At 50.0% G+C, this 43,268-nt stretch carries 43 protein-coding genes, 1 tRNA gene and 1 pseudogene (1 of these 45 only partly in view); 31 read left to right on the top strand and 14 right to left on the bottom strand.

The window, feature by feature from the left end; genetic code table 11:
- Nucleotides 1–160 precede the first annotated feature (160 nt).
- A complete protein-coding gene (locus KDM87_RS17590; protein ID WP_212680419.1) occupies nucleotides 161–937 on the bottom strand; it encodes an enoyl-CoA hydratase in 777 nt (258 codons plus the stop codon).
- Here KDM87_RS17590 and KDM87_RS17585 point away from each other — a divergent pair.
- Nucleotides 936–1,193 (top strand): hypothetical protein, encoded by a 258-nt coding sequence (locus KDM87_RS17585; protein WP_212680428.1) that lies wholly within the window; start codon nucleotides 936–938, stop codon nucleotides 1,191–1,193. The two genes, KDM87_RS17590 and KDM87_RS17585, sit on opposite strands and share 2 nt — an antisense overlap.
- A gap of 19 nt (nucleotides 1,194–1,212) precedes the next feature.
- Here KDM87_RS17585 and apaG read toward each other — a convergent pair whose 3' ends face one another.
- The gene (gene apaG, locus KDM87_RS17580) at nucleotides 1,213–1,587 is read right to left on the bottom strand and encodes a Co2+/Mg2+ efflux protein ApaG (protein WP_212680418.1); all 375 of its coding nucleotides are present in this window, start codon (nucleotides 1,585–1,587) and stop codon (nucleotides 1,213–1,215) included.
- A 130-nt stretch (nucleotides 1,588–1,717) separates the two neighbouring features.
- Here apaG and rpe point away from each other — a divergent pair, with 130 nt between their 5' ends.
- The 6 genes from rpe to trpC all read left to right on the top strand — a co-directional run bounded on the left by rpe (nucleotide 1,718) and on the right by trpC (nucleotide 7,347).
- Nucleotides 1,718–2,383 carry a ribulose-phosphate 3-epimerase gene (rpe, locus tag KDM87_RS17575; RefSeq protein ID WP_212680417.1) on the top strand — a complete coding sequence of 222 codons (666 nt, stop codon included), beginning with the start codon at nucleotides 1,718–1,720 and terminating at the stop codon, nucleotides 2,381–2,383.
- 102 nt (nucleotides 2,384–2,485) lie between these two features.
- Nucleotides 2,486–3,175 (top strand): phosphoglycolate phosphatase, encoded by a 690-nt coding sequence (locus KDM87_RS17570; RefSeq protein WP_408058761.1) that lies wholly within the window; start codon nucleotides 2,486–2,488, stop codon nucleotides 3,173–3,175.
- 270 nt (nucleotides 3,176–3,445) lie between these two features.
- Entirely contained in the window at nucleotides 3,446–4,942 is a 1,497-nt protein-coding gene (trpE, locus tag KDM87_RS17565; protein ID WP_212680415.1) for an anthranilate synthase component I, read from the top strand.
- Nucleotides 4,943–5,515, top strand: coding sequence for an anthranilate synthase component II (locus KDM87_RS17560; RefSeq protein WP_212680414.1), 573 nt, complete (start codon nucleotides 4,943–4,945; stop codon nucleotides 5,513–5,515).
- Nucleotides 5,512–6,543, top strand: coding sequence for an anthranilate phosphoribosyltransferase (gene trpD / locus KDM87_RS17555; RefSeq protein WP_212680413.1), 1,032 nt, complete (start codon nucleotides 5,512–5,514; stop codon nucleotides 6,541–6,543). The genes KDM87_RS17560 and trpD overlap by 4 nt, the downstream gene beginning before the upstream one ends.
- Nucleotides 6,544–6,546: 3 nt before the next feature.
- On the top strand, nucleotides 6,547–7,347 hold the full coding sequence (gene trpC / locus KDM87_RS17550; protein ID WP_212680412.1) for an indole-3-glycerol phosphate synthase TrpC: 801 nt from the start codon (nucleotides 6,547–6,549) through the stop codon (nucleotides 7,345–7,347).
- Nucleotides 7,348–7,505: 158 nt separating this feature from the next.
- Here the strand turns inward: trpC and KDM87_RS17545 are convergent, their stop codons facing one another.
- From KDM87_RS17545 to KDM87_RS17525, 5 genes are all read right to left on the bottom strand, one after another.
- Nucleotides 7,506–9,374 (bottom strand): M61 family metallopeptidase, encoded by a 1,869-nt coding sequence (locus KDM87_RS17545; RefSeq protein ID WP_212680411.1) that lies wholly within the window; start codon nucleotides 9,372–9,374, stop codon nucleotides 7,506–7,508.
- Between the two features lie 47 nt (nucleotides 9,375–9,421).
- Entirely contained in the window at nucleotides 9,422–9,874 is a 453-nt protein-coding gene (locus tag KDM87_RS17540) for a DUF3429 domain-containing protein (protein WP_186884579.1), read from the bottom strand.
- 125 nt (nucleotides 9,875–9,999) lie between these two features.
- A complete protein-coding gene (locus KDM87_RS17535; RefSeq protein ID WP_212680410.1) occupies nucleotides 10,000–10,590 on the bottom strand; it encodes a nucleotidyltransferase family protein in 591 nt (196 codons plus the stop codon).
- A gap of 2 nt (nucleotides 10,591–10,592) precedes the next feature.
- Nucleotides 10,593–11,318, bottom strand: coding sequence for a DsbC family protein (locus KDM87_RS17530; RefSeq protein WP_212680409.1), 726 nt, complete (start codon nucleotides 11,316–11,318; stop codon nucleotides 10,593–10,595).
- A 49-nt stretch (nucleotides 11,319–11,367) separates the two neighbouring features.
- Nucleotides 11,368–12,561, bottom strand: coding sequence for an FAD-dependent monooxygenase (locus KDM87_RS17525; RefSeq protein WP_212680408.1), 1,194 nt, complete (start codon nucleotides 12,559–12,561; stop codon nucleotides 11,368–11,370).
- A 155-nt stretch (nucleotides 12,562–12,716) separates the two neighbouring features.
- Here KDM87_RS17525 and KDM87_RS17520 point away from each other — a divergent pair.
- The 3 genes from KDM87_RS17520 to KDM87_RS17510 all read left to right on the top strand — a co-directional run bounded on the left by KDM87_RS17520 (nucleotide 12,717) and on the right by KDM87_RS17510 (nucleotide 14,754).
- Nucleotides 12,717–12,792 (top strand) — tRNA-Phe (locus tag KDM87_RS17520).
- A 278-nt stretch (nucleotides 12,793–13,070) separates the two neighbouring features.
- The gene (locus tag KDM87_RS17515) at nucleotides 13,071–14,243 is read left to right on the top strand and encodes an AAA family ATPase (RefSeq protein ID WP_212680407.1); all 1,173 of its coding nucleotides are present in this window, start codon (nucleotides 13,071–13,073) and stop codon (nucleotides 14,241–14,243) included.
- 28 nt (nucleotides 14,244–14,271) lie between these two features.
- Complete coding sequence (locus tag KDM87_RS17510) at nucleotides 14,272–14,754, top strand: hypothetical protein (protein ID WP_212680406.1); 483 nt, start codon at nucleotides 14,272–14,274, stop codon at nucleotides 14,752–14,754.
- A 38-nt stretch (nucleotides 14,755–14,792) separates the two neighbouring features.
- On the opposite strand, the pseudogene KDM87_RS17505 reads toward KDM87_RS17510, so the two are convergent.
- Nucleotides 14,793–15,200: pseudogene (locus KDM87_RS17505) on the bottom strand (tyrosine-type recombinase/integrase); the annotation flags it as partial.
- 200 nt (nucleotides 15,201–15,400) lie between these two features.
- A complete protein-coding gene (locus KDM87_RS17500) occupies nucleotides 15,401–15,895 on the bottom strand; it encodes a GNAT family N-acetyltransferase (RefSeq protein WP_212680405.1) in 495 nt (164 codons plus the stop codon).
- Nucleotides 15,896–16,432: 537 nt separating this feature from the next.
- Here KDM87_RS17500 and KDM87_RS17495 point away from each other — a divergent pair.
- From KDM87_RS17495 to KDM87_RS17475, 5 genes are all read left to right on the top strand, one after another.
- Nucleotides 16,433–17,050 carry a LemA family protein gene (locus tag KDM87_RS17495; protein ID WP_212680404.1) on the top strand — a complete coding sequence of 206 codons (618 nt, stop codon included), beginning with the start codon at nucleotides 16,433–16,435 and terminating at the stop codon, nucleotides 17,048–17,050.
- Nucleotides 17,047–17,907 (top strand): TPM domain-containing protein, encoded by an 861-nt coding sequence (locus KDM87_RS17490; protein ID WP_212680403.1) that lies wholly within the window; start codon nucleotides 17,047–17,049, stop codon nucleotides 17,905–17,907. The genes KDM87_RS17495 and KDM87_RS17490 overlap by 4 nt, the downstream gene beginning before the upstream one ends.
- A gap of 2 nt (nucleotides 17,908–17,909) precedes the next feature.
- The gene (locus tag KDM87_RS17485) at nucleotides 17,910–18,407 is read left to right on the top strand and encodes a TPM domain-containing protein (protein WP_212680402.1); all 498 of its coding nucleotides are present in this window, start codon (nucleotides 17,910–17,912) and stop codon (nucleotides 18,405–18,407) included.
- Between the two features lie 319 nt (nucleotides 18,408–18,726).
- Nucleotides 18,727–19,428: a pirin family protein gene (locus KDM87_RS17480; protein WP_212680401.1), complete on the top strand. Its 702-nt coding sequence runs from the start codon at nucleotides 18,727–18,729 to the stop codon at nucleotides 19,426–19,428.
- 32 nt (nucleotides 19,429–19,460) lie between these two features.
- Nucleotides 19,461–19,886 carry a DoxX family protein gene (locus KDM87_RS17475; RefSeq protein ID WP_212680400.1) on the top strand — a complete coding sequence of 142 codons (426 nt, stop codon included), beginning with the start codon at nucleotides 19,461–19,463 and terminating at the stop codon, nucleotides 19,884–19,886.
- Between the two features lie 69 nt (nucleotides 19,887–19,955).
- Here the strand turns inward: KDM87_RS17475 and KDM87_RS17470 are convergent, their stop codons facing one another.
- A complete protein-coding gene (locus KDM87_RS17470; RefSeq protein ID WP_230407858.1) occupies nucleotides 19,956–20,348 on the bottom strand; it encodes an OsmC family protein in 393 nt (130 codons plus the stop codon).
- A gap of 85 nt (nucleotides 20,349–20,433) precedes the next feature.
- On the bottom strand, nucleotides 20,434–21,378 hold the full coding sequence (locus tag KDM87_RS17465; protein ID WP_212680399.1) for a VTT domain-containing protein: 945 nt from the start codon (nucleotides 21,376–21,378) through the stop codon (nucleotides 20,434–20,436).
- 275 nt (nucleotides 21,379–21,653) lie between these two features.
- On the opposite strand from KDM87_RS17465, the gene KDM87_RS17460 reads away from it, so the two are divergent.
- Entirely contained in the window at nucleotides 21,654–22,601 is a 948-nt protein-coding gene (locus KDM87_RS17460) for a LysR family transcriptional regulator (protein ID WP_212680398.1), read from the top strand.
- A gap of 13 nt (nucleotides 22,602–22,614) precedes the next feature.
- Here KDM87_RS17460 and KDM87_RS17455 read toward each other — a convergent pair whose 3' ends face one another.
- The 3 genes from KDM87_RS17455 to KDM87_RS17445 all read right to left on the bottom strand — a co-directional run bounded on the left by KDM87_RS17455 (nucleotide 22,615) and on the right by KDM87_RS17445 (nucleotide 27,825).
- On the bottom strand, nucleotides 22,615–24,030 hold the full coding sequence (locus KDM87_RS17455) for an MFS transporter (RefSeq protein ID WP_212680397.1): 1,416 nt from the start codon (nucleotides 24,028–24,030) through the stop codon (nucleotides 22,615–22,617).
- 264 nt (nucleotides 24,031–24,294) lie between these two features.
- Nucleotides 24,295–26,139 (bottom strand): AMP-dependent synthetase/ligase, encoded by a 1,845-nt coding sequence (locus KDM87_RS17450; RefSeq protein ID WP_212680396.1) that lies wholly within the window; start codon nucleotides 26,137–26,139, stop codon nucleotides 24,295–24,297.
- Between the two features lie 414 nt (nucleotides 26,140–26,553).
- Nucleotides 26,554–27,825, bottom strand: coding sequence for an O-acetylhomoserine aminocarboxypropyltransferase/cysteine synthase family protein (locus KDM87_RS17445; protein ID WP_212680395.1), 1,272 nt, complete (start codon nucleotides 27,823–27,825; stop codon nucleotides 26,554–26,556).
- Nucleotides 27,826–28,076: 251 nt separating this feature from the next.
- On the opposite strand from KDM87_RS17445, the gene KDM87_RS17440 reads away from it, so the two are divergent.
- The 15 genes from KDM87_RS17440 to hemA all read left to right on the top strand — a co-directional run.
- Nucleotides 28,077–29,288: an acyl-CoA dehydrogenase family protein gene (locus KDM87_RS17440; protein ID WP_212680394.1), complete on the top strand. Its 1,212-nt coding sequence runs from the start codon at nucleotides 28,077–28,079 to the stop codon at nucleotides 29,286–29,288.
- A 12-nt stretch (nucleotides 29,289–29,300) separates the two neighbouring features.
- Entirely contained in the window at nucleotides 29,301–30,098 is a 798-nt protein-coding gene (locus KDM87_RS17435; protein WP_212680393.1) for a methionine ABC transporter ATP-binding protein, read from the top strand.
- Nucleotides 30,091–30,753 carry a methionine ABC transporter permease gene (locus tag KDM87_RS17430; RefSeq protein ID WP_212680392.1) on the top strand — a complete coding sequence of 221 codons (663 nt, stop codon included), beginning with the start codon at nucleotides 30,091–30,093 and terminating at the stop codon, nucleotides 30,751–30,753. The genes KDM87_RS17435 and KDM87_RS17430 overlap by 8 nt, the downstream gene beginning before the upstream one ends.
- A gap of 59 nt (nucleotides 30,754–30,812) precedes the next feature.
- A complete protein-coding gene (locus tag KDM87_RS17425; protein ID WP_212680391.1) occupies nucleotides 30,813–31,640 on the top strand; it encodes a MetQ/NlpA family ABC transporter substrate-binding protein in 828 nt (275 codons plus the stop codon).
- Nucleotides 31,641–31,648: 8 nt separating this feature from the next.
- Nucleotides 31,649–33,034, top strand: coding sequence for an LLM class flavin-dependent oxidoreductase (locus tag KDM87_RS17420; RefSeq protein WP_212680390.1), 1,386 nt, complete (start codon nucleotides 31,649–31,651; stop codon nucleotides 33,032–33,034).
- Nucleotides 33,035–33,060: 26 nt separating this feature from the next.
- Nucleotides 33,061–34,044: an aliphatic sulfonate ABC transporter substrate-binding protein gene (locus KDM87_RS17415; RefSeq protein ID WP_212680389.1), complete on the top strand. Its 984-nt coding sequence runs from the start codon at nucleotides 33,061–33,063 to the stop codon at nucleotides 34,042–34,044.
- A gap of 5 nt (nucleotides 34,045–34,049) precedes the next feature.
- Nucleotides 34,050–34,886, top strand: coding sequence for an ABC transporter permease (locus KDM87_RS17410; RefSeq protein ID WP_212680388.1), 837 nt, complete (start codon nucleotides 34,050–34,052; stop codon nucleotides 34,884–34,886).
- A complete protein-coding gene (locus KDM87_RS17405; RefSeq protein WP_212680387.1) occupies nucleotides 34,883–35,617 on the top strand; it encodes an ABC transporter ATP-binding protein in 735 nt (244 codons plus the stop codon). The genes KDM87_RS17410 and KDM87_RS17405 overlap by 4 nt, the downstream gene beginning before the upstream one ends.
- 279 nt (nucleotides 35,618–35,896) lie before the next feature.
- The gene (gene minC, locus KDM87_RS17400; protein WP_212680386.1) at nucleotides 35,897–36,616 is read left to right on the top strand and encodes a septum site-determining protein MinC; all 720 of its coding nucleotides are present in this window, start codon (nucleotides 35,897–35,899) and stop codon (nucleotides 36,614–36,616) included.
- A 43-nt stretch (nucleotides 36,617–36,659) separates the two neighbouring features.
- Entirely contained in the window at nucleotides 36,660–37,475 is an 816-nt protein-coding gene (gene minD, locus KDM87_RS17395) for a septum site-determining protein MinD (protein WP_212680385.1), read from the top strand.
- Between the two features lie 2 nt (nucleotides 37,476–37,477).
- The gene (gene minE / locus KDM87_RS17390; protein ID WP_186884548.1) at nucleotides 37,478–37,741 is read left to right on the top strand and encodes a cell division topological specificity factor MinE; all 264 of its coding nucleotides are present in this window, start codon (nucleotides 37,478–37,480) and stop codon (nucleotides 37,739–37,741) included.
- Between the two features lie 257 nt (nucleotides 37,742–37,998).
- Complete coding sequence (locus KDM87_RS17385) at nucleotides 37,999–38,691, top strand: response regulator transcription factor (RefSeq protein WP_212680384.1); 693 nt, start codon at nucleotides 37,999–38,001, stop codon at nucleotides 38,689–38,691.
- Nucleotides 38,692–38,761: 70 nt separating this feature from the next.
- Nucleotides 38,762–40,456, top strand: a complete 1,695-nt coding sequence (locus KDM87_RS17380) for a FecR domain-containing protein (protein WP_212680383.1) — start codon at nucleotides 38,762–38,764, stop codon at nucleotides 40,454–40,456.
- Nucleotides 40,457–40,466: 10 nt separating this feature from the next.
- Nucleotides 40,467–42,875, top strand: coding sequence for a CHASE2 domain-containing protein (locus KDM87_RS17375; protein ID WP_212680382.1), 2,409 nt, complete (start codon nucleotides 40,467–40,469; stop codon nucleotides 42,873–42,875).
- Nucleotides 42,876–42,954: 79 nt separating this feature from the next.
- Nucleotides 42,955–43,268, top strand: partial view of a glutamyl-tRNA reductase gene (hemA, locus tag KDM87_RS17370; RefSeq protein WP_212680381.1) — the beginning only. 973 nt of this gene lie beyond the right edge of the window; 314 of the gene's 1,287 nt are visible here — the first part of the coding sequence; it begins with the start codon at nucleotides 42,955–42,957; its stop codon lies off the right edge, out of view.

The raw sequence follows: 43,268 nt of genomic DNA, 5'->3' as shown, positions 1-43,268 counted from the left end.
GCGGACACCAATCGGATCACTTGGCATGACTTCGGTTGTTGACTATGCTTGCTGCATTTTTAACTGCAGCGCTTCACTTTCTACCCCCGCTTCTCAGCGGGAGCCGAACTATAGCAAAACCACTCCGTATTCGCAAGAAATACGGATAATTATTTATAACTTATTGATTCTTAAATTCAGGGGTGCGTTTTTCCAGGAATGCTTTCATGCCTTCTTTTTGATCTTCGGTTCCGAAACTTGAATGAAACAGGCGACGTTCAAAATGCACGCCTTCTGACAAAGTAGTTTCGTAAGCGCGATTAACAGATTCCTTAATCATCATAATGACAGGCAACGACATGCTGGCAATCGTTGCCGCCGCTGACAGCGCTTCCTCCAGCAACATATCAGCCGGCACAATGCGCGATACCAGTCCGGCGCGCTCCGCTTCTTCCGCATCCATCATGCGCGCAGTCAGGCACATGTCCATCGCCTTCGCTTTAGAAATGGCGCGAGGCAAACGCTGCGTACCACCAGCCCCCGGCAAGGTTCCCAACTTCACCTCAGGCTGCCCAAATTTTGCATTATCAGCGGCGATGATGAAATCGCACATCATCGCCAATTCACAACCACCGCCTAAGGCATAACCTGCAACCGCAGCAATGACTGGCTTGCGAATCTGACGGATTGTTTCCCAATTCCGCGTGATGTAATCGCCTTTATAGGCATCCATGAACGAGTAGTTCGCCATTGCCGCAATATCTGCACCGGCAGCAAACGCCTTCTGACTTCCGGTAATCACGATGCATTGGATCGTATCATTATGCTCAAACGCTTTTAAAGCCACGCCCAGTTCATTCATCAACTGATCATTCAGCGCATTTAATGCCTTAGGGCGATTCAGAGTAATCAGTCCCACCTTTTCTTTTGTCTCTACTAATATGCATTCGAATTCCATGGAAGTCTCCTATATAGTGTCAATGGATGTGCCGCTCAGCGCGGCAAGGCTAAATTACTCAAACAATCCAGCTTATCTATTTGCAGAGCAGCCAGATTGTAATCAAAGGAAATCTATGTGGTTATTGTTATTAGAAGCCGGAATGGCGCTCTTTATATTGATCTTTATCGTATGGTGGACCATGTTTTCCGGACGACGCCCGGAAAACAAACCGCGCATTGAAGAACAAACTGACAGCAAGAACGACAGTAACTGAGCTTCATCGCTTCAATTAACTAATGCAAAGTGCGCGGAATAGAGAGTACAAACTCAGGAATCGCCACTTCAAAACGATGCCCATCTTCCGCCACGCAGAAATAAGAACCTTTCATACTTCCCTGCGGCGTCGTTAAAGAACTGCCGCTGGTGTATTCAAAACTTTGTCCAGGTTGCAAAAACGGCTGGTGCCCGACCACACCCAATCCTTTTACTTCTTCAGTGTGATTCTTTGCATCTGTAATAATCCAGTGACGTGCAATCACCTGCGCCGCCACCGTCCCGGTATTTTTAATCGTTATGGTGTAAGCAAACACAAAGTTAGCCTGATCCGGATTGGATTGTTCTTGCAAATACTGCGTCGCGACGGACACACTCATCTCGTAGGTAGCCACAGTCTCCTCTTTTCTTTATCAACTGCAATTGAATCTCTAAATTGAATCTCTATTGTGCCAGAGGATGACAAAGACGACATGGATGACGCGAGGTAAAATAGCGCATCTTTCCTTTTGCAAGACCATTGCCATGACAACCTACCGAATTGCTCCCAGTATTTTATCCGCCGACTTTGCCCGACTGGGCGAGGAAGTGCGCAATGTCGTCGCTGCCGGTGCCGACATGATTCACTTTGACGTCATGGATAACCATTACGTCCCGAATCTGACCATAGGCCCGTTGGTCTGTGAGGCGATACGTCCGCATGTGCAGGTGCCGATTGATGTTCATCTGATGGTCAAGCCCGTTGATCGCATCATTCCCGATTTTGCCAAAGCTGGCGCGAATATCATCAGCTTTCATCCCGAGGGTTCTGAGCACATCGACCGCAGCCTGCAATTAATCCGCGACCATGGCTGCAAAGCCGGTCTGGTGCTGAATCCGGCGACATCCTTGCATGTGTTAGAACATGTCATGGACAAGCTGGATCTGATCTTGCTGATGTCAGTCAACCCCGGTTTCGGCGGTCAATCGTTTATTCCACACACCTTGAAAAAAATTGCCGCTGTACGTAAATTAATTGACGAATCAGGTCGCGACATCATGCTGCAAGTGGATGGTGGCGTGAAGATAGACAATATCCGCGAGATCGCAGCAGCAGGCGCAGATACGTTTGTTGCCGGTTCAGCGATATTTGGCAAGCCAGATTACAAAGGCGTGATTGACGCCATGCGCACAGAACTCGGCAAAGTCTGAATCCCATCATTCACCGCTTACGTTTCAGACTCCCAATAAACATGCGGCTTATGGCGCCATTTCCTGCCAGGAGACGCATGTTTATTCAGACATTCAACAGACATCGCCATGTTTAATAATATCAACGCCGTCATCATTGATCTTGACGGCACTATGCTCGATACTGCGCCGGATTTTCTGGTCGCGATCAATCGTATGCGGAATGATTTTTCCCTGATGCCAATCACGCTCGACATGGTGAAATCTATGGTCGGCAAAGGATCAGAAAATCTGATCACGCGCGTCCTGCGTCTGGATTTCGATGAAGCGGGAGTGCAACGACATTTTGCGCAAGGGATGGCGTCTTACCAGCGCCATTATCTCGACATCAATGGCGATCACAGCACGCTGTACCCGGAAGTTATTGAAGGTTTACAAGCAATGCAGGCAATGGGTCTGCGGCTCGCCTGCGTCACAAATAAACCGCTCGCTTTCGCGATACCACTGATGCAGAAAAAAGGCTTGTCTTCCTATTTTGAACTGACTTTCGGTGGCGATTCTTTCCCGCGGAAAAAGCCGGATCCGCAGCCATTGTTGGAGGTTAGCAAACAGTTTGTGATTGCGCCAGCGCATATTCTGGCCATCGGCGACTCCAGCAATGACGCCATCGCGGCGCGCGCAGCAGGTTGCCCGGTACTCACTGTGCCCTATGGTTACAACCACGGCGAGGCTGTACAAACAATTCAAAGTGATGGTATAGTCGGCACACTGTTGGAAGCGGCACGACTGCTGGCAACAGAAAATCAACATTAATTCGACATTAATCACTTTCATTCCACTCACGAATGTTTCCCGAAAACAAACGTCCCGAAATAACACCAGGTGCCTTTGAGGCCTGGCTATGGCGACGCTGGCAATCCTCTTAATCCTGGAATGCCGCGACTGGCTCTGCACATCCTCCGCACGACTTGTCGCTTGTTTTATCAATCTGTCTTATCCGTCCTTACTCAAGATGCGAGTCTTTTTGCTCGTTTTCTGTGTCTGCAGGCATCGCGAGCTATGGCTGACGGCTGAAAGAAAACCATGACCGAACTCGAATTCAAATCGCTGGCCGCGCAAGGCTACAACCGTATTCCGATGATTGCGGAAGCATTCGCTGATCTGGAAACCCCGCTGACTCTTTACCTGAAACTTGCCCAAACGCAGAACGCAGGCAAAAACACATTCCTGCTCGAATCCGTCATGGGCGGCGAGCGTTTCGGACGTTATTCCTTCATCGGCCTGCCTGCCAATACCTTGCTGCGCAGCTACGGCGAAAAAGTGGAAATAGTCAGAAATGGGGAGATCATCGAAACGTATCACGGCAATCCGCTCGACTTCATCGCAGAATTTCAAAGCCGTTTCAAAGTCGCATTGCGTCCCGGTATGCCACGTTTTTGCGGCGGCCTCGCTGGTTACTTTGGCTACGATACGGTACGCCATGTCGAAAAACGCCTCGCCCACAGTGCCCCAAAAGATGATCTCGGGCTGCCGGAAATTCAGTTACTGGTGACCGAGGAATTAGCGGTCATCGACAATGTGTCAGGCAAGCTGTATCTGATTGTGTACGCTGATCCGACACAAGCAGAAGCATGGTCAAAAGCGCGCCAGCGTTTGAAAGATTTGCGTGCGATGTTACGCCGCAGCGTTGATGCGCCTGTCACATCGGCGTCGGTGCGCACCGAATCGATACGCGATTTCGCCAAAGAAGATTATTTAAAAGCCGTTGAAAAGGCCAAGGAATACATCATGGCGGGCGACCTGATGCAGGTGCAGGTTGGGCAGCGCATCAAGAAACCTTATGTCGATTCACCGTTGTCACTGTATCGCGCACTGCGCTCACTGAATCCGTCGCCGTATATGTATTTCTACAATTTTGGCGACATGCAGATCATCGGTGCTTCACCAGAAATTTTGGTCCGCAACGAAAGCCTGAATGATGGCTCGCGCAAAGTCACGATACGCCCACTCGCCGGCACGCGTCCGCGCGGTACGACACCAGAACGTGACGCTGAACTTGCCAAAGAATTGCTGGCCGATCCTAAAGAAATCGCCGAACACGTGATGCTGATTGACCTCGCACGCAATGATATCGGCCGCATCGCGACGACTGGCAGTGTCAAAGTGACGGATCAGATGGTCATCGAAAAATACTCGCACGTACAGCATATCGTCTCGAATGTCGAAGGTACATTGCAACCGCAATTATCGAACCTTGATGTGCTGAAAGCGACCTTCCCCGCCGGTACGCTGTCCGGCGCGCCAAAGGTGCGCGCGATGGAACTGATCGACGAACTCGAACCGGTCAAACGTGGTATTTACGGCGGCGCCTGCGGTTATCTGTCATTCGGCGGCGAGATGGATCTGGCGATTGCGATACGCACCGGCGTGCTGAAAGACGGCATGTTATATGTGCAGGCGGCAGCGGGCGTAGTGGCAGATTCCATTCCTGAAATGGAATGGCAGGAAACAGAAAACAAGGCGCGTGCCGTATTACGCGCGGCCGAACAAGTACAAGATGGTCTGGACGGAGAAATTTAAATGCTGCTGATGATCGATAACTATGATTCCTTCACTTACAACCTCGTGCAGTATTTTGCCGAGCTGGGTGAAGATGTGCGCACCTACCGCAATGATGAAATCACACTGGAAGAAATCGCCGCATTAAAGCCGGACCATATATGCATTTCACCGGGCCCGTGCACGCCGCATGAAGCTGGCATTTCTATTCCCGTCATCGAACGTTTTGCCGGTCAGATTCCGATTCTCGGCGTTTGCCTTGGTCATCAAAGCATAGGCGCGGCATTTGGCGGCAATATCATCCGTGCCAAGCAAGTCATGCATGGCAAGACGTCGATGATTGCGCACACCGGCGTCGGTGTTTTCAGGAATTTACCCAGCCCTTACACCGTTATCCGCTATCACTCGCTGGCGATTGAACGCGCGACGCTGCCGGATTGTCTGGAAGTCACCGCCTGGACTGACGATGGTGAAATCATGGGTGTACGCCACAAAGAATTCAATCTGCAAGGCGTGCAATTTCACCCCGAATCCATCCTCTCAGAGCATGGCCATGCTCTGTTGAAAAACTTTCTGACCGGAGCAGCACAATGACTATTTCTCAGCAAGAAGCCCTGACACGTCTGATCGAACACCGCGAAATATTCCATGACGAAATGCTGTATCTGTTCCGCAAAATCATGGGCGGCGAGATGTCGCCACTGATGATCGCCGCATTAACGATAGGTCTGCGCGTCAAAAAAGAAAGCATCGGTGAAATCACCGCGGCAGCACAAGTCATGCGCGAATTCTCGACCAAAGTACCATTGGTGAATACCGAGAATATGATCGATATCGTCGGCACTGGCGGCGATGGCGCGAATACGTTCAACATTTCCACCACCTCGATGTTTGTGACTGCCGCCGCCGGAGCGCGCGTCGCCAAGCACGGTGGGCGCAGCGTTTCCTCATCATCTGGCAGCGCCGATGTGCTCGAAGCGCTGGGTGTCAACATCAACCTGAATCCAGAACAAATTGCACAATCCGTCGCTCAGACCGGTATCGGTTTTATGTTTGCGCCTAACCATCACGGTGCGATGAAACATGCGGCACCTGTGCGGCGTGAACTGGGTGTGCGTACCATCTTTAACATCCTCGGACCACTGACCAATCCTGCAGGCGCGCCGAATATTCTGATGGGTGTATTCCATCCTGATCTGGTTGGTATCCAGGTGCGCGTACTGCAACGACTGGGCGCTAAACATGCGCTGGTTGTGTGGGGGCGCGACAATATGGACGAAGTCTCGCTCGGCGCACCGACCATGGTTGGTGAACTGATCGATGGCGAAATCCGTGAATACGATATTCATCCGGAAGACTTTGGTCTGCAAATGGTATCGAGCCGTAATCTGCGTGTTTCCGGCGCAGAAGAGTCGCGCGAAAAAGTCCTGGAAGTGCTGAACAATGTCAGCGGTGCCGCGAAAGATATTGTCAGCCTGAATGCCGGTGCGGCTTTATACGGCGCGGGCGTTGCCAACTCGATTGCTGACGGCGTCAAAAAGGCACAAGAAGCGATCGCCTCTGGTGCTGCACGTGCCAAGATGGATCAGTTCATTCAGGTCACTCAGCAACTCGGAAAGTAAGCCATGTCAGACATACTTAACAACATCCTGGCAGTCAAAAAAGATGAGATTGCGGCAGCAAAAAAATATCAGTCGCTGATCAGCCTGCGAGACGAAGTCGAATCCGACAAAGAAGCACGCGCACAACTGCGTGGTTTTGAAGCTGCGCTGCGCAACAAAATCGCGGCAGGCAATCCTGCAGTGATTGCGGAAGTCAAAAAAGCATCGCCGTCAAAAGGCGTGATCCGGCCAAATTTTGACCCGGCAGACATCGCAAAGAGTTATGAGCAGCACGGCGCAGCCTGCTTGTCGGTACTGACAGATGTGCAGTTTTTTCAGGGCGCACCGGAATATCTGCAACAGGCACGCAATGCCTGCGCGTTACCAGCGCTGCGCAAAGATTTCATGATCGATCTGTATCAGGTATATCAGGCCAGAAAATGGGGCGCTGATTGTATCTTGCTGATCGTTGCCGCGCTCGATCATGGTCTGATGGCCGAGCTCGAAGCCTGTGCGCATGAGCTCGGTATGGACGTACTGGTTGAAGTACACGACGGCATAGAGCTGGACGCCGCACTTAAACTGAAAACCGCGCTGCTAGGGATTAACAACCGTAATCTGCGCACCTTTGATGTAACGCTGGATACCACGCTGGGCTTGCTGCCGAAACTGTCTCCGGAAAAACTGGTGATCACGGAATCCGGCATCCTCAATCCTGATGACGTAAAACGGATGCGCGCTGCGGATGTGCATGGTTTTCTGGTCGGTGAAGCATTTATGCGGGCAGAAAATCCAGGGGCAGAGTTACAGAAATTATTTTTCTGAATCGGCACACATCTGACAGCATCTCCTAATGAATCTGCGGCTTTGCAGGCATTTTCTTGCCAGGAGCCGCATAAATATTCAGAGATATCGTTCGCATTAACAAAAAAGCCGTTAGCGTCATTTCTGCACTAACGGCTTTTTTATTCGATACTGATCAATTACGATTTCGTCGCTTTGCGGTACGACGGACGTGCATTCGTCAATGCCGCCTTGGTATCACTCTCGATGTTGAAGCTCACTGCAGGCACATCATCAGCTTGCAGTTTCGCTTTCACGACCAATAATTCGTCACGGCGGAAAGCGTGAATTTCCACGGTATCGCCAACGCGATAACGCCCGATCGCTACCGCCAGATTGTCACTGACGTCGGCGATACTCACACGTAAGCCATTAATCGCAACCAGAATATCGTTTGCAGATAAGCCCGCCAGATGTGCGGCACGACCTTCATACGCATGAGCGATCTTGCAGCCATTGGCATCGCGCGCGACCTTCACGCCCAGACTGGCCGGCTTGTTGGATTTACCTGCATCGAAGCGAATGCCGAAATCGGCAAACAACTGCGCCAGCGGCACATCTTCAGTACCGCGCACATGCTTATCGAGAAAGCGGCGTACATTCACGCCAGTGGCTTTTTCGATGATCGTTTCGATTTCATCTTCGGCCAGTCCCTGCTGTTTTCCTGCCGCAAAATTGACATAGAAATCACGGCCAAACTTTTGCCACAAAGCGCGCATCACATCATCAAGTGATTTTTTGCCGCCAGTTGCCGCACGTATCGTCAGGTCCAGACCCAATCCGACCAGAGAACCTTTGGTGTAATAGCTGACAATCGCATTTGGCGAATTTTCATCCTGACGATAATACTTCGTCCACGCATCAAAGCTGGATTCGGCCACACTTTGCTTCAGGCGGCCGCTGCCGCGATGAACGTTATTGACAGTCTGTGCCAGCAGTTTCAGATACGCGACTTCATCGATCAGGCCAGCGCGGACCAGCATCAGATCATCGTAATAACTCGTGAAACCCTCAAACAGCCACAACAGACTGGTGTAGTTTTCCTGACGCAGATCGTAACTGGCAAATGCCGCAGGCTTAATGCGTTTGACATTCCACGTATGGAAATACTCATGACTGCATAAACCTAAAAAGCCACGATACCCATCGCTCATCTCAGGCTGATGTTTGACCGGAATATCGGTACGGTTACAGATCAAGGCAGTTGACGCACGATGTTCCAGACCACCGTAACCTTCACCGACGACCATCGTCATAAACACATAACGATCCATAGGCGCTTTTTTGGCACGCGGCTCAAAAAATGCAATCTGGCTTTCACAGATTTTTTTGACATCAGCGACCATGCGCTCCATGTCCATGTTCGGTACGTTTCCGGTCACCACGAAATCATGTGGCACGCCGTGCGCTTCAAATGTTGCCAGCGCAAAATCGCCGCACTCAACCGGGTGATCGACCAACTCGTCGTAGTTCGCGGCAATATAAGTACCAAAGCCATAACGCTTGGCTTTCAGCTCAGGCAAAGAAGTGGCGACGCGCCAGCTCTTACATGCGGGAACATCGGCGCGTTGAATATCCACAATGTGTGGTACAAACTCTTGCCCGTGTACGCTCAGGAATACGCTGGTGCCGTTAAAAAAAGCATGTGACTGATCGAGATGCGCAGCACGTACTGACAAATCCCATGCATACACGTCATAACTGATCAGCAATTCAGTGTTGCATGGAGCAGCCTGCCAGGTATGTTTGTCGAGCTTTTTGAGAGCCACTTTTTTACCCGCGGCGCTTGCCTTGATCTGCACAATATTTCGTGCAAACTCACGCACCATGTAACTACCGGGGATCCAGGCTGGAAGGCTGACAATCTGTCCTTCAGGGTCGGGCTGACTGATGTGCAGCGTCACCTGATACAAGTGAGCGGCTAAATCTTTGGGGATGATCGAATAATGAATCGCGTTTTTGACGCTGTTGCGGCTTGCCTGACTTTGAGTTGCTTTTTGAGTGCTCATCGTTTTTGCCATGCTCAACGATCTTTCTATTTTAATAGTTAGAGATATTAGTTGCGCACATTCGCAGCGATGAAGGTGAATATCTGTGCCGTCACGACCACCTGGGTCAATTGCAGGCGCAAATGAATAAACCATTCAGGAACATCATAGCTTTGATAGAGTTTTTTATCGATTTTGTAGGCCGCGATAAAACCAATCACCTGCACTAAAAAACCGAGCAGCATATTACCCAGGGAACACCAGGCGATCACAGTAGGAATCACGCCCCAGATCAATGCCTTTCTGGTTTCATGATCATCCTTGCCGTTGGCCATAATGGTGATGCCCCAATGTACGCCACCGAGAAAAGATAAGATGGCAATGCCGTAAGCGAGCTGCGCTTTAATGAAATAACCCAACCATTCCGGATGCACCAGCCAGCATGCAAGCGTTAGCAGGATAAATGGAATCAAACCTGCAAAACCAAGGCGGATAACGAGTTTCTGATTGAGATTATTCATAAAGTATCGCTGCCAATGTCGCAACGTCTGTTTTCTGTCAAATTGAAGAAAAACGCTATTCTAAGAGGAAATCAGCGACATAGATATATCTGACCATCGCAGATGCATGAATAATGTTTCTTGGCTTACTGTGCAGATAAATCGGTAGGCAGATCAATATCCTGCAAAATTCCGGCGTCATCCACCGGAACCTCCAGCACTGGAAACTGCTGCAATAAGCCACGAGCGCCGCGATCACCGCTCAGCGTCAATAATTCGGGGAGATATTTACGCGAGAAACCGACAGGGTTGCCACGCTGCCCCTTAAACACGGGCACCACAATATCCGCGCCTTTTTCCAGCTCGCGCAAGAGCGCCTGAATGGTAGCGCTCTTCACAAATGGCATGTCTGCGAGCGCAATAATCCAGCCTTTACTGCATGCAGTATGGCGCAGGCCACAGGTCAGTGATGCCGCCATTCCCTGATCAGCGTCAGGGCAGATCACGGCCTCATATAACTGACGCTGAAATTGCTGATACAGCGCCTGATTGTCCGGTCGCACGACAACGACGACATGTTCCATCACTGAGGACAAATGCTGCGCGGATGTCAGGGCAACCTGATGCCCATCTGGCAAAGTTTGTTGCAGCTTATCTTCGACGCCCTGCGAATCAAAGCGTCGCCCGCGTCCGGCAGCAAGCAAAATGCCGGTCCAGCTCGCGGGAGAAAACGTCATACTTATTTGGCAGAATTCAGGCTGGCAAACTTCTCTTCCAGACCTTTTGCGTCCATCGCACCCGGCACACGCGAACCGTCGGCAAAGAAAATAGCCGGTGTACCGTTCACGCGTAATTTCTGTCCGAGCGCGAGTATTTTTTCATTTGGCGTAGTGCAATTGGCTGGTGCAGCAGAGGGGGCTTTTCCGTTCAGCATCCAATCATCCCATGCTTTATTGCGGTCAGCAGAACACCAGACGTTTTTTGATTTGACGGTCGAATCTTCCGACAAAATGTTATACAAGAAAGTGTAGACAGTAATGTTGTCCATGCCCGCCAGGGTTTTACGGAAACGTTTGCAGTAACCGCAATTCGGATCTTCAAACACAGCGATCACACGCTTACCATCACCTTTGACCATTTTCAGTGCGGATTCCAGCGGCAAATCAGAGAACTTAATTTTACTCAGTTCATCCGTTCTGGCTTTGGTGTAATTCGTGCCGGATTTGGCATCGATTACATTACCGACAAATAAATACTGCGCTTTTTCATCGGTGTACAAAATATCCGAGCCGACACGCACTTCGTACAAACCACCGTAAGGCGTCTTGATGATGGAATCCACTTTCACGCCCTGACCTAACTTGGGCTCTATCAGTTTTTTTATCGCAGATTCCTGCGCGGTCTGCGCGAAAACGACACCGGTAAAAGTGAGCGCCAAGAGCGCGACACATTGCTTCAGATTCATATTATTCCTTGTAATTCCGTTTAGTGGCTGTCGCCATAGTCAGCAATGCTTACTTACCCATTGCATGGGAGATTAATTTGTTCTTTAAGACAGGCAGACGATTCAGTAAGTTCAATCCGATATTGCGTGCCAGACGCAAAGGCGCCAGATCCGAACCGAATAATCGAGCCAATCCGTCGGTCGTGATCTGCATCAGCATCACGTCTTCTTTACGTGAACGACGGTAACGTTCCAGCAGTTTGGCATCGCCACAATCACAATGATCTTCACGTGATTTCATCAACGCCAGCAAGCTCGTCACATCACCAAAACCCAGATTCATGCCATGCCCAGCGAGCGGATGCACGGCATGCGCTGCGTCGCCAATCAGCGCAACACGCTGTGCAATCATGCTGTGCGGACGTATTAATCGCAGAGGAAACGCTTTGATATCCTCTGGCAATACCGGCGTCAGATGTCCCAGTGTATCCAGACAATATTCTTCCAGCCGACTGACCAGCGCAGACAATGGTTCGCGCAGCAATGTCGCCGCCAATGCATCTGGTGCAGACCACACCAGCGATACCCGGTTCCCCGGCAACGGCAACAAAGCAATGATGCCCTGCTCTTCAACAAACCACTGATGCGCAACCCCATGGTGCGGGATCTCGCATTCAAAATTAGTGACGACCCCCTGCTGTCCGTAAGAGCGATAATCCAGACCGATATCGCACTGACCGCGTACCCACGATTGGGCACCATCAGCGCCAACAATCAGACTTGCCTTGATCTGACTACCATCTTCAAGAGTAATCTGCGCACCCGCCTCATCTGCATGCAAACTTGCGGCCGCACCCGTTACTACCGATAAATTCTGCGCAAACTTCATCGCCGTATCGAGCGCGTGATTTAAATTTTTATCTTCAACGATCCAGGCCAGCTCACCGGTACGGGCACCATAGGCATCGAACGCCAGTTGACCATCACTAACAGACTTGCCACCTCGTACATTCATCTCGGTGACCGCCGCGACACGCTGCAAATCCAGCGCATCCCAAACTTTGAGTGAGGACAATAAATCATGTGCAATATGGTTCAGTGCGAAGACCCGCACATCCCACTGCGCCGACATTGGCAAGGCAACGGCAGAACGACAAAGTACCGCCACACGCAAACCCGCCTGCGCAAATCCCAGTGCAGCAGCTTTACCCACCGCGCCATTCCCCACGATACAAATATCACAATGATGAATCTGAGCCGTCATATAAAAGACCTTCGTCATAGACAATGGCTGGCATTATACGGCACCGGAACCAGCCCCCGGCTGAGGCACATCAATTCAGAGCTAGCCCCGGTCAGCAGCTTTTTTTCGCAAGGGACTTGCAAAGCGCCGAACACATCTCTATAATGCGTGGTCTTGGCCTGGTAGCTCAGTCGGTAGAGCAGAGGATTGAAAATCCTTGTGTCGGTGGTTCGATTCCGCCCCGGGCCACCAAGAAATATGTAATAAAAAGAAGGGCTTACAGCAATGTAAGCCCTTCTTTTTATTATTTTCGCACTTCTACAAATCTCACCTAAATCTACAATTCCCCAGCTAACTGCCTCGCCGCTTATCAAGAGCTCCACATCAGTGATGGCTCAGGAAAACTACCTTTTAGCAAATTCAAAAAGACATTCTCTTTCGATTAAATATACGCACGCACTAAATCGCCATAGGCTAAAATCAATTTTCCGTCATTTTTGACAAAAATTTAAATTTAACCAAGGAATATCGTGATACTGGAATACGGTTTTGAAAATTTCTTCTCGTTCAAGGAAGAAGTCTCAGTTTCCTTTCGTCTAGACTCAAATTGCCCAGAGAGCGTATCTAAAGGCAAAAAAGTCTCATCAGCCATTTGCATTAAAGGTGCAAATGGCTCAGGAAAAACGCAATTACTGAAAGCACTCGCCTTTTTAAGGCACTTCAGTTGCTTCTCATTCTCAGACAAACCTGAGGATACTATTGGGTTACTTCCATTTTTCGAGCGAAATACTCCGTCAAAATTTTATATTGAATTTATTCAATATAACGTTGAATACAGGTATGAACTAGAAGCGACAACTGAAGCTGTTGTTCGTGAGAGGCTTTACAGAAAATCAAATATAAAACGGGTAAAAATATTTGAACGAATTAACAATGAAATCGTTTCATTTACCAAAAGTTACAGCGAAATCAATCAGATTAAGTTGAGAAAAAACGCTTCAATAATCTCAACACTGAAACAATATGAAATTACGGTTCTTGATGACGTCTATATTTTCTTTAATAGTATTGATACAAATGTGACGTTCTCAGGATTCGATATAGACTCACATGATATAAATGCTATTTCCCGATTTTTGAGTAACACCTCTGACAAAAAAATATTGCCGTTTATAGTCGATTTTATACAAAGTTGCGATACTGGCGTATCGGACATTCAGATTCAAAGCTACAAGGATAAGGATGGGACTAAGATTTTCTATCCTGTATTTTTGCACCAATCTAACGGAAAAAGTTACCAAGTTTCAGTTTTTAACGAATCAAGTGGAACCAAAACTTTATTTCGCGTGCTAGTTGGTTACTACATGTCACTCTTGATCGGTGGATTATTAGTAGTAGATGAAATTGATTTAAGCCTACACCCGCACATAATCCCCAAGTTAATTTCACTATTTCTAGATAGCGAAACAAACGAACGTAGTGCTCAAATTATTTTTGTGACGCACGATACGGAAATTATGGAACAAATGGGTCGGTATCGTACATATCTGGTAACTAAAGAAGAAAACGAAAGTTTTGCTTATCGCTTAGATGAAATTCCTGGTGACCTACTGAGAAATGATCGCCCGATAAGACCGATGTATGATTCAGGAAAGATAGGCGGCGTACCAAAAAACATGAGACTTAAAAAAAAATCTAGCTAAATCACAAATTCTAAAAATATTATTAGATATGGCACCTAAGAGTCGAAAAGAATCGTTTTTAAAGCAGTTGATGGAATACCCATCTATTGAATCACCCGAATATGATCTGGTGCTTCGATGTAAGTTCAACTTCTCCTACTTCACAAAACAGGATGCCGGCCAGTCTTTTGGAGAGCTTACGCATGAAAATTTAATTTCGCTCTGCGAAAAACTCTGCCACTACTCAAAAGAATCATTGTTGCACTGGAAGAAAGAACAGATTGGAAAAAAAAGCGGGCATGTTTTAGAAATTTACGAATCATTTCCTAAAAAAAGCGACTTTACTGAACCTAAATCTGTTCCCCACCAAGCGCAATGGGCAAGATTCAGAATTGATAGCTCTACACGGCTCGTTGGCTTTGTCGTGCCAGATAAATTCCATGACACAATGCACGATAAAGGATGCAGATTCGACAAAAATACCTTTTACATCGTTTTCATTGATGAAAATCACGTTTTTTATAAAACATAATTCTGTGTCCAAATTAATGAATAGCATTTGAACGCAAATTATTCCATATTTCGTATTAGTGGTTTTACTATCTCTCCCAATCTATTACGTGTATAAATTTCAGTCGTTGCTCGATTTTTATGCCCAAGTAGTTTTTGAGCATGTCCGAGGTCGTTAGTGTCTGTAGATGTTTTTGCCCTTAAATCTCTAAACTGAAAACTAATCCCAGCTTGCCCCCTTGCCTTATCGAAGCGCGAGCGCAAAGCAAAATAACTCAACCTCTGGCCGTCCGGGTCTTGCAATAACGCCTTATTCACCTTGTCTCGTGGCTTCGCCAAAATCCTGTCGATTACTTTCGCAAGTTCACCCTCAATTGCGATGCGCAGTTTCTTACCCGTTTTATTTTGGGTTAGGCTCAAGCTTCCATCAGCAATATCTGTCACATTGAATTTCAGCACGTCCGCCGGACGCTGGCCAGTACACTATGCAAGTCCATTGCATTGTGTACCGTTGGATGCGCACATGCCCATAAAGCAGCATACTCGTCAATAAAAACCACGATGTCGAATGGCAGATCAGGCATTCTCAACCAGAGATCGGGCTGCATTTAAAGAAAATTTTGATCTCTGATAGTTGCCAACGGCGAATCAGGAAGCCTGTTGTACGCCTATGTCTTTCTGTGCTTTGCGCCAAAGAATGAAATGCCTTCAGTCGTAAAGCGTCCATCCAGACACAGATCAGGAAAATCAGAAAAGGCTCGTTCGAGCAATCTGGAAGCGATACCCTGACGACGATATGCAACGTCAATGTAGATGTTGTCGATCACATGTCGGTTTTGGTGGTTAAGTTTGAGTACCAGAACGCCGACAGCAAATTCTTTATTTCCCTGAAATTGCGAAATTTTTTTCCCAGTCGGACGTAAATCGTCTGAAACGATGCAGAGGTATCGGATAAAGTAATTATTTGTACAGATCACAGTGTGCGCATCCTGAAACACCACTTTTTCGCTACCTGACACCGTTTTGGCCAACGCGGTGTTTGGCATTGCCAAGCAATGAAGAACCGAGCTATCCGGGTTATATAACCGCTCCACAACCTGACTGACAATCGGGATGCGGCACGCAAGGCGCTTCTTGATACTGGAAATTTTTGCTTTTGACAACGTGATGCCTCTTTCAATAATTGAGGTCAGCAATTGTATTAACTTTCAATATTATTTCCTGTTTCAAAGTGTTAACAGGATGTAACTTTAATGAGCTGGAAAATGCCAATTTTGATGGTGTTCCCAAGGTGTATTTCTATCACTCAGGGTAGTACAAAAACAGGTTTTTAAAAGCTGGCAACGGCACTGGTCTTGTCACAATTCGGTATCTGTTTTTTTGAGGAAATGAGGCTATCGAAAATACTATCGTCGAGCTATGTCACTGAAAAATGGCAGCTTATTTAGTACTCAGATAAGTAAGAAGCAGGCTGAAATCAGCCTTGCGCAGCAAGATATTTCAATTAAACTTCACTAAGTTACGTTAAAGTGGGTTAGTTGCAGCGAGGCGAGGTAGTTGTTCCGCAGCGCGGAAAGTAATGCCCTCACGGCAGGGCAATTACTAAACTATCTGTTCGTTACGATATCTTTTTTGATGCAGGTAACAGACGCTTACGTTATTCTTAACGAATGATGATTCAACATTTATGGAGTACTTCTATGCGTAAATTATGGCAGGTCGCATCCATCATGCTGATCCTGTGTTTATCTGGCTGTGGCTACAATACGATACAGACCGAAGATGAGCAAATTAAGTCAGACTGGTCAGAAGTATTAAACCAGTATCAGCGGCGCGCAGATCTGGTGCCGAATCTGGTGAGCACGGTCAAAGGTTTTGCGGAACAAGAAAAAGATGTGCTGCTCGGTGTCACCAATGCCCGCGCGAAAGTTGGTAGCTTACAAGCAACGCCTGAATTGATTAATAATCCCGATGCCTTTGCTAAATTTCAGAGTGCGCAAGGCGAATTATCAGGTGCACTGTCAAAGTTACTGGTTGTCACTGAAAATTATCCGCAGTTGAAATCTGACGCCGGTTTCCGCGATTTGCAGGCGCAACTGGAAGGCACCGAAAATCGTATTGCAGTAGCAAGAAATCGCTACATTAAATCCGTGCAGGAATATAACGTCACCGTTCGTTCTTTCCCTTCCAATCTGACTGCGATGGTTTTCGGATATCAGGTAAAACCTAATTTCACGGTCGAAAATGAAAAAGCACTTGCAGTGCCGCCGAAAGTTGATTTTGGTGCGCCGCAAGGGAATAGCGGAAATCAGAAATGACGCTCCTGAAAACGGCAAGAATGCTGATTCTTGCCGGTTCTTTATGCTGCTCATTTTTAGCCTCGGCAGAACTTGCTGTTCCTGCGCTGAGCCAGCATGTCACCGATCAGACTGGGACACTCAACACAGAACAAAAAAACAGTCTGGAACAGACCTTACGCTCTTTCGAAGAAACAAAAGGAAGCCAGATTGCAGTCTTGATTGTCGCCAGCACTACACCGGAAACGATAGAGCAATATTCGCTGCGTGTTGCTGAACAATGGAAATTAGGTCGCAAGAAAATTGACGATGGTGCCATTCTGGTGATTGCCAAGAATGATCGCACTTTACGTATAGAAGTTGGATATGGTCTCGAAGGCGCACTCAATGATGCGACCAGCAAACGCATCATCAGCGAAACAATCATTCCGCAATTCAAGCAGGATAACTACTTTGGCGGTATCTCCGCCGGAATCAATCAGATGATCCAGGTCGTGAATGGCGAACCTCTGCCCGCAGTCAAACAGAAAAAGGCGGTGAATGACGGTGGCATTAAACAATACCTGCCTGTTCTGTTTATTTTCACGATGGCTGCCAGCGGAATATTGCGCGCAATCTTTGGCCGGCTTCCCGGCGCGATGATAACAGGCGCTGTCGTTGCAGGCTTAACCTGGATACTCGCTGGCGTAGTCACAGTCGCTTTGATCGCAGGCATCATTACGTTCATATTCACGCTGTTCGGCGGAAGTTTCGGGGGACGTGGTCTCGGCACCTACCATGGTGGTGGAGACCATAGCGATCACGGTGGCTTCGGAGGCGGCGGTTTCAGCGGAGGCGGAGGCAGCTTTGGTGGTGGCGGCGCATCCGGACGGTGGTAATCATGAATTTGAAACGCTTAATCAAACATTTATCGATGAGCCGCTGGCAACTGCGGCGCTATTTCCCCGAAAAATCTCTGCAAGCCATTGAGCTGGCAATTAAATCCAGTGAAACCAGACATCAGGGCGAAATTCGTTTTGCTGTCGAAGCCTCACTTGAAGGTGCGCCGCTCTTCAGGGATCAATCCTCCCGGGAACGTGCCATCCATCTTTTTTCCGAATTGCGAATATGGGATACGGAACATAATAACGGTGTGCTGATCTATCTGCTGCTGGCCGACAAACGTGTCGAAATCATCGCAGACCGCGGAATCCACACGAAAACTGGTGATGCCGAATGGGAAAAAATCTGTCGTGATATGGAACGCTACTTTCAACACGCAGAATATGAGGCGGGCGTGATCGCTGGAATACAGGCAGTAACGCAGCACATGATACGGCACTACGCAACGGAACATAACACCCGCAATGAGTTACCGGATCAGCCTGTGTTGCTGTGAGCCAAGTACGCATCTTTAGTCAATTGGCTCAGACGGAATAACGTAGCGATAAAATTTAATACGTATTCTGTTTTCTTTTTCCGGGATTCGTCACGGGTATTCCCTGCCGGATGCAGCAGCGATCTTGTTCAATCCTGAGCACTATCAAAACATCTCATATGCTGAAGCAACATTATGGTGCTGACTCTCTGCATACCAGCAATATGGAACTAAAAGCGATCGGGCATTCAAATTTTTTAAATGATGTCATCAAACTGCACGCGGCTTCAGGTTGCAGGAAAATGAAATAATCACTGCCATCAACAAGGAGAAACCTATCATGCTTACACTCAGAAAATCTCAAAGTCGTGGTCGTGCGGATCATGGCTGGCTTAAAAGTAATCACTCATTTTCTTTTGCAGATTATTACGATCCCGACCACTCAGGCTGGGGCAATCTGCTGGTGATCAATGAAGATGTGATTGCTCCCGGCACTGGATTTGGCACTCATGGCCATCGCGACATGGAAATCATCAGCTATGTGTTATCCGGGCAACTCGCGCATCAGGACAGTATGGGTAACATCAAAGGCATTCCACCAGGCGATGTGCAAAGAATGAGCGCAGGTACCGGCGTCAGACATAGTGAATTCAATCACGCAGAAGGTGAAACCACCCATTTTCTGCAAATATGGATTACGCCTAAGCAAAAAGGAGTCGCGCCGGGCTACGAGCAAAAAACGATTCCGGCAGCGAAAAAACGTGGCACTTTGTGTTTAGTTGCATCTCCTGACGGTGCACAGGATTCTGTGGCGATGAATGCGGATGCTGCGCTGTATTCCGGCTTGTTTGATGGCGATGAAAAAGCGGAACTGATCTTGAATCCTGCACGTAAAGCATATGTGCATCTGATACGTGGAGAACTGGAAGTCAATGGTCAGCGCATCAGTGGTGGCGATGCTTTCAAAATTGAGAATGAAAGCAAAATTACCCTCGCCAATGGCAAAGATGCTGAAGTATTAGTGTTTGATCTGACTGCCTGAACAAGCTGTTTCACTAAAGAATCGGAGTCACTATGTTTGATGCATTAAAAAATCCTTTAGCGCTCGTTGGTCGCTTATTGTTGGCCTCGCTGTTTTTACCTGCGGGGATCGTTAAGCTCACAGGTTTTGCGGGCACCGTCGCTTATATCAGTTCGGCAGGGCTGCCTATGCCTGCACTGGCAGCGGCAGCCGCGCTCATCGTTGAAATCGGCGGTGGCGCAGCACTGATTGCCGGTGCGGGCACACGCATTGCGGCCTTGGTACTTGCGCTATTCACGCTGGTCGCATCATTTGTTTTTCACGCTTACTGGGCGGTTCCGGCTGATCAGCAATATGTCACACAATTGCTGTTCTTTAAGAACATTGCGGTTGCCGGTGGCTTGCTGACACTGGCCGCGTGGGGTGCAGGCGCATGGAGCATTGATGCTCGTATAGCGACAAATTCTCAGCGCCGTTAATCTCGACAGATATAAAAAAGGCGTCGTCCAGACGCCTTTTTTCTTTGCTACGCGATATCAGAAATCGTTTCAGATCAGCTCACTATCGATCTGAAACTGTCCGCTCAGTGCTTTGTGTATCGGGCACTTATTCGCAATACGCAGTAAATCTTCACGCGTGCTCTGATCCAACTCTCCAAGCAATTGTATGCGCCGGATCAGGCGGTAAATACCACCCGATTCTTCCCGGTCAATTTCCACATGTATGCCAGCCAAAGCATATCCCTTGCGCTTCGCATACAACTCCAGCGTCAACGCAGTACAAGCTCCGAGTGCGGAATCAAGCAGCTCATGCGGCGAAGGATGCTGCCCTGATCCTCCCGATTTTTTATCGATATCAGAAACCCATTGCAAACCTTCAAATTCAATATCGCATGCAGTGCTGCCACTAGCAGCTTGCCAATCAACCGAAATCGTCATCATCAAACTCCTTTTTAATTAAATGACAGGTAGAAAAACTATCCTGTCTCATCTGAATCACCTATGCCGATAGCGTGAGCATCGGGCACTACGCGTGGCCGATTGTCTCTACCGGATAGCCAGCATCGATCCAGGCGTCGATGCCACCATGTAAAACACTGGCAGCAATTCCGCGCTGACCCAGTAAATAGGCGGCTTTGAGTGCGGACGCATCATTCGGACACGAGCAATACGTAATAATTTTTGCCTTTGCCGGCCATGTATCAACAGGGGCAGTTTCTATGCCACTTAATTCTATATGTCTGGCACCTTGAATATGTGTGCGCTGCGCATCCGCTGCCAAGGAAACTCGGACGTCAACAATCACCAATTCTTCACCTCGCTCAAGCAGATCAGCCAACTGAGCAGGCGCCACACGTGGCAAACTGGCTACCGAGCGTTTCACGCGCCAGCGCCGCCAGATACGTATGACAATGTATAAAGCAACGCCACAAGCAACCAGCAACATGGCGGTATCGCCAAGCTGACTCAGGTAAGCCAGCAGTTGCCCGACCTGATTGTGAAACAGTAAGCCTCCCGCAATACCACTGCCTGCCCACAGCAACGTGCCAGCAATATTAAATAGTACAAATGATGACACCCGCATGCCCATTGCCCCTGCCAGCGGCGGTGTGAGAATCGACAGTCCAGGAACAAACTTGGCGACGACCAGAGTTGCGATACCACGGCGGGCAAAACTCAGCTCACTCTGGCGTACGCAAGTATCGGGAGAAATTGAAATCCGGCACAGCAGTGCCAATACACGATGACCAAACCTGCGCCCAGCATAGAACCAGACAGAATCGGCAATCATCGATGCCAGCGTTGCCACTGCCAGCGCCTGAACCGCAAACACACCGTTATCCGCCGCCGCGACACCAGCTAACAACAGAAAAGGTAAGGCGGGTATAGGAGCGCCGAGCTGCTCGACCAGTACACCAAAAAACAGTGCCAGCAACCCATGCTGAGAAAAAAGAGAGGTGATATTTTCCATTGTGACTGACTTACCTATTCCTGATAAAGCTGACTCCGCAGTCTACCATTTCAGTTTTATTCTGGCGCGAACAAACAGCGAATCTCTGAGATCACACTGTGGCGATGTTTTCGCGTTGGCGTTTTTTGAACATCATGGAGACCGCCTCTCACTAACATCGTCCATCAGGCTAGAACCCACCTGATCCGGCCTCTCCCTCGCGTCTGACAAACACGCTGTTTCCACGGTTGAAATTTGATGTCATGATTCTGAATAACCGAACGAATAAAGATACTATGAATACTCCCCGTGATGTTCTGACGCCAGCGGCACTGGCGATGTTGCAAGTCATCGCTGATAGCGGCAGCTTTGCCGCGGCGGCGCGCGCCAGCAATATGGTGCCAAGTGCCCTGACCTATCGCGTGCGTCAGATTGAAGAAGCGCTCGATGTATTGCTGTTTGATCGCAGTTCCCGTCAGGCGCAATTAACGGCGGCAGGAATGGAGCTACTACGCGAGGGCAACAGTCTGCTGGAAGAAATCGACGCGATCGCCAATCGTGTAAAACGCGTCGCTACTGGCTGGGAGCCACAATTTACCATCGCGGTTGACAGTATCATTGATCGCACTACGATCATGGAATTATGTGAACAGTTCTTTCAGATGAATCCACCAACCCGTCTTAAACTAAGGGCAGAAACCTTATCCGGCACCTTGGAGGCGCTGACATCAGGACAAGCCGATCTGGCGATTGGCGTCGTGATGGACAGCAATACAAAAACCGGCTTACAACGCGAACACCTGGGCACGGTCGATTTCGCCTTCGCCGTGGCACCGCATCACCCCTTGGCAACAGCCGCAGAACCCTTATCTGACAAGGTGATACGCCAGTATCGCGCAGTTGCTATTGCCGACTCTGTCAAACAAGGAGCCAGCATGTCGATAGGCTTACTGACGGGACAAGATGTGTTCACCGTTGCCGATATGTCCGCGAAACTAGAGGCGCAGGTGCGAGGACTGGGTGCAGGATTTTTACCGACCTGCCTCGCTAACCCATGCATAGACAGTGGAAAACTGGTCGTCAGAAAAGTAGAACGGGCACTGCAGCAGGTGCAGTCAAGTTACGCGTGGCGTCAAAGCAGTAAAGCTATGCAAGGGCGTGCACTGCAATGGTGGCTGGATCAACTGCAAGCGCCAGTCACCCGCGCCGCATTACTGGGTGTGCGTCGCCAGCGCCATCTCTGATGCAGCAAAGCTGCTATGACTCCTTATCTGCGACAACGCCCTTCGTGACGTTTTCACCGTCCTCATTTTTTAAGGTCCAGAAAAATATCGATGACAACATCGTGACCACACCTAATGTCAGGAACGCATGGTGTAACGCACTGGTGACCGCCAGTTGATCGCTCTGTGGAAGCGCGCCGAGATACCATGCAGCGACCAGAGAGCCGCAAGCCAAGCCAAAACTCAATGCCATCTGCTGCAAAGAACTGCCTATTGTGCTGGCCATACTGGAATCGACGGGCTCAATATCGGCATACGCCATAGAGTTGATGCTGGAAAACTGCAGTGAGTTAAAAAAGCCCTGCGCCAGACTCAGCGCCACAATCAATATCAGCGGCGTGGCAGAAGAGACGCGGGCAAACAAGCAAATCGTCACGCCTATCATGAATGTATTCGTGATCAGGATTTTGCGATAGCCAAATTGACGCAGCAAATGCCGGGCGATCAGTTTCATCCCCATCGCGGCTGCCGCCGCAGGCATCATCAATAATCCCGATTGCCATGCAGGTAAGCCCAGCCCCAGCTGATACAACAAAGGCAGTAAAAACGGCAGCCCGCCTATGCCTAAGCGCGTGACAAAACCACCGACGATAGACACCCGGAACGTGCGTATCTGAAACAGATTTAAGCGTAACAACGGATATGGCGTATGTTGTGAATGCCATCCATAAGCTGCCAGCAATATCAGTGAAATGATAAACAGAACTGACTCCGACGTGATATCAAGACGGTGCTCACCAAAGATTTCCAGCAGCCATGACAGCAAAGCAGTTCCGGTGCCGAATAAGACCAATCCAACCACGTCCAGCGGCCGCTCCTCAGTCCCGTAATAATCCGGCATGTGGCGATATGCCAGCCACAGCGCAATGATGCCGACCGGCACATTGATAAAGAAAATCACACGCCACGACAACCAGTGCACAATCAGTCCGCCAACAGTCGGCCCCAGTAGCGGGCCTATCAGTGCAGGGATGATCACAAAATTCATCGCGGTCAGCAATTCTGTTTTTGGGAAGGTGCGGATAATCGCCAGCCGGCCAACCGGCATCATCATAGCAGCGCCGATGCCCTGCAAAATGCGGGTTGCGACAAGCATAGGAACACTGACTGCAAGACCACTCAGAACCGAAGCGACGGTAAAAATTGCGACGGCGAAACCAAAAACCCGGCGCGTCCCAAAGCGATCTGCAATCCAGCCGCTGACAGGAATACCAACGGCCAGACTCAGAATATAACTGGTCACAGCAGCCTTCAAACTTAAAGGCGTCACCTGCAAACTCGCCGCCATAGAAGGGATCGCGGTATTCAGAATAGTCGCGTCGAGCTGCTCCATGAACAAGGCAATCGCGACGACCCATGGCAGATAAGATTTGACCTTGAGATCACTCATCGTAAGTGCGCTGACATTGTGAGAAAGTGGAAATACCTGGCATGACGTAAGGCGAAGCGAAACATGCCTGCCAGTGTACCCTTAAGACGGTAACGCGTCACGCTGCCGTGTGCAGATGAATGGGGGCGGAATCAGAATTTTTCTGTACCAAATCGCAGATCGTGGAATGTTCAAGAATGCGCCGAAATGCGCAGGGAAAACGGATACCAGTCACTGCATTTTCTGAATAAAGATTGCAGAAACCGGTATCCGCTGATGGCAAGCTTATTTTTTTCGAGGTGCGTAAATACGTGCCATGTCTTCTGCAAAATGCTTTTGCAGATTCAGACGTTTCAATTTCAGCGTTGGTGTGATCAAGGTACTTTCTATCGTCCACGGTTCGGTCGATAAGATCACGCCTTTAGGCTGAGCATAAAATGGGAAACTGCAGGTCAGTTCACGCACACGCTTCAACACCACATCAGTTGCAGCGGGGGATTTCAGATTGTTCAGATCCGTGGCATCCAACCCCAAAGTTTGCGCTAACTGTGCCCAGTAAGACTGACTCAGTACAACGACACAACCAATAAAAGGGGCATTCTCACCAAAAGCGTACACCTGCTCAAATGCCGGATCGGTAGAAATCGCAATTTCCAGATCGACCGGCGCGATTTTTTCCCCCGTCGACGTGACGATAATTTCTTTGACACGGCCAAGTATGCGCACGCGACCATCGACGACTTCTGCCTGATCACCGGTACGCAGCCAGCCATCAATAAATGCTTTGGCGGTATCTTCTTCACGCTTCCAGTAACCGCGCATGACGTTAGGGCCGCGCACTTGCAGCTCCGCGTTTTCACCTACCCTTACCTCAACACCTTCAAGAATTCGCCCGACGGTGGAAGGATTATTGTCGTCCGGTGCGTTAAATGCCACAACCGGCGCGGTTTCTGTCATGCCGTATCCCTGCACAATAGGAATTCCGAGGCCGAGGAAGCAACGCGAGATAGAAGTGGACAGTGCAGCACCGCCGCTGACTGCAACGCGCAAACGACCGCCAAACTGATTTTTCAATTTGCTGGCGACCACGGGCTCCAGCACGCGCCAGACGATCGCGTCGCCAAGACGTTGCAATACACCATCTGATGACAAATGCTGCGCGCGCGTGAAACGTCGCCAGCCCACCGCGATCGCTGCATTAAACAAAAACGACTGTACTTTTGACTGCGCCAGCTTCGTTTGAATCACGCTGTACACACGCTCGTAAATCCTCGGCACAGAAATCAAAATCGTCGGCTTGATAGTGACTAATTCTTCAGGCAACTGTTTAACCGAATGAGAAAAAGCAACACAGGCACCGGCCGCCACTGGCAGATAATAACCGGCGGTGCGCTCAAAGGTATGCGACAAAGGCAGGAAAGACAGGAAGACATCGCTGATAACCGGCGCCACGCGCGCAACCACCGCTTTCACATTCGACATGACATTATTGTGTGTCAGCATCACACCCTTGGGTTTGCCGGTAGTACCGGAGGTGTAAACCAAGGCGGCGAGATCATCCGCCGCAGCTTCTGCCAACACCCCGGCCGCATTCACGTTCACGGCAGCAGACAGCCACTCTTCTGTTGAAACGACGGGAACACCGGCGGGGTAATCAGCCTCTGTCAGATTTTTTTCCAACACCACGACCTGACGTAAAGCAGGCAACGCAACGCCGGCATTGCCTATGTCTTTCCATTGTTGATCTGTTGTTGCAATCAGAACGGAAGCATCGCTGTCACCGATGATGTAAGCGATACTTTCCGGATTATCCAGTGCATGCATAGGAACTGGCACACACGCCATCTGCAAAGCTGCCTGATCAATGCATACCGCCTGCAAACCATTCGGTAGCAAAATGGCGATACGCGCACCACGCTCCAGATTCAACTGCGACAGCGCCCGCACACAGCCCATCACACGCTGATGGGTTTCTTCCCATGTGTAACTGATCCATTGACCATTTGTTTCATTAAACTGCCGATAAGCTTCTGCGGACGGCGTTTTCGCTACGCGCCAGGTGAAAAGTTCAGCGAGGGTACGGAGGTCTGTCAATGCGCGCTCTTGCAATGGTCTCTGTTGGTTTGACATGATTTTTAAGTTTTCGTTAAGCACCGCTCTGTGACGGTAGGCTGGTCGCCGGATGAGAATGCAGCTCAGACAACATGTTCAGGAAAATAATTTGCTACTGGCAAATGCAAGGCTGCGTATGAACAAATGCACCACATGTGAAACATGCGGCATATGCGACGCATGCCATGCCTGATTCGCTCAGAGAATATATGTTTATCTTACTACTATGACAGCATATCGGCAGCAGAACAGTCGGCTGAAAATAGCACATCCGTGCGAAATTCAGGGCAAACGAATTATAGGACGCCATCAGGCCGGGGCATTGACTTGGGTCATTGACAGAATCAGCAAAAAATTGCTATTCCTTATTGCGGATGAAAATCAGCGCAATGCGCCCTGACGCACAGACTGCGATCAGGGCGACATATCATCTTAGGACGCGGCTAATGCCTGTTCCAGATCAGCGATCAGATCGTCGATATGCTCAATTCCTATCGACAAGCGTACTGTATCTTCTGTCACGCCCGCTTTGGCGAGTTCTTCCGGATTTAACTGCCGGTGCGTCGTCGTCGCAGGATGGCATGCCAGAGATTTCGCGTCGCCAATATTCACCAGACGGGTGAAGAGTTGCAAGGCATCCTGAAAACGTCCACCCGCTTCACGTCCGCCTTGCAGACCAAAAGTCAGAATACCGGATGGCTTACCGCCCAGATATTTCTGCGCCAGCGCATGATCTTTGTGATCTGGCAAACCAGCATAATTCACCCACTTCACTTTCGCATGCTGTTGCAGATATTCTGCAATCTTACGAGTATTGTCGGTAATGCGATCCAGTCGCAGCGCCAGCGTTTCTATGCCCTGCAAAATCAGGAAGGCATTAAACGGTGACAAAGCAGCGCCCGTATTACGCAATGGCACGACGCGCGCGCGACCTATGTATGCAGCAGGGCCCAATGCTTCGGTATAAACGACGCCGTGATATGACACATCAGGCTCATTCAGGCGCTTAAACCGTTGCTTGTGTTCTGCCCATGGAAACTTACCAGAATCGACGATGATGCCACCGATCGTCGTCCCATGCCCGCCCAGATATTTGGTCAGCGAATGCACCACGATATCGGCACCGAATTCAATCGGGCGCAACAGATAAGGTGACGGCACTGTGTTATCGACAATCAGCGGCACACCATGTTTATGCGCAACAGCAGCAATTGCTTCGATATCGGTGATATTGCCCAGTGGATTACCAATCGACTCGACAAACACTGCTTTGGTTTTATCGTCGATCAGCCGCGCAAACGATTCAGGATCACGATAATCGGCAAAGCGGGTTTCTATGCCGAATTGCGGCAAGGTATGCGCAAACAGATTATAAGTGCCACCATATAACGTTGATGCAGAGACGATGTTGTCGCCAGCTTCAGCGATCGTCTGTATCGCATAGGTGATGGCGGCTTGACCCGATGCTAATGTCAGACCCGCGATGCCTCCTTCAAGTGCAGCGACGCGTTTTTCCAGTACATCATTGGTCGGGTTCATGATCCGTGAATAAATATTTCCCTGCACCTTCAGATCAAATAAATCTGCGCCATGCTGGGTGTTATCGAAAGCATAGGCAACGGTCTGATAAATCGGCACCGCAACTGCACGTGTCGTCGGATCTGGCGAATAACCGCCATGAACAGCAATAGTTTCCAGTTTCATTAATAGCTTCCTGTCATTTGTTGAGATGGTGTGAAAATGCTGCAACGATCATAAAAAGCCCCAGAACAACTGACAAGGAAGCTTTTCATATTTCTATAGTCGAAAATTAAAAAAACAACAGATTTCAACTATCGGCATCTGATTTTCAACATAGGAAAATTCCGCATAAGTAAGGCGAAATATCTTCGTGTACCGCGATAAAACCCGATGCAATACTAATCCAACATATTGCTCATCCATCAGGTTTTCGCATGTCCCAAAGACTACAAAAATTAAGTGACGCCATCGATCTTCCATCTCCGCAAAATGAGGTGATTGCCATTGCCACTCACCTGGCTGGTCGTCTGGCGCAGAGCGCTGTCGAACGTGATCAGGCTGGTGGTCATGCAGCAACAGAACGTGCGTGGATACGTGAATCCGGCTTATTGACCCTATCTATCCCAGAGGAATTTGGCGGTCATGGTACGAGCTGGGCAACGATCTTGCAGATCGTAAGATTGCTCGCCAAAGCCGATAGCGCGCTCGCACACGTATTCGCATTTCATCACTTACAAATTGCAGGCATAGAGTTGTATGGCAACGCGCAGCAACACCGGCGTTTGTACAGCGCTACTGTCGCGCAAAAATTATTCTGGGGTAATGCGCTGAATCCTTTGGATAAACGCACGCTGGCGACGCGTACAAAAGATGGCTATCTGCTCAACGGTCTTAAAAGTTTTTCGTCTGGCTCAGTGGGTTCGGACTGGCTGACCATTTCAGCCTGGGATGAAACAACGCAAAGCGCGCTGATTGCGGCCATACCAAGCACCCAACCCGGCATACGCATACAGGCCGACTGGGATGCCTTCGGCCAGCGCCAGACAGATAGCGGCAACGTGCATTTCGATCATGTCTTCCTGCCTGACGATCTGGTGTTGCAGGCCCCCGGACAAGTACCGACAGCGCAAGCCACACTGCGCTCGCAAATTGCCCAACTGATGATGGCAAACCTGTATCTGGGTATCGCTGACGGCGCGTTTGATGTCGCCCGCAACTACACGCGGGATAAGGCCCGAGCCTGGTTTTCCTCAGGAGTCAGCGCTGCGACAGACGATCCTTACATTCAGCATCGTTACGGCGAGCTCTGGTTATTGCTGCGTCCGGCAACGGCACTTGCCGATCTGGCGGGACTGGAACTGGAACGCACTTTCAGAAAAGGAGCGCTGGTCACTGCCGCAGAGCGAGGTGCGCTTGCGATCTCGGTCGCAGAAGCAAAATGCCTTGCGCACCGCGCAGGTATTGAGGTGAGCTCACAAATGTTTGAACTGACCGGAGCCAGCTCAACATCCAGCCGCTATGGCTACGACCGCTTCTGGCGCAATGTCCGGGTACATACCCTGCACGACCCGATTGATTACAAACTACGTGATCTGGGGCGCTATGCACTGAACGGCAGCGTGCCTGAACCAACCGCCTATTCGTAATACGGAGCCATCATGAGCGACAAAATCATACGAATACAGTCTGCGAGTAAATCCTTTGTGCTGCCGCACGGCGACATTTTTCAGGCGGTCAACAACGTCAGTCTGGACATTGCAAAAGGCGATATTTTTGGTCTGATAGGAAAAAGTGGCGCAGGAAAATCGACCCTGCTGCGTCTGTTCAATTTACTGGAGCGACCAGACACTGGCAGCATCACAGTCGCCGGTAACGAACTGACACGACTCAACAAAAAACAATTGCGTGAAGCACGTCAGAACATCGGCATGATTTTTCAGCAGTTCAATCTTTTACAAAATGCCAGCGTGTTCGACAACGTCGCGTTCCCACTGAAGATACACACCCATCTGAGCAAACACGAAATCCGTGAACGTGTAGAGGAATGTCTGAATATCGTAGGCCTGACGAATAAAGCCAACAGCTACCCCGCGCAGTTATCCGGCGGGCAGAAGCAACGCGTTGCAATCGCGCGTGCACTGGCGAGCAGACCGCAAGTGCTGTTATGTGATGAACCGACCTCATCTCTCGATGCAGAAACAACGCGCGAAGTGCTGGACACTTTACGCGATATTAATCAACGTTTAGGAGTCACGATTGTGATCGTCAGTCATGAATTATCCGTCCTTAGCAGCATTTGCAATCACGTCGCAGTCATCGTCGATGGCGAAGTCGCGGAAAGCTTTGCGCTGGCAGATACCGACATTCCACGCCAAACCGCCCTAGGACGTGAACTGGCGTATTACAGCCGGGAAGAAAGCAGTACCGGACAGTGGAAAGATCTTGCCCATGTTTGAAAATCTGATTTCACTATTACCTGAACTCGGAACGGCTCTGCTACAAACGCTGACCATGCTGGGTATAGGCTTGTCAGCCGCCATTATCATCGGCGGGCCACTCGGTATTCTGTTGTTCCTGGTCGGCGACGGGCAATCGCTACAGCATCGCCCCCTCGCACTGGTGCTCGGCTGGCTGGTGAATACCATACGCTCATTTCCCTTCATCATTTTACTGGTCGCACTGGTGCCATTCACGCGCTGGCTCGTCGGTACCTCCATCGGGCCACTGGCAGCGGCAGTGCCGCTGTCGTTTGCTGCGATTCCATATTTCGCAAGGCTGGTTGAACAAAGCTGCAAAGAAGTGCCACGCGGCGTCATCGAAGCTGCCCATGCGATGGGTGCCACCGAATTTCAGATCGTCTGGCGGGTCTTGCTGGTCGAAGCCCGTTCCGGTCTGGTGCTCGCCCTGACAGTATTAGCGATCAGTTTTCTGTCCTACTCCGCCATTGCTGGCGTGGTCGGCGGCGGTGGCATCGGCGATCTTGCGATCCGTTACGGTTACTACCGTTTTCAGACAGATGTCATGTTTTTTACGGTCGCTATTTTGGTCGTGCTGGTGCAGTTGATTCAGTTCACAGGTAGCCGTATTGCCAGAAAAATTGATCATCGCTGATTCGTGACCACCGCTTTTACCAGATTCACTTTCATACTCTATTTTCTGAAGGAATTTTTATGCTGCGTCGTACACTTCTGACTACTCTGCTGGCAAGCTTATCGCTCGCCGTTTCCGTTTCGGCATTGGCGAAAGACCCGAAAGAATTAGTCATCGGCACAAGCGCGGGCCCGTATGCCGATCAGGTGAAATTAGGCATTAAACCTGTATTGGAAAAACAGGGATACAAAGTCAAAGTCGTCGAGTTTAACGATTATATACAGCCGAATTTCGCACTCGCCGAAGGTTCACTTGATGCGAATGCGTTTCAGCACATCATCTATCTGACCAAGTTTTCGACTGAAAACAAACTGCCATTAAGCGAGCTGATTAAAGTCCCCACGGCACCGATTGCGATTTACAGCAAAAAACATACATCACTGAATCAGGTCAAAGAAGGCACCACCGTCGCCTTACCAAATGATCCGACCAATCAGGCCAGAGCACTAGTGCTGCTCGACCAGTTAGGATGGATCAAACTGCGGGCAAATTTCGATCCTATTCGTGCCTCGGAAAAAGATATCGCCGACAACATCAAAAAAATTAAACTGATTCCACTGGAGGCAGCGCAGTTACCACGCTCGTTGCAAGACACCGATTACTCCTTTGTGAATGGCAATTTCGCGCTGGCGTCAGGCTTGAAACTGAGCGAAGCGCTGGCGCGTGAAAAAATCTCTGCCAATTATCAAAATCTGGTCGCAATCCGTACTTCCGATAAAGGCAAAGCCTGGGTCAAAGATCTGGAAGCCGCTTATCGTTCACGCGAATTTCTGGAGGTCACGAATAAACATTTCGCCGGATTCTCCAAACCGGATTATCAGCAAGCGTTGGAAAACAGCGGGAAATAATTCAGACCATGAAAAAAGTCATCCGCTTCAATGCGTTTCAGATGAACACTGTCGGTCATCAGTCGCCGGGGTTGTGGCGACATCCGCATGATTCCAGTCATCAATACACCAGCGTCCGGCACTGGACCGAACTAGCCCGCTTACTGGAATACGGTTTGTTTGACGCCGTATTCTTAGCCGATGTGCTGGGTGTGTATGACGTCTTTCAGGGCAAGGTGGATGCGGCATTGAAACATGCAATACAAATTCCCTTAAACGACCCACTGGCCTTGGTGCCCATCATGGCGAGCGTGACCAAACATCTGGGCTTCGGCGTGACATGTGCGCTGACCAGTGAACACCCCTATCCGTTTGCACGTCGCTTATCGACACTCGATCATCTGACGGAAGGACGTATAGGATGGAATATCGTCACTGGCTATCTCGACAGCGCCGCGCGTAACCTGGGTCTGCAGCAGCAACTGAGTCACGACGAGCGTTACGATCTGGCAGATGAATATCTGGAGGTCGTCTATAAATTGTGGGAAAAAAGCTGGGATGAGCAAGCGCTTCAGCGCGACAAATTGCGCGGCATTTATGCCGACCCGGCACATGTACATGCGATTGTGCACGAAGGCCGGTATTTCAAAGTACCGGGCATTCACTTATCCGAACCTTCGCCACAAAGAACGCCACTCTTGTTTCAGGCCGGCACTTCCAAGCGCGGTACCGCATTTGCCGCCAGACATGCTGAATGCACGTTTGTCAGCGGCCCCAGCAAACAAGTCGTCAAACGCTATGTCGATGATATTCGTCAAGCAGTTGTTGCCGCTGGCCGCCAGCCTTCCGACATACTGATTTATGCGCAGGCACTGATCATCACCGCCGAAACCGAAAAAGAAGCGCAAGCCAAATATCTGGATTATCGGCAATACCTCGATATAGAAGCATCGCTGACCTTGCTGTCTGGCTGGACCGGTGTCGACTTTTCACAATTTCCACTCGATGCCACGATAGACTATATCGACTCAGATGCAGGCAGATCGGCGCTGGCTTCGTTCAGTGCTGCAGATCCCTCAAAAAAATGGACCGTCAGAGAAGCGGCGGAATTCATTGCGCTCGGTGGTCGCGGGCCGGTCTTCGTCGGTGACCCGCAACAAATCGCCACACAGTTAGAAGCCTGGGTCGATGAAACCGGTATCGACGGTTTTAACCTTGCGTTTGCGATCGCCCACGAAACAATGCGCGATGTCGTGAACCTGATCGTTCCCGAATTACAGCGCCGAAAACGTTACAAGACAAGATATGCCAGCGGCAGCTTGCGACATCAGCTGTTCGGCAAAGGCCCACATTTACCTCTAAATCATGCCGGACGCTGGGTCAGCATCACGCCCCCGGTCGCTGCAGCCGCCTGATTATTTACTTTTTTTGAAAGCGCCTCATGAAACGTCGCCATTTTCTCGAACTTGCTTCTGCTTCTGCAACCGCAGCTTTGCTACCCACATTTGCTCACGCCGCGACGCCACTCAAAGAATTGCGACTGGACTATGCGTATTACTCTCCCTCCAGTCTGGTATTGCGTCGTTTTGGCTGGCTGGAAGATGAATTCAAAGCCGACGGTACCAATATCAAATGGGTGCTGAGCGCAGGCAGCAATCGTGCGCTCGAATATCTGAACGCCAACAGTATTGATATCGGTTCGAGTGCCGGGCTGGCGGCCTTACTTGCCAAAGCCAATGGCAACCCGATCAGAACGCCGTATATTTTTTCACGCCCCGAATGGACGGCGCTGCTGGTGCGGAAAGATTCTCCCATCCGCAATCTCGCCGACCTGAAAGGGAAAAAAGTAGCGGCTACCAAGGGTACCGATCCGTATCTGTTTTTGTTGCGCGCACTGAAAACGGCGGGATTAAAACGTAGCGACATAGAACATGTCAGCCTGCAACACGCCGATGGCCGTGCCGCGCTGGAGCAGGGTAAAGTCGATGCGTGGGCAGGGCTGGATCCGCACATGGCAGCCAGCGAACTGGAATCGAATTCCAGACTGATCTACCGTAATGTGGCTTTCAACACCTATGGTTTTTTGAATGTGCGCGAAGAATTTCTGAGCAGTCGCCCGACCGAGGTCGCGCGCGTCATCCGCGCCTATGAAAAGGCACGCCTGTGGATTATCAGTAATCCTTCTGAGGCCGCAAAGATATTGTCGGAAGAAGCCAAAGTCACGTTGCCGGTCGCTTTATTGCAAATCAAATTGCGCAGCGACTTCAGCCAGCCCTTACCGACAAATGAACATATCCAGGCTTTGCAAACTGCCGCACCTATTCTGAAGGAGGAAGGGCTGGTCAAACCAGGCACCGATCTGAAAGCCGTGATTCATGCACTGATCGATACGCGTTTTTCCCAACCACTGATTAGCCGCGGCTGAACACCATGAACACGTCTGCCATTGCGATGACTGCTGCCAGCACAAATCCGGCAGCGCAAAAAAAGAGCCCAGTGTTACCACGCGCCTTGTGGGGCCTGCTGTTGCCGCTGACCGTTTTACTGCTGGCGGAAATCAGTGTCCGCTTTGCGCTGATTCCGTCTAATCTGCTACCAGCGCCGTCTGAGATTGTTGGTACGCTTTTGTATCTCTGGCAGCATGATCTGCTCAGCCACATTGGCTTCAGCAGCGCTCGCGTTGCAGCGGGATTTGTCATCGGTGCGGTGCTGGCAATCACCACCGGTTCTATGGTTGCGCTCAGCGGACGCCTGGAAGCATTGCTCGATCCCAGCTTTCAGGCATTGCGAGCAATTCCGTCTTTGGCATGGGTTCCTTTATTACTGTTGTGGCTGGGTATTGATGAAGCGCCGAAATTGGTGCTGATCGCGATCGGCGCTTTTTTTCCGGTGTATATGGGCGTTGTTTCCGGTATCCGCGGCGTTGACCGGCGACTCACGGAAGTGGGAAAACTATATCGTCTGACACCTTATGCGATGACGCGCCGCATCTTGCTACCAGCCGCCTTGCCGGCGATTCTGACTGGTTTGCGTAACGGACTGAGTCTGGCGTGGATGTTTATGGTCGCGGCTGAATTGATTGCTGCCAGTCAGGGGCTGGGCTATCTGCTGACCGATGGGCGCGAAACCAGTCGTGCCGACATTGTTCTGGCCGCCATCGCCCTTCTCGCCTTGCTGGGCAAGATCAGTGACTGGGGTATGCAACAACTGGAACACCGCCTGCTGTCCTGGCGCGATACTTATCAGACTGAAGGAGCCTCCGCATGAGCGATTTCCTGCACATCAGTATCGACGACAAACGCTACGGGAGCCGCCAGGTATTGCGCTCCCTGCACATCGATATACAGCGTGGCGAGATCGTCAGCCTGATCGGTGCCAGCGGTTGCGGCAAAAGCACCCTGCTCTCCATTATTGCCGGGCTTGATCGTGATTACCGTGGACAAATACAACTCGAAGGCAGGTCATTATCCGGCGTCAGCCAGGACATCGGTTTTATATTTCAGGAACCCCGCTTGTTTCCGTGGCTGAGCGTCGCCGCTAATATTGCCTTCGACCCTGCGCAAACAGCCGCAGAACACTCTTCGGTTGCACATCTGCTGTCAGAAGTCGGCTTGTCAGGATATGAAAATGCCCTGCCCAAGCAGTTATCCGGCGGACAAGCGCAACGCGTAGCAATCGCCCGAGGCTTGTATTCCCGCCCGAAGTTACTGCTGCTGGATGAACCATTTTCTGCGGTGGATGCATTCACCCGTATGAAATTACAGGATTTGCTGCTCAGCGTAGCGCAAGAGCATGGGCTGACGATAGTCATGGTTACGCACGATATTGATGAGGCACTGTATCTGAGCGACCGTATTATTCTGCTGGATCGCGATGCTGGCACTCTCAGGTCGGTATTCAGGCCCGGGCTGCAACGACCAAGAAATCGTGCGCAAGCGACGTTGTCACCTTTAAAAGCAGAAATCCTGGACAATTTGCACGCTGCGCATGCGTTCTAAACCTTGTTTCATTAACAGAGATGAAGTCTGTTTATATCCGCTTACTTCTGTTACATAAATTTCCAGATAGAAATATTTACCGATAAGCGTCGTGGAATTGTCGCTTGGCGCAAGAAAACCTTGCTTATTTTTGCAATCTTTTCTGTCAATTGGTAGGATGAGTCCTTTTAGCAGGTATCAAGTTTACCTGCCGATACGCGTATCGATATGCTGGGGATGATTTCCTGACCACAAAATAATGGTACGCTGGCGACTGCCTTTCCTTTTCTGATGAATGCCATGCAAAACAGTCTGACGCGTAAGCCCATAGAAATAAAAATTTCCACCGTTGTCGCCGTCGCTGTGTTGCTGCATGAAGCGTCCACTCCTGCGCTGGAAGCCGCCTTAAAGGAAATGACCGCCGGTTCGCCGGATTTTTTTGATGATGAGTTCGCGGTCATTGACGTTGAAAGTATCGCTGCAGAAACCGTTGACTGGGATGCGCTGGTCCCACTGTTCAAAGCGCATGGTTTGCATCCGGTCGCGGTGCGCAACGCGCGCGAAGAGGATTACACGATCATCCGTTCACATGGTTTAAGTATTGATGTGGTAAGCAAACCACGCCACGAACCAGAAGTGATCGCAGCACAAGCTGAACCCCAAGTCATTATCCGCAACAATCCGGCCATGGTGATCGATACGCCCGTGCGCGCTGGGCAGCGTATTTATGCCCGTGGCGCAGACCTGATTATTACGGCCTCCGTCAATAACGGTGCGGAAGTCATCGCCGATGGCAGCATCCATATTTACTCTACTCTGCGTGGGCGCGCCTTAGCTGGCGCCACCGGCAATACCGAATCACGCATTTTTGCATTGCAAATGGAACCGGAACTGGTGTCGATTGCTGGTATTTACCGGACATTTGAAAATGGCTTCCCGGATTTGCAGGCACAACATCCGGTACAAGTAAGACTGATTGGTGACAGTATTGAAGTATCATCGGTAAAAACGGTCGGATAACGCCCCATATTTCAGTTATTTCGCATAGAAAAAGGAGTTTTTTGTGGCAAGAATCATTGTTGTAACATCCGGCAAGGGCGGCGTAGGAAAAACTACCTCCAGCGCAAGTTTTGCCTCTGGTCTGGCAATGCGCGGGCATAAAACTGCCGTACTGGATTTTGACGTCGGCCTGCGTAATCTGGATCTGATTATGGGTTGCGAACGCCGCGTGGTCTATGATCTGGTGAATGTCATCAGCGGTGAAGCAACCCTGAATCAGGCGTTAATCAAAGACAAACATTGCGACAATCTGTTCATCCTGCCGGCTTCGCAAACCCGCGACAAAGATGCGCTGACGGAAGAGGGTGTGGAGCGCGTATTAAACGATCTGATCAAAATGGATTTTGAGTTCATCGTTTGCGACTCGCCGGCCGGTATTGAACGTGGTGCGGTCATGGCACTCACATTCGCTGACGAGGCTATCGTTGTCACCAATCCGGAAGTATCTTCCGTACGCGATTCTGACCGCATCCTCGGCATCATTCAGGCGAAGTCTAAACGCGCACAAGCTGGCGGCGAACCTGTCAAAGAACATTTACTGATCACGCGCTATTCACCCAAACGTGTTGAAGCTGGTGAAATGCTGTCGTATACCGATGTACAGGAAATTTTGCGCATTCCTCTGATTGGTGTGATCCCGGAATCAGAAGCCGTATTGCACGCGTCGAATCAAGGTAATCCTGCGATACACATGAAGGGCAGCGATGTCTCTGACGCGTATGAAGACGTAGTCTCCCGCTTCCTCGGTCAGGATGTTCCATTGCGCTTCATCACTTACGAAAAGCCAGGCTTACTGCAGCGTATTTTCGGAGGTAAATAAACATGGCCTTGCTTTCTTTTTTATTCAATAGCAAACCAAAAACTGCCAATGTGGCAAAAGAACGCTTACAGATCATCATCGCCCGTGAACGCACAGGTCGAGAAGGTTACGATTTTCTACCCGCGTTGCGCGAGGAACTGATCGCAGTCATTTCAAAATACACCAAAGTCAGTCCGGAAGACATTACCGTCTCTCTTGATAAACAAGGCAATCTTGAAGTGCTGGACGTGAATGTCGTTTTGCCTGAGTTAGAACTGCGTAATTAAACAGCTGATTCAGCAACTAAATGAGCAACTGAGGCGAACAATCCGGTAATGCGTTCGCCTTAAATGAATCAGATCGGTGTTGCACATCACTTAACGAGGTAATGCTTAGAGAAGAATGACCGATGCAGTAATAAATAAATTTCGTTGCAAATGTTATTTTTACGGGTTACATTTTTTAACAAATTTCAATTTTCTTACTTGCTTTCGATATAATGATAAGACCCCGTTCAACTGCCAGACATTAACGATAACTATCCATGAGAATCGCTGTACTTGACGACGACAATAATCTGCTGGAGCTGGTCTGCACTATTTTGAATGCGGCTGGTCATACATGTCATCCTTTTTTAAGCGGCAAAGATATGCTGCATCAGCTGCGTCGGGAAAGCTACGACATGCTGATACTGGACTGGCAGGTTCCCGATCTGAATGGCACTGAAATTCTGCACTGGGTGCGGGAAAAGCTCTCACCGACACTGCCGGTCTTGTTTATGACCAGCCGCTCCGGTGAAGACGACATCGTCGCTGGCCTTGCTGCCGGAGCGGATGACTACATGATCAAGCCTATCCGCCGCAGTGAGCTGGTGGCCAGGGTGCAGGCGCTGTTGCGCCGGGCGTATCCAACGCAGACGGCATCAGAACATCTGCAATTCGGTATCTACAAATTTGAGACGCGTGCAGGTCGTGTCAGTGTGAATGATCAGCCGGTAGAAATGACGCAAAAAGAATTCGATCTGGCGCTGCTGTTATTCAGGAATCTGGGGCGCCCCTTATCTCGCGCATACATACTTGAAGCAGTCTGGTCACGTGACGTTGATATCCCGTCCAGAACCATGGACACCCATATCTCCAGAGTGCGCAGCAAACTGGAATTGAGGCCTGAAAACGGTTACCGGTTGGCGCCTGTTTATAGTTACGGCTACCGATTAGAACAAGTTACAGCAGAATAAATTTCCGGGTCAGCATAGTCTGACCCGGTTTGCATTTAATGCACAGAATTTTGATACATAGGATATGCGCATGAGTTCAGGCTCACCCACACTCCGTCGGCAATTATCAGTCTGCACGCTGCTTGCGGTTTTTCTTACTTTCGTCCCGCTGTCGCTGGCGGCAAAAGTCACCGGCGAACCCGGCAGTATCGTGGCCACTCCACCGGACATGACCTATTACGCATTACAAGGCGATACCTTAACTGGCATCGCAAAGCGATTTACCAATAAATCCCAAAACTGGGAAGTGCTTAGCAAACGCAATCGTATTGCCGATGACAGAGCGATCCCTATCGGCACCGCGATCCTGATCCCGGCAGATCTGTTACCGGAAGAAGCCAGTGAAGCCCGAGTCGTTGCGTTGGCGGGCAGCCCGACTTATAAAACAGCCGATGGTGCCGAAACAACCTTGTCCATAGGGGCTGTGGTGAAAGAAGGAACCAGCATCACTACCGGGAAAAATGGATTTTTAACGCTGGCATTTCCCGACGAATCACGCGTGTCCATTCCATCGAATAGCCAGGTCAATTTGAGTAAGTTACGCAAGACAAAGTACGTCGCCAGTCCGAGAACTGAGATTTCTCTGTCTGAGGGGAAAGTCGAATCCCGCGTCACCAGTCTTTCAAGTAACAAAGGACGTTTTGAAGTGCGCTCACCTTTAGCGGTCGCGGGTGTGCGTGGTACGCATTTCCGCGTAGGCATCAATGCTGACGGTACCGCAAATGAAGTTCTGGAAGGCGGTGTTGCAGTTGGCACGGAAAACAAAAAGACGACTGAACTGATCCTGCCCGCCGGCAAAGGAAACATCGTCGGTGCCAATGGTGTAGGGAAAGCTGTGGATTTACTGCCACCGCCAGTTTTAGAAGCTGGTTATGCCATTCAAACCCGTCCCACGGTGCAGTTTATCGCACAAAAATCAGCGGCGGCCAGCGCGTACCGGGTGCAGATTGCCAGAGATGCGCAAGCATTGGATGTTCTGGCAGAAAATCATTACAAAGAAAATCGTTTTAAATTTGACGGACTCGAAGACGGTCAGTATTTTGTCCGCCTGACGGCAATTGATGCACTGGGGCTGGAGGGCTTGCCACTCACGACAGCTTTCACGCTCAAAGCAAGACCAGAGCCACCATTCTCGATACAACCTAAAAACAAAGTACGGGCGGCCAGTGTTGATTTCACCTGGACAGAAGCGGCGCACGCCTACGCTTACCATTTGCAAGTCGCCAAAGACGCAGAGTTCAACAACATGATTCTGGATCAGGCGGACATCAAGGATGTGCAATTTTCCAGCACCTTGCCACAAGGTGCATATTTCTGGCGCATTGCGACCGTAGTACAAAAAAATGGCCAATTTGATCAAGGGCCTTACGGTGACGTACAGGGATTCCAAAAATTGCCACCGCAAGCAGCAGCTTCTTTCAGCGACTCCCAGAGCAAGCAGATTTCTTTTAACTGGGCGGCTGAACCGGGGCAGAAATTCCTGATTCAAATCGCACTTGATGCGGAATTTAAGCGACTGTATTTATCACAGGAATCGGATCAGGCTGAGTTAAAAATTCCACGTCCGGCGGCTGGTGAATACTACATCCGCGTGCGGGCAACGGATGCGGATGGCTACATAGGTGCCTTTTCCGCCACGCAGAAAATCACCATTCAGTCGCGTTGGACGACGAGTGATGGCGAGGCAATCAATAGTGGCAGCGGCGCCATTCGTAGTGGATTTTAACGGCTAAGGTATGGCAACCAGATATATACAGGTGGAGCGCATCGCGTTTCGCGAGTGGCTGATACTGAGCCTGCTGCTTTGTATTCTGACTGTTGCTCTGGTTAACTTAAAGAGCCTGGAACGGCTGGATATGGTTGCCTACGATCGCTACATGCAGCTCAACAGCCGCGAAGCGCGGGATGACATTCTGATTGTGGCGATTGATGATTACAGCCTGAGCGAGCTGGGAAAATGGCCCTGGCCACGGCAACGGCATGCGGAACTGTTAAAGCACATCAATGCGGCAACACCGGCCGCTATTGGTATGGATATTCTTTTGACGGAAGCGGAATCGCCACAAGCTGGCAATCAGACCAACGGTGATCAACTGCTGGCAGATGCGATCGCTCAAAGCAACAAGGTCGTTCTGCCTCTGGTATCGCAAAACAATGGCAAAGGCCTGGTCGCTGCGCGCCCCATACCGCTGCTGGCAAATGCAGCACGTCAGATCAGCCATATTCATATCGAACTCGACAAAGATGGCGTTGCACGCAGCGTCTTTCTGCGCGAAGGGACAAGAGGCGAATGGTGGCCTCACTTTGCACTCGCCTTGAAAGATGTGGCGCAAAACACGGCTTACGGTACCGAAAAATATCTGCCCGGAGAAAGACTGCCCGTGCGGTTGCGCAAAGAAAATAATCAGGCCAACCTGTGGCAGCGTGATTACCAGATGCATATTCCGTTTTACGGCAGCAGCGGACATTTTAAGTCCGTACCGTATGTGTCAGTGCTACGCGGCGAAGTCCCGTCAGAGTTTTTAAGAAACAAGTATGTCCTGATTGGTCCAACTGCACTGGGTATGGCCGATTCATTTCCGACACCGGTATCCGGCAATAACGGCACCATCTCTGGAATAGAAATTAACGCCAATATTCTGGCCAGCCTGCTGGATGAACGTGCCATTGATTTTGCTCCGGCCTGGCAAGTCGCTTTATATAATCTGTTGCTACTGCTGGCAGCGCTGATCTCTTATCAGTTGCTGTCACCAAGAAAAGCCTTGCTACTAACTATTCTGTTTATCTTTTGCGCGGCCACTGGCAGTTTCCTTGCCATGCGCTATGCAGGACAATGGATATCGCCGTCAACTTCATTACTGGCCTTAATCATTGCCTACCCTGTATGGAGCTGGCGCAGGCTCGAAGCAGCGATTAAGTTTCTGGGCGAAGAATTTACTCTTCTCGAAAAAGAGCCACATCTGCTGCCAGAATTTATTGATGATGAAGAGGAAAAGAGTGCGCCAGTTCTGACAGATACGCTGGAACAAAGCATCAATGCTGTGCGTGTCGCCGCAGACAGAGTTCGAGACTTACGCCAGTTCGTCAGCGATAGTCTGGACAGCTTGCCAGATGCGACGCTGGTAACGACCACCGACGGCAATGTCTTACTCTCGAATCCGCCTGCACTCAGTTATTTTGCCAGTCAAGGTTTACCCAAAGTGAACGATTCCCTGCTGCCGTATTTGTTCGCCCGGATGTCTGCGCCAATGGAGTCTGACGAAAATCAGACGGGTAGTTTCAGTTGGTGGAATCTGCTGGACCTCAAACACACTGCGCGCATGAAGCAAGGCGTCGAAGTCAGGGATCCGCAGGGGCAGGATTTACTGATCAAAAGCGCACCTTGTTACAGCGCCAGCCAACAACTGGTCGGCTGGATAGTCAGCATCATCAATATCACCGCCATCCGCGCCGCCGAGCGCAGTCGTGACGAAACCCTGCATTTCATCTCTCACGACATGCGCGCGCCGCAGGCATCGATACTAGCTTTGTTGGAAATGCAGCAGGATGCAGCAACCGCATTACCACAGGCAGAGTTTATTTCGCGGATTGAAAAAGCCTCACGCATCACGCTGGGGCTGGCCGATAATTTCGTTCAGCTAGCCCGTGCGGAATCGCAGGATTATCGCTTTGAAGAACTTGATTTACAGACGGTGCTGCTGGATGCGACAGAAGAAATGTGGTCGCTGGCCAAGAGTAAAAACATACGCATCAAATGTACGATACCAGATGGCGAATATCCGATTCGCGCCGACCGCTCGCTGTTCACGCGGGTTCTGACAAATCTGCTGTCCAACGCCATCAAATACAGCCCGCGCGATACCATCATCAGCTGCACACTGGCGTATGAACAGCACCTGGCTGGGGCAAATATCGTGTGCAGTATCAGCGATCAGGGATACGGTATTCCGCGCGCAGAGCAAAGCAAGCTATTTCAACGTTTTCAACGCTTCGGTGGTGCCGAACAGCCCAAAAATGATGGAATAGGACTAGGCATGGTATTTGTGAAAGCAGTTCTTGATCGCCATCATGCGCAAATCGATTTCAACAGCGCACCGAATGAAGGCACAACTTTCAATATCAGATTGCCATCAAGCACCATTTGAGCTACATCAAGCCCATACGGACAGAAATTAATGCCGTCAACGCGTTATAATGACGGTCTGATCTTACGCCCCACATCGCATGCAACTGACTGCTGTTGGACTCAACCACACGACTGCGCCGCTCTCGCTGCGCGAAAAAGTCGCCTTCTCGCCTGAACAGATTGGTCAGGCGGTGGTGGCTGCGCGTGCCTGGTTTGGTAACAATGCAGCAAACACGACGCATTCGTATGGCAATGAAGCAGCGATTTTATCGACCTGCAACCGTACTGAGTTGTATGCAGCATGCGCAGCCGCTAATCCGGTCGATGCGACCGCGCATTTTCTGGCTGATTTTCATCAGTTGCCTTACGCTGATTTACGCCCACACCTCTATACTCTGCCGCAGGATAATGC

The organism is Cognatundibacterium rivi (genome assembly GCF_018139565.1).
Classification (GTDB): Bacteria; Pseudomonadota; Gammaproteobacteria; order Burkholderiales; family Burkholderiaceae_D; genus Undibacterium; species Undibacterium rivi.
This window is presented reverse-complemented; position numbering and strand designations above follow the sequence as displayed.

What these genes read in the sequence shown, in the direction of transcription:
- KDM87_RS17585 (WP_212680428.1), top strand. Translation starts at nt 936, where the DNA reads ATGGAAGTCTCCTATATAGTGTCAATGGATGTGCCGCTCAGCGCGGCA.
- KDM87_RS17590 (WP_212680419.1), bottom strand. Translation starts at nt 937, where the DNA reads ATGGAATTCGAATGCATATTAGTAGAGACAAAAGAAAAGGTGGGACTG.
- rpe (WP_212680417.1), top strand. Translation starts at nt 1,718, where the DNA reads ATGACAACCTACCGAATTGCTCCCAGTATTTTATCCGCCGACTTTGCC.
- trpE (WP_212680415.1), top strand. Translation starts at nt 3,446, where the DNA reads ATGACCGAACTCGAATTCAAATCGCTGGCCGCGCAAGGCTACAACCGT.
- KDM87_RS17560 (WP_212680414.1), top strand. Translation starts at nt 4,943, where the DNA reads ATGCTGCTGATGATCGATAACTATGATTCCTTCACTTACAACCTCGTG.
- trpD (WP_212680413.1), top strand. Translation starts at nt 5,512, where the DNA reads ATGACTATTTCTCAGCAAGAAGCCCTGACACGTCTGATCGAACACCGC.
- trpC (WP_212680412.1), top strand. Translation starts at nt 6,547, where the DNA reads ATGTCAGACATACTTAACAACATCCTGGCAGTCAAAAAAGATGAGATT.
- KDM87_RS17545 (WP_212680411.1), bottom strand. Translation starts at nt 9,374, where the DNA reads ATGAGCACTCAAAAAGCAACTCAAAGTCAGGCAAGCCGCAACAGCGTC.
- KDM87_RS17540 (WP_186884579.1), bottom strand. Translation starts at nt 9,874, where the DNA reads ATGAATAATCTCAATCAGAAACTCGTTATCCGCCTTGGTTTTGCAGGT.
- KDM87_RS17535 (WP_212680410.1), bottom strand. Translation starts at nt 10,590, where the DNA reads ATGACGTTTTCTCCCGCGAGCTGGACCGGCATTTTGCTTGCTGCCGGA.
- KDM87_RS17530 (WP_212680409.1), bottom strand. Translation starts at nt 11,318, where the DNA reads ATGAATCTGAAGCAATGTGTCGCGCTCTTGGCGCTCACTTTTACCGGT.
- KDM87_RS17525 (WP_212680408.1), bottom strand. Translation starts at nt 12,561, where the DNA reads ATGACGGCTCAGATTCATCATTGTGATATTTGTATCGTGGGGAATGGC.
- KDM87_RS17510 (WP_212680406.1), top strand. Translation starts at nt 14,272, where the DNA reads ATGGCACCTAAGAGTCGAAAAGAATCGTTTTTAAAGCAGTTGATGGAA.
- KDM87_RS17495 (WP_212680404.1), top strand. Translation starts at nt 16,433, where the DNA reads ATGCGTAAATTATGGCAGGTCGCATCCATCATGCTGATCCTGTGTTTA.
- KDM87_RS17490 (WP_212680403.1), top strand. Translation starts at nt 17,047, where the DNA reads ATGACGCTCCTGAAAACGGCAAGAATGCTGATTCTTGCCGGTTCTTTA.
- KDM87_RS17485 (WP_212680402.1), top strand. Translation starts at nt 17,910, where the DNA reads ATGAATTTGAAACGCTTAATCAAACATTTATCGATGAGCCGCTGGCAA.
- KDM87_RS17480 (WP_212680401.1), top strand. Translation starts at nt 18,727, where the DNA reads ATGCTTACACTCAGAAAATCTCAAAGTCGTGGTCGTGCGGATCATGGC.
- KDM87_RS17475 (WP_212680400.1), top strand. Translation starts at nt 19,461, where the DNA reads ATGTTTGATGCATTAAAAAATCCTTTAGCGCTCGTTGGTCGCTTATTG.
- KDM87_RS17470 (WP_230407858.1), bottom strand. Translation starts at nt 20,348, where the DNA reads ATGATGACGATTTCGGTTGATTGGCAAGCTGCTAGTGGCAGCACTGCA.
- KDM87_RS17465 (WP_212680399.1), bottom strand. Translation starts at nt 21,378, where the DNA reads ATGGAAAATATCACCTCTCTTTTTTCTCAGCATGGGTTGCTGGCACTG.
- KDM87_RS17460 (WP_212680398.1), top strand. Translation starts at nt 21,654, where the DNA reads ATGAATACTCCCCGTGATGTTCTGACGCCAGCGGCACTGGCGATGTTG.
- KDM87_RS17455 (WP_212680397.1), bottom strand. Translation starts at nt 24,030, where the DNA reads ATGAGTGATCTCAAGGTCAAATCTTATCTGCCATGGGTCGTCGCGATT.
- KDM87_RS17450 (WP_212680396.1), bottom strand. Translation starts at nt 26,139, where the DNA reads ATGTCAAACCAACAGAGACCATTGCAAGAGCGCGCATTGACAGACCTC.
- KDM87_RS17445 (WP_212680395.1), bottom strand. Translation starts at nt 27,825, where the DNA reads ATGAAACTGGAAACTATTGCTGTTCATGGCGGTTATTCGCCAGATCCG.
- KDM87_RS17440 (WP_212680394.1), top strand. Translation starts at nt 28,077, where the DNA reads ATGTCCCAAAGACTACAAAAATTAAGTGACGCCATCGATCTTCCATCT.
- KDM87_RS17435 (WP_212680393.1), top strand. Translation starts at nt 29,301, where the DNA reads ATGAGCGACAAAATCATACGAATACAGTCTGCGAGTAAATCCTTTGTG.
- KDM87_RS17430 (WP_212680392.1), top strand. Translation starts at nt 30,091, where the DNA reads ATGTTTGAAAATCTGATTTCACTATTACCTGAACTCGGAACGGCTCTG.
- KDM87_RS17425 (WP_212680391.1), top strand. Translation starts at nt 30,813, where the DNA reads ATGCTGCGTCGTACACTTCTGACTACTCTGCTGGCAAGCTTATCGCTC.
- KDM87_RS17420 (WP_212680390.1), top strand. Translation starts at nt 31,649, where the DNA reads ATGAAAAAAGTCATCCGCTTCAATGCGTTTCAGATGAACACTGTCGGT.
- KDM87_RS17415 (WP_212680389.1), top strand. Translation starts at nt 33,061, where the DNA reads ATGAAACGTCGCCATTTTCTCGAACTTGCTTCTGCTTCTGCAACCGCA.
- KDM87_RS17410 (WP_212680388.1), top strand. Translation starts at nt 34,050, where the DNA reads ATGAACACGTCTGCCATTGCGATGACTGCTGCCAGCACAAATCCGGCA.
- KDM87_RS17405 (WP_212680387.1), top strand. Translation starts at nt 34,883, where the DNA reads ATGAGCGATTTCCTGCACATCAGTATCGACGACAAACGCTACGGGAGC.
- minC (WP_212680386.1), top strand. Translation starts at nt 35,897, where the DNA reads ATGCAAAACAGTCTGACGCGTAAGCCCATAGAAATAAAAATTTCCACC.
- minE (WP_186884548.1), top strand. Translation starts at nt 37,478, where the DNA reads ATGGCCTTGCTTTCTTTTTTATTCAATAGCAAACCAAAAACTGCCAAT.
- KDM87_RS17385 (WP_212680384.1), top strand. Translation starts at nt 37,999, where the DNA reads ATGAGAATCGCTGTACTTGACGACGACAATAATCTGCTGGAGCTGGTC.
- KDM87_RS17380 (WP_212680383.1), top strand. Translation starts at nt 38,762, where the DNA reads ATGAGTTCAGGCTCACCCACACTCCGTCGGCAATTATCAGTCTGCACG.
- KDM87_RS17375 (WP_212680382.1), top strand. Translation starts at nt 40,467, where the DNA reads ATGGCAACCAGATATATACAGGTGGAGCGCATCGCGTTTCGCGAGTGG.